Annotated in this window: 58 protein-coding genes, 2 pseudogenes and 1 riboswitch (1 of these 61 running past the window's edge); of the genes and pseudogenes, 35 read left to right on the top strand and 25 right to left on the bottom strand. The window is 64.2% G+C overall.

The genetic code is table 11. The features are described 5' to 3' along the window. Together GTK09_RS20375 and GTK09_RS20370 are read right to left on the bottom strand one after the other, a co-directional pair. Positions 1–452, bottom strand: the 5' portion of a protein-coding gene (locus GTK09_RS20375) for a L,D-transpeptidase (protein ID WP_083591532.1). 103 nt of this gene lie to the left of the window's left edge; the window shows 452 of its 555 coding nt (coding positions 1–452); it begins with the start codon at positions 450–452; its stop codon lies off the left edge, out of view. 401 nt (positions 453–853) lie between these two features. After that, positions 854–1,456: a transglutaminase-like cysteine peptidase gene (locus tag GTK09_RS20370; protein ID WP_376768034.1), complete on the bottom strand. Its 603-nt coding sequence runs from the start codon at positions 1,454–1,456 to the stop codon at positions 854–856. A gap of 419 nt (positions 1,457–1,875) precedes the next feature. On the opposite strand from GTK09_RS20370, the gene GTK09_RS20365 reads away from it, so the two are divergent. Next, positions 1,876–2,553 carry a class I SAM-dependent methyltransferase gene (locus GTK09_RS20365; protein ID WP_163465255.1) on the top strand — a complete coding sequence of 226 codons (678 nt, stop codon included), beginning with the start codon at positions 1,876–1,878 and terminating at the stop codon, positions 2,551–2,553. A gap of 89 nt (positions 2,554–2,642) precedes the next feature. Beyond that, a complete protein-coding gene (locus tag GTK09_RS28055) occupies positions 2,643–3,014 on the top strand; it encodes a COG4315 family predicted lipoprotein (RefSeq protein WP_163465254.1) in 372 nt (123 codons plus the stop codon). A 10-nt stretch (positions 3,015–3,024) separates the two neighbouring features. Here GTK09_RS28055 and GTK09_RS20355 read toward each other — a convergent pair. Then, a pseudogene (locus GTK09_RS20355) lies at positions 3,025–3,312 on the bottom strand (cation diffusion facilitator family transporter); the annotation flags it as partial. Positions 3,313–3,363: 51 nt separating this feature from the next. Here GTK09_RS20355 and lgt point away from each other — a divergent pair. The 3 genes from lgt (at position 3,364) to GTK09_RS27235 (ending at position 5,411) form a co-directional block, all read left to right on the top strand. Continuing rightward, on the top strand, positions 3,364–4,116 hold the full coding sequence (lgt, locus tag GTK09_RS20350) for a prolipoprotein diacylglyceryl transferase (protein WP_203561136.1): 753 nt from the start codon (positions 3,364–3,366) through the stop codon (positions 4,114–4,116). A 69-nt stretch (positions 4,117–4,185) separates the two neighbouring features. Then, entirely contained in the window at positions 4,186–4,791 is a 606-nt protein-coding gene (locus GTK09_RS20345; protein WP_163465252.1) for a class I SAM-dependent methyltransferase, read from the top strand. A gap of 353 nt (positions 4,792–5,144) precedes the next feature. Next, entirely contained in the window at positions 5,145–5,411 is a 267-nt protein-coding gene (locus GTK09_RS27235) for a ZIP family metal transporter (RefSeq protein ID WP_203561135.1), read from the top strand. 312 nt (positions 5,412–5,723) lie between these two features. Here GTK09_RS27235 and GTK09_RS20335 read toward each other — a convergent pair whose 3' ends face one another. Then, on the bottom strand, positions 5,724–6,077 hold the full coding sequence (locus GTK09_RS20335) for an ArsR/SmtB family transcription factor (protein ID WP_083591570.1): 354 nt from the start codon (positions 6,075–6,077) through the stop codon (positions 5,724–5,726). Positions 6,078–6,124: 47 nt separating this feature from the next. Here GTK09_RS20335 and GTK09_RS20330 point away from each other — a divergent pair, with 47 nt between their 5' ends. From GTK09_RS20330 to GTK09_RS20310, 5 genes are all read left to right on the top strand, one after another. Further along, positions 6,125–7,018 carry a cation efflux transmembrane domain-containing protein gene (locus GTK09_RS20330; RefSeq protein ID WP_203561134.1) on the top strand — a complete coding sequence of 298 codons (894 nt, stop codon included), beginning with the start codon at positions 6,125–6,127 and terminating at the stop codon, positions 7,016–7,018. A 79-nt stretch (positions 7,019–7,097) separates the two neighbouring features. Beyond that, positions 7,098–8,099, top strand: coding sequence for a sodium:calcium antiporter (locus GTK09_RS20325; protein WP_163465250.1), 1,002 nt, complete (start codon positions 7,098–7,100; stop codon positions 8,097–8,099). Further along, on the top strand, positions 8,099–8,842 hold the full coding sequence (locus GTK09_RS20320) for a cytochrome c biogenesis CcdA family protein (protein WP_163465287.1): 744 nt from the start codon (positions 8,099–8,101) through the stop codon (positions 8,840–8,842). Before GTK09_RS20325 ends, GTK09_RS20320 begins: the two co-directional genes overlap by 1 nt. A 29-nt stretch (positions 8,843–8,871) precedes the next feature. Further along, a complete protein-coding gene (lspA, locus tag GTK09_RS20315) occupies positions 8,872–9,345 on the top strand; it encodes a signal peptidase II (protein WP_163465249.1) in 474 nt (157 codons plus the stop codon). After that, positions 9,338–10,618: a cytochrome P450 gene (locus tag GTK09_RS20310; protein WP_163465248.1), complete on the top strand. Its 1,281-nt coding sequence runs from the start codon at positions 9,338–9,340 to the stop codon at positions 10,616–10,618. Before lspA ends, GTK09_RS20310 begins: the two co-directional genes overlap by 8 nt. A gap of 29 nt (positions 10,619–10,647) precedes the next feature. Here the strand turns inward: GTK09_RS20310 and GTK09_RS20305 are convergent, their stop codons facing one another. Then, on the bottom strand, positions 10,648–11,085 hold the full coding sequence (locus GTK09_RS20305) for a MerR family transcriptional regulator (RefSeq protein WP_163465247.1): 438 nt from the start codon (positions 11,083–11,085) through the stop codon (positions 10,648–10,650). A 67-nt stretch (positions 11,086–11,152) separates the two neighbouring features. On the opposite strand from GTK09_RS20305, the gene GTK09_RS20300 reads away from it, so the two are divergent. The 3 genes from GTK09_RS20300 to GTK09_RS20290 are packed head-to-tail and all read left to right on the top strand — an operon-like array spanning position 11,153 to position 14,443. After that, positions 11,153–13,324 (top strand): heavy metal translocating P-type ATPase, encoded by a 2,172-nt coding sequence (locus GTK09_RS20300; RefSeq protein ID WP_163465246.1) that lies wholly within the window; start codon positions 11,153–11,155, stop codon positions 13,322–13,324. Next, entirely contained in the window at positions 13,324–13,965 is a 642-nt protein-coding gene (locus GTK09_RS20295; protein WP_203561133.1) for a cation diffusion facilitator family transporter, read from the top strand. Before GTK09_RS20300 ends, GTK09_RS20295 begins: the two co-directional genes overlap by 1 nt. Beyond that, the gene (locus GTK09_RS20290; protein WP_163465245.1) at positions 13,955–14,443 is read left to right on the top strand and encodes a methyltransferase; all 489 of its coding nucleotides are present in this window, start codon (positions 13,955–13,957) and stop codon (positions 14,441–14,443) included. The genes GTK09_RS20295 and GTK09_RS20290 overlap by 11 nt, the downstream gene beginning before the upstream one ends. A gap of 106 nt (positions 14,444–14,549) precedes the next feature. Here GTK09_RS20290 and GTK09_RS20285 read toward each other — a convergent pair whose 3' ends face one another. The 6 genes from GTK09_RS20285 to GTK09_RS20260 form a co-directional block, all read right to left on the bottom strand. Further along, positions 14,550–15,149: a cation efflux transmembrane domain-containing protein gene (locus GTK09_RS20285; protein WP_163465244.1), complete on the bottom strand. Its 600-nt coding sequence runs from the start codon at positions 15,147–15,149 to the stop codon at positions 14,550–14,552. Positions 15,150–15,152: 3 nt separating this feature from the next. Then, positions 15,153–15,590, bottom strand: coding sequence for an EamA family transporter (locus tag GTK09_RS20280; protein ID WP_163465243.1), 438 nt, complete (start codon positions 15,588–15,590; stop codon positions 15,153–15,155). Continuing rightward, the gene (locus tag GTK09_RS20275; protein ID WP_163465242.1) at positions 15,587–16,342 is read right to left on the bottom strand and encodes a phosphatase PAP2 family protein; all 756 of its coding nucleotides are present in this window, start codon (positions 16,340–16,342) and stop codon (positions 15,587–15,589) included. Before GTK09_RS20275 ends, GTK09_RS20280 begins: the two co-directional genes overlap by 4 nt. Then, positions 16,308–16,742, bottom strand: a complete 435-nt coding sequence (gene crcB, locus GTK09_RS20270; protein WP_163465241.1) for a fluoride efflux transporter CrcB — start codon at positions 16,740–16,742, stop codon at positions 16,308–16,310. The genes GTK09_RS20275 and crcB overlap by 35 nt, the downstream gene beginning before the upstream one ends. 58 nt (positions 16,743–16,800) lie before the next feature. Continuing rightward, positions 16,801–16,863: riboswitch (Fluoride riboswitch) on the bottom strand. 87 nt (positions 16,864–16,950) lie between these two features. After that, the gene (locus tag GTK09_RS20265) at positions 16,951–17,346 is read right to left on the bottom strand and encodes a type II toxin-antitoxin system VapC family toxin (RefSeq protein WP_163465240.1); all 396 of its coding nucleotides are present in this window, start codon (positions 17,344–17,346) and stop codon (positions 16,951–16,953) included. Then, positions 17,343–17,648 carry an AbrB/MazE/SpoVT family DNA-binding domain-containing protein gene (locus GTK09_RS20260; protein WP_203561132.1) on the bottom strand — a complete coding sequence of 102 codons (306 nt, stop codon included), beginning with the start codon at positions 17,646–17,648 and terminating at the stop codon, positions 17,343–17,345. The genes GTK09_RS20265 and GTK09_RS20260 overlap by 4 nt, the downstream gene beginning before the upstream one ends. A gap of 505 nt (positions 17,649–18,153) precedes the next feature. Here GTK09_RS20260 and GTK09_RS20255 point away from each other — a divergent pair. The 5 genes from GTK09_RS20255 (at position 18,154) to GTK09_RS20235 (ending at position 27,540) form a co-directional block, all read left to right on the top strand. Next, positions 18,154–19,404 (top strand): metallophosphoesterase family protein, encoded by a 1,251-nt coding sequence (locus tag GTK09_RS20255; RefSeq protein ID WP_203561131.1) that lies wholly within the window; start codon positions 18,154–18,156, stop codon positions 19,402–19,404. 2 nt (positions 19,405–19,406) lie between these two features. Then, positions 19,407–22,847, top strand: coding sequence for a YhaN family protein (locus tag GTK09_RS20250; RefSeq protein ID WP_163465239.1), 3,441 nt, complete (start codon positions 19,407–19,409; stop codon positions 22,845–22,847). An 81-nt stretch (positions 22,848–22,928) separates the two neighbouring features. Further along, a complete protein-coding gene (locus tag GTK09_RS20245; protein WP_163465238.1) occupies positions 22,929–23,594 on the top strand; it encodes an RNA polymerase sigma factor in 666 nt (221 codons plus the stop codon). Next, positions 23,594–24,208 carry a helix-turn-helix domain-containing protein gene (locus GTK09_RS20240; RefSeq protein WP_163465237.1) on the top strand — a complete coding sequence of 205 codons (615 nt, stop codon included), beginning with the start codon at positions 23,594–23,596 and terminating at the stop codon, positions 24,206–24,208. Before GTK09_RS20245 ends, GTK09_RS20240 begins: the two co-directional genes overlap by 1 nt. After that, positions 24,208–27,540, top strand: a complete 3,333-nt coding sequence (locus GTK09_RS20235; protein ID WP_163465236.1) for a UvrD-helicase domain-containing protein — start codon at positions 24,208–24,210, stop codon at positions 27,538–27,540. Before GTK09_RS20240 ends, GTK09_RS20235 begins: the two co-directional genes overlap by 1 nt. 287 nt (positions 27,541–27,827) lie before the next feature. On the opposite strand, the gene GTK09_RS20230 is transcribed toward GTK09_RS20235, so the two are convergent. The 7 genes and pseudogenes from GTK09_RS20230 to GTK09_RS20200 all read right to left on the bottom strand — a co-directional run bounded on the left by GTK09_RS20230 (position 27,828) and on the right by GTK09_RS20200 (position 32,655). Next, positions 27,828–29,207, bottom strand: coding sequence for a BilD N-terminal domain-containing protein (locus tag GTK09_RS20230; protein ID WP_163465235.1), 1,380 nt, complete (start codon positions 29,205–29,207; stop codon positions 27,828–27,830). After that, positions 29,204–29,734 carry a Mov34/MPN/PAD-1 family protein gene (locus GTK09_RS20225; protein WP_163465234.1) on the bottom strand — a complete coding sequence of 177 codons (531 nt, stop codon included), beginning with the start codon at positions 29,732–29,734 and terminating at the stop codon, positions 29,204–29,206. The genes GTK09_RS20230 and GTK09_RS20225 overlap by 4 nt, the downstream gene beginning before the upstream one ends. Beyond that, positions 29,688–30,173: a DUF7665 family protein gene (locus tag GTK09_RS20220; RefSeq protein WP_163465233.1), complete on the bottom strand. Its 486-nt coding sequence runs from the start codon at positions 30,171–30,173 to the stop codon at positions 29,688–29,690. Before GTK09_RS20220 ends, GTK09_RS20225 begins: the two co-directional genes overlap by 47 nt. Before the next feature lies 1 nt (position 30,174). Then, positions 30,175–30,660 (bottom strand): hypothetical protein, encoded by a 486-nt coding sequence (locus GTK09_RS20215; protein ID WP_163465232.1) that lies wholly within the window; start codon positions 30,658–30,660, stop codon positions 30,175–30,177. Positions 30,661–30,885: 225 nt separating this feature from the next. Continuing rightward, positions 30,886–31,893 (bottom strand): annotated as a pseudogene (locus GTK09_RS20210) (3'-5' exonuclease). 85 nt (positions 31,894–31,978) lie between these two features. After that, positions 31,979–32,371, bottom strand: coding sequence for a type II toxin-antitoxin system VapC family toxin (locus tag GTK09_RS20205; protein WP_163465231.1), 393 nt, complete (start codon positions 32,369–32,371; stop codon positions 31,979–31,981). Further along, the gene (locus tag GTK09_RS20200) at positions 32,368–32,655 is read right to left on the bottom strand and encodes an AbrB/MazE/SpoVT family DNA-binding domain-containing protein (protein WP_163465230.1); all 288 of its coding nucleotides are present in this window, start codon (positions 32,653–32,655) and stop codon (positions 32,368–32,370) included. The genes GTK09_RS20205 and GTK09_RS20200 overlap by 4 nt, the downstream gene beginning before the upstream one ends. A gap of 375 nt (positions 32,656–33,030) precedes the next feature. Between GTK09_RS20200 and GTK09_RS20195 the strand changes: the two genes are divergently transcribed. From GTK09_RS20195 to virB11, 15 genes are all read left to right on the top strand, one after another. Then, on the top strand, positions 33,031–33,690 hold the full coding sequence (locus GTK09_RS20195) for a recombinase family protein (protein WP_083591584.1): 660 nt from the start codon (positions 33,031–33,033) through the stop codon (positions 33,688–33,690). After that, positions 33,674–34,117: a hypothetical protein gene (locus tag GTK09_RS20190; RefSeq protein WP_083591585.1), complete on the top strand. Its 444-nt coding sequence runs from the start codon at positions 33,674–33,676 to the stop codon at positions 34,115–34,117. The genes GTK09_RS20195 and GTK09_RS20190 overlap by 17 nt, the downstream gene beginning before the upstream one ends. 150 nt (positions 34,118–34,267) lie before the next feature. Beyond that, complete coding sequence (locus GTK09_RS20185; protein ID WP_083591586.1) at positions 34,268–34,522, top strand: type II toxin-antitoxin system HicA family toxin; 255 nt, start codon at positions 34,268–34,270, stop codon at positions 34,520–34,522. Continuing rightward, positions 34,519–34,854 carry a type II toxin-antitoxin system HicB family antitoxin gene (locus tag GTK09_RS20180; RefSeq protein ID WP_083591587.1) on the top strand — a complete coding sequence of 112 codons (336 nt, stop codon included), beginning with the start codon at positions 34,519–34,521 and terminating at the stop codon, positions 34,852–34,854. Before GTK09_RS20185 ends, GTK09_RS20180 begins: the two co-directional genes overlap by 4 nt. Positions 34,855–35,240: 386 nt before the next feature. After that, positions 35,241–35,567, top strand: a complete 327-nt coding sequence (locus GTK09_RS20175) for a hypothetical protein (protein ID WP_139802391.1) — start codon at positions 35,241–35,243, stop codon at positions 35,565–35,567. A 366-nt stretch (positions 35,568–35,933) separates the two neighbouring features. Next, entirely contained in the window at positions 35,934–36,620 is a 687-nt protein-coding gene (locus GTK09_RS27870) for a lytic transglycosylase domain-containing protein (protein WP_083591589.1), read from the top strand. Further along, positions 36,605–36,895, top strand: coding sequence for a TrbC/VirB2 family protein (locus GTK09_RS20165; RefSeq protein ID WP_083591590.1), 291 nt, complete (start codon positions 36,605–36,607; stop codon positions 36,893–36,895). Before GTK09_RS27870 ends, GTK09_RS20165 begins: the two co-directional genes overlap by 16 nt. After that, positions 36,892–37,167 carry a VirB3 family type IV secretion system protein gene (locus tag GTK09_RS27865; RefSeq protein ID WP_083591591.1) on the top strand — a complete coding sequence of 92 codons (276 nt, stop codon included), beginning with the start codon at positions 36,892–36,894 and terminating at the stop codon, positions 37,165–37,167. Before GTK09_RS20165 ends, GTK09_RS27865 begins: the two co-directional genes overlap by 4 nt. Continuing rightward, complete coding sequence (locus tag GTK09_RS20155) at positions 37,160–40,384, top strand: type IV secretion system protein (protein WP_163465229.1); 3,225 nt, start codon at positions 37,160–37,162, stop codon at positions 40,382–40,384. The genes GTK09_RS27865 and GTK09_RS20155 overlap by 8 nt, the downstream gene beginning before the upstream one ends. Positions 40,385–40,388: 4 nt before the next feature. Beyond that, positions 40,389–40,820 carry a hypothetical protein gene (locus tag GTK09_RS20150; RefSeq protein ID WP_083591593.1) on the top strand — a complete coding sequence of 144 codons (432 nt, stop codon included), beginning with the start codon at positions 40,389–40,391 and terminating at the stop codon, positions 40,818–40,820. A gap of 31 nt (positions 40,821–40,851) precedes the next feature. Continuing rightward, a complete protein-coding gene (locus tag GTK09_RS20145) occupies positions 40,852–42,042 on the top strand; it encodes a TrbL/VirB6 family protein (protein ID WP_083591594.1) in 1,191 nt (396 codons plus the stop codon). A gap of 96 nt (positions 42,043–42,138) precedes the next feature. Beyond that, the gene (locus tag GTK09_RS20140) at positions 42,139–42,819 is read left to right on the top strand and encodes a VirB8 family type IV secretion system protein (RefSeq protein ID WP_083591595.1); all 681 of its coding nucleotides are present in this window, start codon (positions 42,139–42,141) and stop codon (positions 42,817–42,819) included. A 2-nt stretch (positions 42,820–42,821) separates the two neighbouring features. Beyond that, entirely contained in the window at positions 42,822–43,589 is a 768-nt protein-coding gene (locus GTK09_RS20135; RefSeq protein ID WP_163465228.1) for a TrbG/VirB9 family P-type conjugative transfer protein, read from the top strand. Between the two features lie 200 nt (positions 43,590–43,789). After that, positions 43,790–44,911: a TraB/TrbI/VirB10 family type IV secretion system protein gene (locus tag GTK09_RS20130; protein ID WP_163465227.1), complete on the top strand. Its 1,122-nt coding sequence runs from the start codon at positions 43,790–43,792 to the stop codon at positions 44,909–44,911. After that, positions 44,911–45,963 carry a P-type DNA transfer ATPase VirB11 gene (virB11, locus tag GTK09_RS20125; RefSeq protein WP_083591598.1) on the top strand — a complete coding sequence of 351 codons (1,053 nt, stop codon included), beginning with the start codon at positions 44,911–44,913 and terminating at the stop codon, positions 45,961–45,963. The genes GTK09_RS20130 and virB11 overlap by 1 nt, the downstream gene beginning before the upstream one ends. A gap of 76 nt (positions 45,964–46,039) precedes the next feature. On the opposite strand, the gene GTK09_RS20120 is transcribed toward virB11, so the two are convergent. From GTK09_RS20120 to GTK09_RS20100, 5 genes are all read right to left on the bottom strand, one after another. Continuing rightward, the gene (locus GTK09_RS20120) at positions 46,040–46,471 is read right to left on the bottom strand and encodes a type II toxin-antitoxin system VapC family toxin (protein ID WP_083591599.1); all 432 of its coding nucleotides are present in this window, start codon (positions 46,469–46,471) and stop codon (positions 46,040–46,042) included. Further along, complete coding sequence (locus tag GTK09_RS20115; RefSeq protein ID WP_083591600.1) at positions 46,471–46,752, bottom strand: type II toxin-antitoxin system Phd/YefM family antitoxin; 282 nt, start codon at positions 46,750–46,752, stop codon at positions 46,471–46,473. Before GTK09_RS20115 ends, GTK09_RS20120 begins: the two co-directional genes overlap by 1 nt. Before the next feature lie 61 nt (positions 46,753–46,813). Beyond that, complete coding sequence (gene virD4, locus GTK09_RS20110; protein WP_163465226.1) at positions 46,814–49,000, bottom strand: type IV secretion system ATPase VirD4; 2,187 nt, start codon at positions 48,998–49,000, stop codon at positions 46,814–46,816. Between the two features lie 11 nt (positions 49,001–49,011). Next, positions 49,012–50,754 carry a relaxase/mobilization nuclease domain-containing protein gene (locus GTK09_RS20105; RefSeq protein WP_163465225.1) on the bottom strand — a complete coding sequence of 581 codons (1,743 nt, stop codon included), beginning with the start codon at positions 50,752–50,754 and terminating at the stop codon, positions 49,012–49,014. Further along, positions 50,751–51,227 carry a DNA mobilization endonuclease VirD1/MobC family subunit gene (locus tag GTK09_RS20100; RefSeq protein ID WP_203561129.1) on the bottom strand — a complete coding sequence of 159 codons (477 nt, stop codon included), beginning with the start codon at positions 51,225–51,227 and terminating at the stop codon, positions 50,751–50,753. Before GTK09_RS20100 ends, GTK09_RS20105 begins: the two co-directional genes overlap by 4 nt. 390 nt (positions 51,228–51,617) lie before the next feature. Here GTK09_RS20100 and GTK09_RS20095 point away from each other — a divergent pair, with 390 nt between their 5' ends. Together GTK09_RS20095 and GTK09_RS20090 are read left to right on the top strand one after the other, a co-directional pair. Continuing rightward, positions 51,618–52,316, top strand: a complete 699-nt coding sequence (locus GTK09_RS20095; protein ID WP_083591604.1) for a nucleotide-binding protein — start codon at positions 51,618–51,620, stop codon at positions 52,314–52,316. 5 nt (positions 52,317–52,321) lie between these two features. Then, on the top strand, positions 52,322–52,930 hold the full coding sequence (locus GTK09_RS20090; RefSeq protein ID WP_163465224.1) for a VirC2 family conjugal transfer protein: 609 nt from the start codon (positions 52,322–52,324) through the stop codon (positions 52,928–52,930). 457 nt (positions 52,931–53,387) lie between these two features. On the opposite strand, the gene GTK09_RS20085 is transcribed toward GTK09_RS20090, so the two are convergent. After that, complete coding sequence (locus GTK09_RS20085; RefSeq protein ID WP_163465223.1) at positions 53,388–54,716, bottom strand: TRAP transporter large permease; 1,329 nt, start codon at positions 54,714–54,716, stop codon at positions 53,388–53,390. Next, positions 54,713–55,181 (bottom strand): TRAP transporter small permease subunit (locus GTK09_RS20080; RefSeq protein WP_163465222.1); only part of this gene is annotated, 469 nt, incomplete at its 5' end. The genes GTK09_RS20080 and GTK09_RS20085, both read right to left, overlap by 4 nt.

Below are 55,181 nucleotides of genomic sequence, written 5' to 3'. Positions count from 1 at the left end.
ATCGATGACGGCTCGTTGGTCCCGTGAATCCGGTAGAAGGTATCCTGGCCGTTACGGTAGAGGTAAAGGGCCCGGGCGCCGAGCGGATTTCCCGGGCCGCCCTTCAAGCCGCCAGCGTATCTCGCGTACTTTCCCGGCTCGCGCTTGATCATGTTCGGGGTCGGCGTCCATCGCGGCCATTCAGCCTTGCGTCCGACAATGGCATCGCCGGAAAAGCGCAATCCCGCCCGGCCGACGCCGATCCCGTAGCGCCGGGCAAAGCCGCCTTCTTTCACCAGGTAAAGGAACCTTGCACCGGGGTCCACCACGATGGTGGCGGGTCGATAGCCGGAAAAGGGTACGCGCTGGGGCAGGAATTGCGGATCGAGCTGGAACTCGCCGTGCGCGCCGGCCTCGGTGGCGAGGACCATCCATGCGGCCACGCCGGCCAGAAGCTGCCGCCGATCGATCATCTGCTGCTCTCCCTCAAGTCAACATCCATGACGAATGAAGCAGATCACCATAGCGGCGGTAAATCTTCCGTTGCCATCGATGCGGCGAGGTTCAGGGATAGGGGCTTTCATCTGCCAGGATTGAACGATGTGACTGAAAACATCGGTCGAATGCCCTCACCAGCGTTGGCCTTGCGCCACTAACCTGAGGGTGGAGCTGCCCTCTCATAATCCTGCGCTTCTGCCAGCCTTTGGGTGTTCCTCGGGCGGGATTTCGACAGCGCGTCAGCTTCGATTTGAACACAGCCGCTCAGGGTTGAATTGCGCGCTCCGCGGAATAGGGACTGTCGGGTTTACAACTTTGGTTCCCCGCCCCGCGTCAAGCGCTAGGATTTGGACCAGCCCCTGCGCGATGAGATCGGTCAGCGAATGCTGCCTACGAGGATGTCGCGGTCATCGGCAATGGCGACCCATTTTCCCGCGTCCCGCTCCGACTGCCGCTTGAGATAAAGGTAATCCGTCTCGTTCCAGGCAAGAATACGCTCATCCAGATTGTCGAGCACGAAGTCGCCTTGATCGGTCCGTACGGTCAGCACGGCGTGTCCGGCGCCGTTGCGCTGACGCAGGACGGTGATCAGGAGCGCCGAGCGCGGAACCCCGGCGCGCTGGAGCATATACTGCTTCAGGAGCGCATAGTCTTCGCAATCGCCTTCGGTCGTGGGGTAGGACCAAAGCTCAGGGACGCCAAACATCTCCTCGTCGGTTCGCGGGAGGATAGCCGCGTTGACGGAGCTGTTCACCTCGACCATCTGCTCCCAAACTTCCGCAGTCAGCTCCGGGGTGGCTGCCGGTGCATTCGGCTGGCACTCCGTCGGATACTGCTGGCAGAATTCATAGTGGCCGACGGGTTGAGATGTCGTGCCGGTTGTGGGCATCCACGAAGGATTCGCCGCCGCATTGGTGCAGGAAAGAATAACGGCAAAAAGCCCGAGTGTGAGATTGGTAACCAGCTTAGAACGCGTCAGCATCTTCGTCTCCTCGTCTATGAGGAGAAGAATGACACGCCGGCTTTACTCTCGATCCAAACTCGGCACTCCAATTTAGCTCAATTTCGAACGAATGTTTTCAGAAATTCCCGGCTGGAGAGCGCACTTACAATATGAAGGTCGGCTTCAATCTCCCGAGAAGGCCTTTTGCCGCTCCAATTCTTCGATCATGCCGACATGGATAGACGGTCAGCAGGAAGCATCGTCCCTCGCTCGATATGTCCAAAATCAAGGCCGAAACTATTGCCCCGTTGAGGAAGTCGGCAACGAGCACAGGTTCCGGTGAGCCGATCGTGTAGAACGATCTGCTGTCGCGTTCTAGGGGCTGAAGTCGCGGTTTCCCTCCTAGCGAACCGCGGCGCCATGGGAGCGTTCCCAGTACTGAGGGAGTTGAGCGTGTGGCCATCCTGAACAGCAATGAGGTGCGGCGTCTCTACGATGAGCAGGCCGGTGCATACGACGCCAGTCTCGCCCTGTTCCGGCTATCGGGGCTACGCCGCTGGCGCGCATCGCTCATCAATGCGCTTGAGCTGTCGCCGGGCGACACCGTCGTTGATCTATGCTGCGGGACGGGGGAGAACCTGCTCCAGCTCGCTCGGGCGGTGGGGAGCGGTGGCCGTGTTGTCGGTGTGGATCTGTCCGCAGCGATGCTGGAGCGAGCGCGGGAGAAGGTCGCGCAAGCGGATTTTTGCCACGTCGAGCTGATAGAAGCGGACGTGGCCACGTTCGATCTGCCGCCCAGAACGCGCTCGGCGCTCTCGACCTTTGGCCTGGAGATGGTGCCGGAATATGAGCGGGTAATCGCCCGGACGGCGCATCGACTGCCTGTCGGCGGACGGCTCGGCTTGATCGGCCTCAAGCACCCGCAAGGCTGGCCAGACTGGATGATCAATGTTGGTGTACGGCTAACCCGACGCTTCGGCGTTAGTCGCGATTATGAGCGATTCCGGCCGTGGGAGGCGGCGCGACAACACATGGCGGTTATCCGTCTCGAACGACGGCTGCTCGGCGCTGGTTACCTCTGCGTAGCGGAGAAGAGGGCGTCCGCTTGTGAGGTCGCGCGCGATCGCGCCTAATGACTGCCGTGGGTGCGGATTTCCGCCCTCCTGCGACCTCTCGCTGTCGCAAAGAATCCCACGTTTCGAATGTCGCAAAGTCGGTTTGGGTGTCCGAAAAGGAGCCGTTCGGCCAATATCTCGTCGATGACGAAGGCAAGAGCCTTTACATGCTCGAGACCGACACGCAGGCTACCGGCAGCACCGAAGCAGTCAGCGTCTGCTCCGGCGAGTGCGTCGAGGAGTGGCCGCTCCTGACCACAACGGGCGAACCAGAAGCTGGCGATGGGGTTGACGCCTCCATGCTGGGAACGATCGCGCGTGACGACGGCACGATGCAGGTCACCTATAGCGGCTGGCCCCTCTATTACTGCCACGACGATCAGACGTCCGGCGGCACCGGGGGTCAGGACGTTCATGATGATTGGGGCGGCTGGTATCTCCTCGCGCCATCGGGCGAGCCGATCGAAGGCGAAGGCTGAGCGTAGACCGTCAGAGCACGAGCACGCCTGTCTGCTTCGCCTTCATCTCCGGCTCAACGTGGATGGTGATCGTGCTGTCCTCAATCTCGTTCTTCAGCGCCTCTTCGATCCGATCGCAAATGTCGTGAGCCTCGGCCACGTTCATGGTGCCTGGAACCACCAGATGGAACTCGATGAAGGTCCGTCGGCCCGCGTGGCGCGTGCGCAGGTCGTGGGCCTCGAGCGCACCATCGGCGTGGTTTGAGATCAGCGCGCGAATGCGATCGAGCATGTCCGGCGGGGCCGCCTCGTCCATGAGGTGTGATCCGGCGTGCAAATTTGACCCCCTGGGGTCAACATTCCACGCCGATTGACAGTCTACCTCGCTCGGCTCTACGGCGGTCGGCCCAACTCCGAAGATGTGGAAAGCGTCGTGCTCTGGGCGACCTTCGGCATCATCCTCGGTGGACGACTCGGCTATGTGCTGTTCTACGAGCTGGACTCCTACCTGCAGGAGCCCTTGCGCATTTTGGCTGTCTGGCATGGCGGCATGTCCTTCCACGGAGGGCTTCTGGGCGTCACCGCCGGCATCGTGATTTGCGCCTGGCGCCGCAACATTCCGCTGCTCAAGCTTGCCGATGTCGTTGCCCCCGTTGTGCCGATCGGCCTGTTCTTTGGACGTTTGGCCAACTTCATCAACGGAGAACTGTGGGGGCGCGTCAGCGATGTGCCTTGGGCCATGGTGTTCCCGGGAGCGGGCGATCTGCCCCGCCACCCCAGCCAGCTCTACGAGGCATTTCTCGAAGGACTGGTGCTGTTCGCGATCCTAGCCGTGCTCGCGCACAAGCCGTCAGTCCGCATCCGGCATGGGGTGATCACGGGCGTCTTCCTGCTTGGCTACGGACTAAGCCGCATCACGGCAGAGCTGTTCCGCATGCCCGATCCACAGCTCGGATTTCTTTATGGCGGGCTGACGATGGGCCAGCTCCTGTCCGTGCCGATGGTGCTCGTCGGGATACTTCTGGTCCTGTGGGGCCAGTACCGGGCATCCCGCGGGCCGCAAACAAAGACAGTGGGGCAAGAGGAGAATGAGATCTCAGTGTTATCAAACCATGCGCGCTGATCCGGGCCATCCAATCGTCCTAGCTGCCACCTCGGGCCGGGAATCCGGTGAGTTGAGGAGATGCTGCGGATGAGCTTCTATCGCGAGAGCGTATGCCCGTGCCTTACCCACCTTGCGATGAGCGCTAGCAGCCTGCGGCCCTACCGCCAGGCTGTCACTCGCCAGGCGAGCGGGCGCGTTCTGGAGATCGGAGTCGGCTCAGGAGCAAATCTTGGCTTCTACGGGAATTCGGTGGAATGCGTCATCGGTATCGACCCGAGCGCGGGAATGCTTCGCCGCGCGGCGGGCGTGGACACGAACATTCCCGTGATGCTGCTGCAATCGGTGGGAGAGGCTCTTCCGCTCGATTCCGGCAGCTTTGATTGCGTCGTCTCGACCTGGACGTTGTGCTCTGTTTCAGATCCCCGCCTTGTCTTGAAGGAGATCGGCCGTGTTCTGAAACCCGGCGGCCATTTCCTCTATGTCGAGCATGGCCTGTCGCCTGAGGAAAACGTTTCGCGGTGGCAAGACCGGTTGAATCCGGCATGGCACCGCTTTACTGGTGGATGCAACATCAACCGCCCCATCTCGAATATTGTGGCCGAAAGCAGCTTCCGCGCCGTATCCGACAGTAACGCCTATGCCTCGGGGCCGCGCCTGTTCGCATTCTTCTATCAGGGAGACGCCATTCGCTGAAGCGCGGCCGCATCCGAAGCTGCGGAACTTCACCCACACGGCCAGTCCGCAGCCTATGACTGATTACCTCTACGTTCTTGCGCTCGCGCTGATGCCCGCATTCGGCAACTTCGCCGGATGCGTGGTGGCCGAACTGATCCCGACTTCTCGGCGGATGCTGAACTGTGCGCTGCACGCTGCCGCCGGGATCGTCACCGCCGTCGTCGCCGTCGAGCTGATGCCGAGGCGCTGGCGGTTCAGCACCGCCCTGGGCCATTGTAGTGGGCCTTTGCCTAGGCGGCGCCTTCTACGTCCTCGTGGAATGGTTTGTCGATCTGATGCAGGGCGGCAACGAGGACGCCGCGGGAGCCTGGATGATCTACGTCGCCGTTGCGATCGACCTGTTCAGCGACGGGCTGATGATCGGCGTCGGCTCTGTCGTTTCCTTCGGCCTGGCGTTCATCCTCGCCCTCGGTCAAATCATGGCTGATGTGCCTGAGGGCTTCGCAACCATCGCCAACTTCAAGGAGAAGGGCGCGTCCCGCCGCCGCCGTATCGTCCTGTCCGCCTCCTTCGTCGTACCCTGTCTCCTGGGCGCCAGCATCGGTTTCTGGCTACTGCGCGGGCAGGGCGAACGCTGAAGCTCGCCGCCCTTGCCTTCACCGCCTGCATCCTGCTCCTGGCCGCCGTCGAGGAGATGCTGGAGGAGGCACACAAGGCGGCCGAGGACACGCGCTATGCGGCCGCCTTCTTCATCGGCGGCTTTGCCCTGTTCACGCTGGTCGCGTCGTATTTCGGGGACTAGTGGGTGACAGCGCCTCGATCATGCCGCCAATGGCGATCGTGCCGCAGCCGCATTGGCTATTTGCCGCGCTCGCAAACCACCGGCGGTGACAAGGCGCAGCTCCCGCACTCTTTCGATCCTGCTCACGGCGCCGAGCCCCAGCCCAGGATCACCGTGCGCCGTAGTTCCCGCAGGTGTCGACGCCGCAGACGGTCTCCGCTAGCAGCTCGTCAGTGAGCAAAAGCAGATCATTCAGACGCTGATCGCTCAGCCGATAATGAACAAAACGGCCGCGTTGCTCGCCGGCGACGAGGCCGCATTCGCTGAGGCACCGCAGATGGTTCGACGCGTTCGACTGCGACAGGCCGGTAATCGCGACGATCTCGCCGACGGACAACGGTTCCGTGCGCAAGGCGTCCAGGATCGACAGGCGCGAGGCGTCGGCCAGCCCCCGGAAGAGCTTCGCCCGTAAGGCAACGGTCGGACCATCAGTGCGCTCGATGAGTTCGGCGACGCTCGACATATCAGCCACGAATGATATATGACCCTTCTCGATCAGGGAAGATGGCCATGACCATAGCAGCGTCAACGAACAATGCCGAGACGGCGCGCTATCGCGTCCCCGGGATGGACTGCCCCTCCTGCGCGGCTAAGATCGAGAAGGCCGCGCGCTCCGTCGGTGTCGATGACGTGAAGGTCTCGACCGCCACGCAAGTCATGACCCTGCGCGTGGACGACCCCGAAACCCGTTTGCCCGAGGTCGAACGTGCCGTGACGGGGATCGGCTATCGGCTCGATCGCCTGGACGCCCCGAGCGTCGATGCCGAAGGCGACATCGACGACCTGCCCAAGGATCTGAGCCATATCACGCCCGCTTATAAGCGGGCGCTGTGGATCGTCGTCGCGCTGAATGTCGGCTACGGCATCGTCGAAATGTTCGGCGGCTTCCTCTCCGGTTCGCAGGCGCTCAAGGCCGACGCGCTCGACTTCCTGGGTGACGGACTGATCACCTTCCTCGGTATCCTCGCCATCGGGTGGAGTCTTGTCTGGCGGGCCCGTTCCGCCTTGATCCAGGGCCTGTTCCTCGGTGCACTCGGCCTTGGGGTCCTCGCCAACACGGCCTACCGCGTGCTGGTGCAGCAGCAGCCCGAGGCTGAACTGATGGGTCTGTTCGCGGTGATCGCGCTTGTCGTCAATGTGGTCGCGGTTCTCCCGCTGCTGCCCTACCGGACCGGTGACGCCAATGTGCGGGCGGTTTGGCTGTTCTCGCGCAACGACGCCATCGGCAACGCCGCCGTGGTCGTCGCGGCGGGGTTGGTGGCATGGACGGCCTCTCCGTGGCCCGATCTCGTCGTGGCCGTCGTGATCGCCGGGCTGTTTCTGCAATCCTCTTGGTCGATCATCCGTGACGCCCGGAGCGACCTGAACGAAGCCGCGTCGGCTTCGGCTCGTGCGCCTGCATGAGAGGAAGCCCAAGCAGCGGAAACCTCGCGGATCGAACATCCCCCATCCGTAGGGCCCGAGCCGTCTGCCTGGGGGAAGCATGAGCACCTGGATCTGGGCGGCGGTGCTGCTGGCTGCTGTTTTCGCTGCGGAGTGGGGCTCGGATCATCTCGCCGAGCCTCTTCGAAAACTGCGCAAGCAGTGGGGACTGTCAGCCGCGGCGGGCGGCTCGGTGATCGGGATCGCCACCGCAAGCCCTGAGGTCGGCGTGAACATCACCAGCGCCGTGCGGGGTGTGTCCGACATCGGTTTGGGGGCGATGCTTGGCTCGACCGTCATCGGCATTCCGGCGCTCGTCTCGGTCGGCTATCTCGCAACGCGCAAGCGCGACATTCCCGACGATCCGGGTCATCAAAGGCATCTCCGGGAGCATCTGCTGCGCGTTGATCCGAGCGCCGTGACCGTGCAGGCGCTCCCGTATCTCGGCATCCTAGCACTCGCCGCCGTTCTGATCCTTCCCTCACCATGGCAGGGCTTGCAGCCGATCGACGGCTGGATCCTGCTCGCCGCCTATATCGCCTATGCCGGCCAAGCGTTCCTTCGCGGCCGCGGTGAAGCCGAACAGGTCGAATGGTCGCGGAAGGGGATTTGGCTGGCGGTGGCCGGTGTCGGGGTTCTCGCGCTCGGCGCCTACTTCACCGTCATCTCGACGCAGAACCTGGTCAAGGCGTTCGGCATCTCACCAATCATCGGCGGCCTGTTCATCACTGCGCCTTTGGCGGCCCTCCCGGAAATCTTCGCCTCGTGGAAGCTTTCCCGCAGCGGCCAGATCACGCCGGCGCTCACCAACATCATCGGCGATCACGCCGTGACCATGACGGTCGGCTTTCTGCCTCTGGCGCTGGTCGTGACGCCGATCGACAATTTCCGGCTGGTCTGGGTGAGCTTCGTCTTCGTTGCTCTGATGCCCCTGCTTTATGCCGCGTTCATCCGCTGGGGAGGGCCAGAGCCAGGCTTTCGCCGCTGGCAAGTGCTGACCCTGCTGGGCGCCTACTTCGTCTATGTCGGCGTGGTGGTGGTCTGGGTGCTGGAGCTGGTTTGATGGAGATCTCCAGTATTGGGATTGCGACGGCCTTCGCCGCCGGCGTTGTGTCCTTTCTGTCCCCTTGCGTGCTGCCGCTGGTGCCCGGCTACGTCTCCTATGTCGCCGGGCGCACAATCAGCCCGGACGGGCTCACAACCGAGACCACCTTCACGGCCGCAGTTCGGACCTTCGGCCTGAGCCTCTGCTTCGTGCTGGGGTTCTCGACCGTATTCGTCCTACTGGGCGCCAGTGCGACGGCCATGAGCGGGCTCCTTCGCACGCATCTCTACGAGGCGAACCTGATCGGGGGCGCGATCGTCATCGTCTTCGGCCTGTTCACGACGGGTCTCGTGCCGATGCCCTGGCTCGACCGTGACCTGAGGGTCCATGCGAGCCCGAGCAGCGGCGGCCCTTGGGCCGCCTATCTCCTCGGTCTGGCCTTCGCCTTCGGCTGGACCCCGTGCATTGGACCGGTGTTGGGCGCGATCCTGGCGCTGTCGGCCGCTAATGCGACGGCCGGAAGCGGAACGGCCTTGCTGGCCGTTTATTCGCTCGGCTTGGGCCTGCCCTTCATCCTGGCCGCGCTCTTCATGCGCGGGTTCATGGCGAAGATGAAGGCCATGCGTCGAACCGGTCGTGTCCTGAAAATCATGGCAGGCGGGGTGATGGTGTTGATGGGTATCGCCATGATCACGGGTCACCTCACGCTCTTTGCGTTTTGGCTTCTCGCGATCTTCCCCGCCCTCGGCCAGATCGGCTGAGTTGATTATCTAAGGAGCACTTCCGCGGCATGCTCAAGCTCGGCCTTCCTCTCACCCTTCTCAGCTTCCTCTTCGATCAGGCGACGAAGTGGTGGATCCTGAACCACGTCATGGAACCGCCGCGGGTCATCCCCGTCACCGGCTTCTTCAATCTCGTGCTAGGCTTTAACACCGGCGTGAGCTTCGGTTTGTTCGGCGAAGCACCGGCTTGGCTCCTGATGGCGTTCATACTGCCGATGGTAGCGGGGCTCTTGGTTTGGATGACGCGCACCGACAGCCGCCTGACGGCAATCGCCCTCGGCCTCGTCGTGGGCGGTGCGCTTGGTAACCTGCTCGACCGGCTGAGGCATGGCGCGGTGACGGACTTTTTGGACTTCTACGTGGGCGCCTATCACTGGCCCGCATTCAATTTTGCCGACGTGGCGATCGTCAGCGGCGTCGGGTTACTGCTCATCGAGAGTGTCTTGGCACGTGAAGAAACGAAAGCCGCAACGGATGCCTGAAGTCCCTCGCACCAGAATGCCGGATGCCACTCTGGCCCTCATCAATGATCCCTATCGGTTCATCTCGAAGCGGTGCCGAGAGTATGGGTCAGACCTGTTCGAAACGCGGCTGATGCTGCAAAGGGCAACCTGTATGACTGGCCCGGAAGCGGCTCGACTCTTCTACGATGAAAGCCGATTCATCCGGCGTGGCGCCATGGTCGGGCGCATTCAGAAGACGTTGCTCGGCAAAGGCGGCGTGCAAGGCCTCGACGATGAGGCCCACAGACACCGCAAGCAGATGTTCATGTCGCTGATGAGCCCAGAGCGGATCGCATCGCTGATAGCGAGAACAGCCGAGGAGTGGGATGCCTGCGCTCGCACCTGGTCGTTGAAGGGCGAGGTGGTTCTCTATGACGAGCTGCACGTCCTTCTGACACGCGCGGCCTGCGCCTGGGCCGGAGTGCCGCTCGCGGAGCCGGAGGTCGAGCAGCGAACGCGGGAGATCACCGCGCTATTCGACTATGCCGGATCTGCCGGACCGAAACACTGGTGGGCTCGCCTAGCGCGCAAGCGGAGCAACCGCTGGATCGAGAGCATCATCGGCGACATTCGCGACGCACGAATTCATCCCCCAGAGCAGTCTGCCGCCCATGTCATCGCATGGCACCGGGATCTTGAGGGCGAGCTGCTGACGCCTCACGTCGCTGCCGTGGAACTCCTCAATGTGATCAGACCGATCGTAGCCGTCGGCGTCTATATCACCTTCGCCGCCCACGCTCTGCATCGCCATCCCGAATGCCGGCGCAAGCTCCAAGCCGATGATAATGCCAGTTACACCGAATCCTTCGTGCAGGAGGTCCGGCGATTTTATCCTTTCTTCCCCGCTGTCGCGGCACGGGTGCGCCGCGAGTTCGAATGGAACGGATATCCATTCCCGAAAGGACGCCGTGTTCTCCTGGACCTGTACGGGACGGACCGTGATGCCCGGTCATGGGAATCGCCCGAGGCGTTTCAGCCCGAGCGGTTTCGCGATTGGGACCGGAGCCCCTTCAGCTTCATTCCTCAAGGTGGCGGCGAATTCCACGTTCACCACCGATGCCCGGGCGAGTGGATCACGATCGAGCTGATGAAACTCGCCTCTAAGACATTGTCCAGGCGCATCCGATACGACGTGCCGGAGCAGAACCTGCGGATCGATTATTCGAGGCTCCCTGCTCTGCCGCGGAGCCGCTTTATCATCAGCAACGTGAGGCCGGATCTGACAGGAGGACCTGCTGCGTCGCTAAGCTGATGGGCGAGAGCGAGCCACACTCGTTTTACTCAGTCTCTGGAGTGCGGATGCCCCCTCAGTGTTGCGCTCGGCGACAGCGCCTCGATGATCTGGCACTCGGCGACCGTGCCGCGGCTGCATTGGCTGAGAAAGCTGTCCAGCTCCCGGCGTAGAGCCTGAAGATCCCGGATCTTGCGCTTCACCTCGGTCAGGTGCTCGCGCGCGATCGCATCGACCGCCTCGCAGGGACGGTCGCGCTGGTCCGACAGCCCGAGAAGGTCACGAACCTGATCGATGGAGAAGCCGAGATCGCGCGCCCGGCGGATGAAACTGAGGCGGCCCAAATGGACGGCCGAGTAGCTGCGGTAGTTGCCAGCCGTGCGCTCCGGCGCCGGCAGGAGCGAGATCCGCTCGTAATAGCGGATCGTCTCCACCTTCGTGGACGTCGCCTTTGCGAGATCCCCGATAGCGAGGTTTTTGCGCGCCATGACCTTGACCCTGTAGTTGCTACAGGGTGCATATACGATCTGACATCGAAGAAGTCGAGGTGACACCATGGCAGCCGAGGCCGCCACCCAACTCAAGTTCCGTGTCGAAGGCATGGATTGCGGAGCCTGCGCTCTGAAGGTCGAAAACGGACTGAAGCGCCTGCCCGGCGTCAGCGACATCAATGTCAATGTCGGGCTGGAACGGCTTTCCCTCGTCTTCGATGAGGACCGCACCTCGCGCAAGGCAATCGAGGAGCGCATCCGTTCCCTCGGCTACGCTCCGCATTCACTCGACGCTCAGACGTCGGCCGACCGTCCCGCTTTTGAAGCTCCATCGACGGTCGCCGATGGAGCTTGGTGGCGGACGCGCAAAGGGCAGCTTGTTCTTGGCACCGGCGCTGTCCTCATCCTGGCCTTCATCGTCGCGGCGGTCGCGCCCGATCTAGCGGAATGGGCCTATGTGGCCGCGGCGCTGCTCGGCCTGGTCCCGATTGCCCGGCGTGCTGTCGCCGGAGCACGCCACGGCACGCCCTTCAGCATCGAAACCCTGATGACCGTCGCCGCGATCGGCGCCATCGCGATCGGCGAGGGCGCGGAGGCGGCGGTTGTTGTCTTCCTCTTCGCCGTGGGCGAGCTGCTTGAGAACGTCGCCGCTGGCCGGGCACGCGCCGGAATCGAGGCGCTGATGAACCTCGTGCCGCGCGTCGCGCGCCTTGAGCAGGGTGGCGCCGTCTCGGAGGTTCCGGTCGAACGGCTCGGCATCGGCGATATCGTCGTGGTGCGGCCCGGTGATCGCGTGCCCTCGGACGGCGAGGTGATCGATGGCATGTCCGAGATGGACGAGGCGCCGGTCACGGGTGAGTCCGTCCCGGTGCTGAAGGAGGCGGGTAGCACCGTTTATGCCGGCAGCATCAACGCCAATGGCGTGCTGCGCGTGCGCATCACCCGCACGGCCGCCGACAACACGATCGCCCGCATCATTCACCTCGTCGAGGAGGCGCAAGGCTCGAAGGCGCCAACGGCCCGCTTCATCGACCGGTTCAGCGCCGTTTACACGCCTGCGGCCATGCTGGTAGCGGCCCTGATCATGGTCGTGCCGCCGCTCCTATTCGGAGCGGAGTGGTCGACCTGGGTCTATCGCGGGCTGGCGACGCTGCTCATCGCCTGCCCCTGCGCTCTTGTAATCTCCACCCCGGCGGCGATCGCCTCCGGCCTTGCCGCCGGGGCCCGGCGCGGGCTCCTGATCAAGGGCGGCGCGGCGCTGGAGACCCTGGGCAAGGTGCGCACCGTCGCATTCGACAAGACGGGCACTCTGACGATTGGACGTCCGCGGATCACGGACGTGATCGCCGTGGAGGGCGACGAGGCCGAAATCCTGGCCAAGGCCGCGGCCGTCGAGCGCGGGTCCAGCCACCCGCTTGGCGCCGCCATCGTAGAGGCGGCCGAGGCGCGCGGCCTCGAACTGCCGAAGGTGTTCGGCGGGGCGATGGCGATCCCCGGTAAGACCGTGACGGCGCGCCTGCGCGAAGGCTTCGTCTCGGTCGGCTCGCCGCGCTATGCCGCCGAGCAGGGCGAGGTGCCCGAGGCGATCCGTGCCCGGCTTGTTTCTTTGGAGGCCGAGGGCAAGACGGCTGTGGTGGTTCTCGGCGGCAAGCGAATCCTTGGCGTCGTCGCCCTGCGCGACGAGCCCCGCGAGGACGCGGCCGCAGGCGTGGCCCGCCTCAATGCGCTTGGCGTCCGCACCGTCATGCTGACCGGCGACAATCGGCGCACCGCCGCCGCGATCGCTGATAGCCTTGGCCTGGAGGCAAAAGCCGAACTGCTGCCGGATGCCAAGCTCGCCGAGATCGGCGTGCTGAAGGCGCAGGGCGGCATCGCAATGGTGGGCGATGGCATCAACGATGCGCCGGCGCTGGCCGCTGCCTCGGTCGGCATTGCCATGGGCGGCGGCACCGACGTTGCGCTGGAAACGGCGGATGCCGCTTTGCTCAAGAACCGCGTCACGGGCGTGGCCGAGCTGGTCGAGCTGTCGCGCGCGACGCTCGGCAACATCTGGCAGAACATCGCACTCGCGCTCGGGCTGAAGGCCATCTTCCTGATAACGACCCTGACCGGCACGACGACGCTCTGGATGGCGATCCTGGCCGACACCGGCGCCACCGTGCTCGTCACGATCAACGCGCTGCGCCTCCTGCGCTTCCATGCCGATCGTCCGGCTGAGCCGCCGGAAGCGCGCTGATGGCGGCCGTGAACACGATGGATGGCAAGGCGCTACACCGGCGTGCGCTGCGCCTCGAGTGGCTCACCGTCGCCTGGAACGTCGTCGAGGCGTTGGTCGCGATCGGGGCCGGGATTATTTCCGGCAGCACGGCCCTGATCGCCTTCGGCATGGACAGCGTCATCGAGGTTGCCTCCGCGATCGGCTTGCTCTGGCGGCTCTACAGCGCCGGTCCCGAGGCGGAAATCGGCGAGCGCGGCAAGGCCGAACGCCGCGCGCTCTATGTGGTGGCGGGCACGTTCTTCGCGCTGGCCGCCTACATCCTCTTCGAGAGCATCCCGGCGCTGCTGGCTCGCGAGGCACCCGACACGTCAATGGTCGGCCTCGTGCTGTCGGTGCTCTCCCTCCTCGTCATGCCGGCTCTCGCCTGGACGAAGCAGCGCACCGGGCGCGAAATGAACAGTAAGGCGCTCCAGGCCGACGCCGCCGAGACCTGGGTGTGCTCCTGGATGTCATTCTCGCTGCTCCTCGGCGTCGGGCTTAACGCCGCCTTCGGCTGGTGGTGGGCGGACTCAGCCGGGGCGCTGCTCATGCTCCCGGTGATCGTCTGGCAGGGCTGGGACGCTCTCGGCGAAGCGCGGGAGCAAGCCGATGAGAGCTGACCCGGCCCGTGCCGTCGCGCTCATATCCGGTGCGGCCGTTGTCCTCGCTTTGGCGGCGACGACGCGCCGCCGGGCGCGCCACGACTATGGGGAGTTGGGGCGCCTTCGGCCGTCCACCTCCGCGTCGGCCTACCTGGCCTATGGCCTTCACGCCGCCCTGCTCGCGGTGGCGGCTTGGCGGAAACCGCGGCCGCTTCCGATCGGCGCGAGGGCAGCCGGTGCTACCGGCCTCATTCTCGCCAGCGCTGGCGCTTCCCTCTATGCCGCCGCGCAAATGACCCTGGCCCCTCCCGAGACGTCCGGCACGCGCATGGGCGAGCTCGCAACCGGCGGAGCCTATCGGGTGAGCCGCAATCCCCAGCTCGTCGGCTGGGGTCTGGTATTGCTCGGCGCCGCGATCGCGGGCCGCTCCGCCGCCGCGCTCGGCCTTTGGGCCGTTTTCGCGGCCTCGCTGCCCGGCACGATCCGCGACGAGTAGCGCACCCTGGAGCGCGTGTACGGGTCGCAATACTGCATCCATCGGCAGATCAAGCCAACTTAAGCGCTACTCGAAATTTTCAGGAGTTTAGCGACAGCCAATTGTTCTAAGCCTCGGCCGATCGATGCTCCTCGCGGGCCGCTTCCCAGACTTCTCGAGCAGCGTCCGCGTTCATCGCGGCGATTCCCAGGCCGACGATCAGGTCGGGCCAGGCGGACGCCCACAGGAAGGCCGTCACCAGTCCCGCCGCGATGATCGCGATGTTGGCAAGAACGTCGTTTCGAGCGGAGAGAAAGGCCGCGCGAGTGAGGCTGCCGCCATGGGTGCGATAGCGGGCGAGCATGTAGGCGCAGGCGAGATTAACCGCGCAGGCCCCGGCCCCCGTCAGGGTTAGCGGTACTGGTTCGGGCGGCGCGGGCATGTTGAACTTCTCCCATGCCATCCAGAGGGTCGCGAGGCCGGGCACGAGCAGGAGGCCCGCCAGCGCCATGCCAACACGAGCGCGCCGCACCACGCACCATCCGAGTGCGATGAGGATCAGGAAGTTGACGGAAGCGTCCTCGAGGAAATCCACGCTGTCGGCGAAGAGCGACACCGAGCCGATGGCAAGGGCGACCGCGAACTCGATGCCGAAATAGGAGAGGTTGAGGACCGCCACGCGGCGAACGATCCTGCGCAGCTCTGAATCCGGCGGCGGGGCTTCCATGTCCTATCCTTTGTAGGCGACGAGGATCGCGCCCCCCGCGATCAGGGCGACGCCGAGCCAATTCGGCAAGGACAGATGCTCCCCGAGAAAGATCACGCCGAACACTGTGACCAGCACGACGCTCAATTTGTCGATCGGTGCGACCCGCGCGGCGTCGCCGAGCTTCAGCGCCCGGAAGTAGCAGATCCAGGAGCCGCCCGTCGCCATCCCTGAGAGCACGAGAAAGAGATAGCTCCGGCTGGAGATCGTGCCGAAGGACTGGAACTGCCTTGTCGCCGCCAGAATGGCGCTGAGAACCGCCAGGATGACGATGGTCCGGATGAAGGTGGCGAAGTCGGAGTTGACGTTCTCGACCCCGACCTTGGCGAAAATCGCGGTGAAGGCCGCGAACGCCGCCGAGAGCAGGGCCCAGAACTGCCAGGATGCGAGAACCGTCTTCATGAGGCTTCCTCAGGTGCTTCGCGTAGATCGGGGTGGGATGCGGTGGGCCTTTCCACCTCGCCCCGCTGTTGGAGCCAGACGGCCGCCACCCAGCACAGGATCGCCCAGGCGGCTCCCACCGCCCATCCGGCGATCACGTCGGTCGGATAGTGGACGCCGAGGTAAAGCCGGCTGAGGCCGACGGCGACGGTGAGGATCACGGCCAGCGCCATAAAGTAAACCTTGATCCGGCGCTCGGCATGCATGCGGGTCAGGAGCGCTCCAAGCGTCAGGAAGGTGACGGCGGAAAGCGTCGCGTGGCCGCTCGGAAAGCTGGCGGTGAAGACGCGGGCGGCATGGGGAACGAGGTCGGGACGGGCGCGATCGATGCCGAGTTTGAGGATCGTGCTGAGGACAGCGCCGCCAAGTACCGCGGCCGTCATGAGGAGGGCGGCGGAGCGCTTGCGGATCAGGACGAGATAGCCCAGTACCGAAAAGAACACGAAGCCGAGGAACGCGTAGCTGCCGAGCGCCGTCACATCCCGCCCCATTTCTTCGAGCCAGGCGGGGCCGATGGGATCGGCCAGATTGCCGCTGGTGCGCATGGCGAGGACCACGGCCTGGTCGAAGCCTGCGGTGTCCCCCTCCAGCACCTCCGTCGCGAGATAGCCGAACGAAAGGACGAGCGCAGCTGCCACCAACAGCGCCGCAAGAGGTCCGATCTCTCGTCGGGCGAGGTCAAGAAATTGAGGTCGGGACAGGTGAGAGGGCATGAAGGCCTCCTATTTCAAGCGAAGTGTCGAATGATAAGAGGCCGGCGAACAGGCCGACGAGCGCCGCCCCGACTGAAAGCGCGACGTAGAGAACGGCGATGCTGATCTCCCCGCGCTCATAAAGCAGCGCCGTGTCGAACGAGAAGGTGGAGAAGGTCGTGAAGCCGCCGAGGACGCCGGTAGTAAGCAACAGCCGCCACGTCTGGCCGGCTTCCGACCTGAGTGCGAAATACCCCGCCAACAGGCCCATCGAAAGCGAGCCCACGACATTGACGGTGAGCGTCCCGAAGGGAAAGCCGGATCCGAAGACGCGCAAGGAGGCGACGTTGACGCCGTGGCGCAGTGCGCCGCCGAATCCGGCTCCGATGAAGACGACGAGATAGGTAAGGCTGCTTTGCATGATGATCCCCGGGCCGGGCGACCGGGATCTGGACAAGACCCTACCGCGCCGGAAACGACGTTCGGTAGGAGTCATCAGCCAACATGGCGGTTATCGGGGGAACTCCATCCCCATCACTACCGATGAATAGTGCAGAATGCGATCCATCGAAAGCTGGATAAGCCTCGCGAAACTTCGGGCAAGAGTCGAAAGCTCTCGGCTCACGTCTTCATCCTCGTATCAAGACGACGTCTACACCCAGATCATCCGCTACGTTCGCCCAGGCGCGATCGGCCGTGACCGCTGGCATGTTCAAAGCCCGGGCGAGAGCGAGGCAGCTTCGATCGCCCAAACTCAACCCGTGAGCCTGGGTATGCTCGATCATCTCAGCGGCGCTTTCCGCCAGCGTCCAAGAGAGATCATGCCCTTCAAGGTTCAAGGATCGAACCGTCAGACGCGCATCGCCCACGCTCATCCCTTTGGAGATCAGTTTCGCCAGAAGCTCCTGCACGTTGACGGTCGACACGATCGCCCGATTTTCAAGCATTCGGCCGACTTCTTCGCCTACAATTTCGCTGCGCAAGAATGCCATGATTGCCGAGGTGTCCAGAACAGAGCCGCTCATTTTTGGATCTGGTCGCTCTGATCGTTGCAAGAGGCCTCATCTTCCAGTTCATGTTGGGCTTCCGCGCGACGATCGGCGATCACCTCGTCCACAAGATTGACGTCCGCAGGTATGTATTGCCTCACCAGATCCTGTGCGCGCTTTAGGGAGCGACGCAGGGTTGTCACCTCCACCTCTCCGTCGTCTTTTTCGACAAAGACGACCTTGCCGCCGCTTTCCAAGTCGAGTTTCGCACGAAGAGCTGAAGGAAGATTCATGCGCCCGTTTCTCGCGACAGGTACAACATGCCGATCAAGCATCATTCATTCCTTTTGAGGAGGCAGTGAGCGTTAACGCCCCAGTCCAAGATAGATACTCGCGGGTGATTTTGGAAGCAGTTTGGGAATGAGCCTATTCTGTCCCGTTTCCTTATGCCCTTGAACGACCAGGTTTGCGCATGTTCAGAAGTCGATAGCGCACGGCTTGCGGCAACTCTGCGCCCACAACGGTCATTCAACGGGGGCCGGCGTGATCCCGAAAGCGGACGCTAGTCACCGTTCAATGAGCTGACGGATTCAAGAAATTCGTAGTCAAATAGAGGGCGCGCAAAGGGTTGATGAACGCAGACCTTCACTGCACGCAATTCGTAGCGGTCGGCTAGAGCCACCAGGCGAAGAGGGCCGTCTGATCCATCGTGCGACGGTCCGTGGATGAGTCTGATCCGGTGCGAACCAGTATCAGGCCTTGTAAGTGGCGGTGAATTGCTCTCACATTCCGTCAGCTTGGCGGCATCCGAACGCGAGGCCGGTCCGGCGCAGGGGGGATGAGTTGACGAGCTTCAGGTTCCTGCACGCAGCCGACATCCACCTCGACAGCCCGCTGCACGGCCTGTCGAGATACGAGGGCTTGCCCGTCGACGAGATCCGCTCGGCGACGCGCGCAGCCTTCGATAACCTCGTGCAGTTCGCGATCGACGAGGCGGTCGACTTCGTCGTGATCGCGGGCGACCTCTTCGACGGCGACTGGCGCGACATGGGCACCGGCCTCTACTTCGCGAAGGCGATGGGGCGGCTCGACCAGGCGGGCATCCCGGCATTCCTGCTGGCCGGCAACCACGACGCGGCCTCGGTGGTCTCGCGCACCGTCCCCTGGCCGCCCAACGTCTATCTGTTTGGTTCGAGGCGGCCCGAGACGCACCGCCTCGCTCACCTCTCCGTCGCGGTCCATGGCCAGAGCTTCTCGACGCCGGCCGTCACCGAGAACCTTGTCCTCGCCTATCCGCCGGCCGAGCCGCACGTCTTCAACATCGGCATGCTCCACACGGCCCTGGCCGGGCGGCAGGGCCATGCGGACTACGCGCCCTGTAGCGTCGAGGACCTGCGGTCGCGCGGCTACAACTACTGGGCGCTCGGTCATGTTCACGAGTTCGAGGTCGTCAGCGACGAGCCCTACGTCGTCTTCCCCGGCAGCGTGCAGGGCCGAACCATCAGAGAGACCGGTGCCAAGGGTGCGGTCCTGGTCGATGTGGCCGACGGCGAGGTCGCGTTGGTGGAGCGGGTCGAGCTTGACGTGATCCGCTGGGCCCGTCTCGACGTGAACTGCGCCGGGGCGGGCATGGACGACGCGGAGGACGTGCTGCGGTCCGCGCTCGTCGGCCTCCACGGCACGAACGCCTCGGGTCGGCCGCTGATCGTGCGCGTGACGCTCGTAGGGGAGACGGCGGAGGCCGGCGCGTTTCGCGACCGTGCCGCGACGCTGCGCGACGACGTGCGCGCGATCGCCACCTCTATCTCCCCGGACCTGTTCGTCGAGAAGGTCCGGGTCGATGTGACCGAACCGGCGCGGACGACGGTCGCGGTCGGCGATGACCTTGGCGCCATGATCGACGGGGCGGCGACCAATCCCGACCTCGTGGCCGCGATCGGTCGCGACCTCGAGCGCTTCATGCTGGCGGCGAGCACTTCGCTCGGCGAGCGCAATGATGGCGAACTGCGGCTGGGGGCTACGCGGGGTGACTGGGCGGGCGTCCTTGCCGCCGCGTCGACCGCGCTACGGTCGCGCCTCACGAGGGAGGGCTGAGCATGCGGTTTTCCCGCCTCTCGCTCGAACGTTACGGGCGTTTCGAGGACTGCGAGCTGGACTTCCGTATCGGCAGTCCCGACCTCCACGTCATCTACGGCGAGAACGAGGCCGGCAAGACGACGTCGCTGGCCGCGGTTTCGGACCTACTCTTCGGCTTTCCCCAGCGATCGCCATACAACTTTCTGTTCGACTACTCGCTGCTCCGCGTCGGCGCGGTGCTGGAGGACGGCGGCATGACGCTTGCCTGCCGCCGGAAGAAGGGGACGGGCGTCACCTTGCTTGGTGCCGACGACGCCGCTATCGATGAGGGGCCGCTCGCCGCGATGTTGCGCGGCCAGACCCGCGACACGTTTGGCCTCTCCTTCAGTCTGGATCAGGCCGCGCTCCGTCTGGGCGGACAAGCCGTAGTCGAGGCGAAGAACGATGTCGGTCGCACGCTATTCGCTGCGGGGTCTGGCCTGACCGGGGTATCCGACGAGCTACGCCGCCTGGAGGCGGAGGCCGACGCGATCTGGGGCCCGACCACCCGTGGTAGCCGCACGTTCACGCAGGCCCAGCGCCAGCTTGCGGAGGCCGCGAGGATCGTGCGCGATGACGCGTTGAAGCCAAAGGCCTGGTCGGACGCCAGGATCGCCACGGAGCGGACGCGCGAGGCACTGGAAGCGGCGCGCCGCGACCGTGACGCGGTCCAAACTGAGTCCAGGTCCGCCGAACGCGTCAGGCGTATCGCACCGCTCGCTCGGCGCCGCGAGGAGCAGAAGGCGGCGCTCGCCGACTACGACGGGGTCGTAGACTTCGGGCGTCAGCGCGAGACCGCCGCCGAGGAGCTGATCCGTGAGGCGGATGAGGCGGTGCGCGCGATGGTAGCGGCCGAGAGCCTGCGCGCGGACGTCGCCGACCGGCGTGCCGCCGTATCGACCGACGCGCAAGTGCTCGGGGAGGCGGAAGAGGTCGATCGCCTTGTCGCTGAGGCGGGCGCCGAGATCAAGGCGAAGCGCGACCTGGTCGGCCTCGAGGCGGAGCACGCCGAGGCGGCGGCGGCGGTCCGCCGACTCCGCGCCGAGGCTGGCCCGAACGCCGATGCGGCGCCGCCGCGTGAACTCGCGGCGCGCTTGCGGGAGCTCTCCCGTATCGACGGCGAGCAGCGCCTGGCGGCGCGCCAGCTCCAGGAAGAGCGGCAACGCATCGATGAGCGGCGGGGTCGTGCAGAGGCGGCCCTTGCCGCCAACATAATCGGCGACGCCGACGAAGCGTTGCAGTCAGCCGTCGACGAGGCGCGGGCGCTGGGCGCCGACGCCGACTCCCGCTGCGACGCCGCGCGCGGCAAGTTGGACGTCGCCAGGCGCGGGGCCGCCGACGCGCTTGCCCGGCTCGCGCCGTGGACGGGTGATGCAGATTTGCTCGCCCGCCTGCCCAGGGTGGACGCCACCGAGATCCAGGAGGCGCGCGAAGCCCTGGCGGCCTTGGTCGCGGACATCCGCCGCGAGGAGGAGGCCGCCCAGCGCGCGTCGGACCAGTCTTCGGCAGCGGCGCTCGAGATCTCGCAGCTGGCGACCGGGACTGCCGTGTCGGCCGAAAACATCCTGGAGGTGCGAGCCGAGCGTGACCGTCTGTGGCGGCCGCTCCGCGACCACCTCGTGGATGGCGCGTCCCTCGCGTCTCCGGCAGACGCGGTCGCGGCTTTCGAGACTGGCGTCGCGGCGGCGGACGGGCGGGCGGACGCACGCTACGCGGCCGCCGACGCATCGAGCCGGTTGTCCCTACTGGAGCGAACGCGGGCGTCGCACGACCTCGGGGGCGAGCAGGCTACGGCCCGCGCGCGGTCGGCGCGCGACCGTCACGACCAGGTCCTTGCCACCTGGCGGCGCCGGCTGGGCGATGTCGGCTTGCCTGAACTGGAGCCTGGCAGGTTCAACTCCTGGCAGGCGGACCGCGACGCGTGCGAGGCGGCGCAGACCGAGCTGCGCGGCTTGGTCTCGGAGGCCGAGCGGTCTGAAGCCAAGCGTGATGCGGCGCGATCGGCGCTCGCCGCCGCGCTCGGGACTACGGATGCCGCCGGTCCGCTCGGGCCCGTGCTCGTCAGGGCGGAGGCGCGCCGCGCCGCGTCCGAGGAAGTCTCGCGCAAGCGCCTGCTGGCGCAGGCGGAGCTGGATCAAGTCGGCGCCGAGACCACTGCGCTCGACCGAAGGGCCCGCGCGGCGGAAGGCGCGGCGGCGACGACTGCCGCAGGGTGGGCCGCGGCATTGGCCGAGGCGCGTCTGGACGTCGACGTGACCGCCTGCGGAGCCGTGCTCGATCTTCTCGACGAGCTTCGCGAGGCGTCTTCGTCCGAAGCGCTCCTTCGTCGCCGCATTGATGGCATCGCGCGCGACACCCGGGATCACGCGGCGGCGGTGGGACGGCTCGCCGACACGCTCGGCATCGCCGCGGGCGGGGTGCCCGAGCGTCTCCGCTCGATGCGGGACCGGCTCGCAGCGGCGCGGATCGCGGAGACGCTTCACGGTTCGCTGGACGAGGAGGACCGTCGCCGCCAGGGCGAGCTGCAGGAGGCGCAGGCCAAGCTGACGGCGACCGACGAGGCCCTCGCGCCATTCCTGGCGGAAACCGGCGCGGCGGATAGGACTGCGCTCTCCGCGGCGATCGAACGCTCAAGAGCCAGGCGCGCGTTGTTCGATGGGGTGGCCGCGACCGAGGGTGCGATCACCGAGGCCGGCGACGGTCTCGGACTCGACGCACTGGTCGCCGCGGTTCAGGCGACAGACCCAGATCAGGTCGCGTCGCAGCTGGCGACGCTGGGAGCCCGTCTCGATGACTTAAACGCGGCGGTGGACGCGGCGGCAACTGCGCACGGCGACGCCCGTGCCACCTTCGCGGCGCTCGACACAGGCGGCACCGCCGCCGTCGACGCAGCGGCCGATGCCGAGCAGGCCCGTTCGGAGCTGGAGGTCCTCGCCGAGGACTACATCCTGAAGCGGACGCAGGCGGTTACGCTAAAGTGGGCTATCGAGAGGTATCGCGAGCGGCATCAGGACCCGTTGCTGCTGCGCGCGGGCGAACTTTTCTCTACCCTGACCACGGGACGCTACGCGACGCTCAAGGTGGACACCGACGGCTCCAGCCCCCGGCTCCGGGGCGTGCGCGACGACATGCGGACGATGGTCGACGTCGACGCGATGAGCGAGGGCACCACCGACCAGTTGTTCCTCGCGCTGCGCCTCGCCGCGCTCGAGCAGTCGGTCGCGGCCGGGGTCGCCCTGCCGTTCCTCGCCGACGACCTATTTGTGAACTTCGACGACCGCCGGGCGGAGGCGGGCTTTCGGGTCTTGGTCGAGGTGGCCCGGAGCACCCAGGTGCTGTTCTTCACCCATCACCCGCACCTCGTCGTGATCGCAAAATCTGTGGTCGGCGCCGAGCTCCATTCCGAATGCACGCTGTCGTGATCGGACGGGTGAACTTTTTTCCCAATTTTCCGCGTCAGCCTTCGCCCTTGTCTCCGAGATCCAGATATGGAGGAGATACTGATGGGTGACGCGGACGATGAGCCTCCGCTGCCGGGTGACCACCAAAGCTGGCGCCTGGTCGTCGAGCATGGCCAGCTGTCCGGCTTCCCGGAAGGGGTGATCGTCGGGGCGATCAGGGCTAATTACCGCCGCGCGGGCGTCGACCAGCACTTCGTGCGCGAGATGATCCGCTTCATCTCCCGTCGCATGCTGGAGGTGATCCGCGGCGAGATCTCTTCGACGGCGTTCCCCAACCAGGGCCGCGACATCGTCGAGGACGTGCACGCCGCTATGGTGGATGCGCTACTGTCGCCGACCGCCGCCGATGGCGAGGGTCTGCGGAAGTGGTTCAAGTCCACGCTCCGCAAGCGTTCGATCGACCACGCGCGCAAAGCTATCATCGCGATGAAGCGCAGTCCGGACATGGTCGACGACCCCGGCGGCATGGTGGATCCGAAGACCGAGCTGTTCTCTTATGCGGAGCAGGAGGTCTACGTGCAGCGCATCCTGGACAGCATCCGGGACAAGGACAAGCGCGCGGCCTTCGTGCTCCACATGCAGGGGTTCCCCTGCAGCAGCAAGAACGGTCCCTCGATCGCCAGCATCCTCGGAATCAGCCCAGACACCGCCGCTTCCAGGGTCGCGGCCGTCCAGAAGCAACTAGCCAAGAAGATCGGAAATTCGTGATGGAAGACAATCAGCAGGAAAGGGATGAAGTGCTGATCGCATTCCACGAGGGATGCGACATTCCAACCCGCGCCGACGTGGAGCGCTGGGCGGATCTTCATCCGAAGTTAGCGCATGACATCCGCGAGCATGCAGCCGTCCGTCTGGCCATGCTGGCCGACACCATTGAGGCGGCCGCCGAGCTGGATAACGACATGATTGCCCGGGCCGGGAGCCGCGTGCAGGCCGCCATGTTCGCGGCGGAGGCGGACGATCGCGCCGCGGAGGCGGTTGCCGCTCCGGTGCCGACGCTCAACGAGATGCTCAAGCGGTCCGGACTGTCCCAGCCGCAGCTGGCGCGGAGGTTGCCTATAGAGCGCGTGGTTGTGGCGGATCTGTTCGCCGGGCGAATGTCCGATACGCGGCCTCGCTTCTCCATCGCGATATCGCGCGAGCTCGGCGTATCCCTCGAGGCGTTCAACGTGGCGCATGCGCGCGTCGCAATGGCTCCCTCGCTCGGGGGGCGCGCTAAGGCCGTCGGCCAGCCGGTCGCGAACCAGCGCACCTTCGAGGAGATCGTAAGGTCGTCCGGCATGAGCCAGGAGGAGATCGACTACTGGCTGGCTGATCTCTGATGGACGCCTGGAGCGACATCCGGCTCGCCGCGCGAGACTGCCGCGCCGCCGCGTTGGCGAAGACGAACGCCGCGCCGACCGCGCGCAACCTGATCGACGCCATGATCGAGCTGCACGACCTGCAGATCGTCAAGTTCGATCCAGGCACGCGCGCGGGCGAGGATGTACTCGGGTTCTTCGAGCGCGGTCCCGGCATCGTCCACGTCGCGCGCGGCCAGGCCGAGGAGGACGAGGTGGTCGTCATCGCCCACGAGTTCGGACACTTCCGACTCCACACCGATCCCGAGAGCGACGTGACCGACGTGTCGATGCGGCTCTCCGGCGAACCGGTGGAGAGCGGCGGGGCGCGCGTCGACGGATACTCCTCGCGCGAGCGCAAGGAGGTGCAGGCGGACGTCTTCGCGGGCGAGTTCCTTTGTCCCTCCGACTGGCTGAGAGACAGGCTTCTGGCCGGTGCCAGGCCTTCCGGGATCGCGACCGAAGTTGGGTTGCCGCGCAACCTCGTGCTCCAGCAGGCGATCAGGGCTCTTCTGCTGCCGCCTCTCATCCGTCACGATGTCGAGGAGCGCGAGAAGGTCGTCTATGGTCTGGACGATGATCAGCAGGCCGCCGTCGATTGGGACGACGGGCCACTGCTAGTCCACGCCGGTCCGGGCACGGGCAAGACGCGCACTTTGGTTGAACGCATCACGCGCATCCTCAAGGGGGACGCGGCGTCGTCGATCCTCGCGCTCACCTTCTCCAACAAGGCCGCGGAGGAGATGCGCGAGCGCTTGTCGGCGGTCGACGCCGATGCGGCCATCGAGATGTGGGTCGGGACGTTCCACGCCTTCGGCCTGGAGCTGGTCACCCGCTTCGCTGGGCGCATCGGCCGGACCGATAAGGTCAAGATTCTCGACCCGACTGCAAGCCTGGCGCTGCTGGAGGCCAACCTCGAGCAGCTTCCACTCCGGCACTACCAGAACCTGTTCGAGCCGGCCCTTGAACTTGCTTTCGTGGTGAGCGCGATCTCGCGGGCGAAGGACGAACTTATCGGTCCGGTCGAATATCTGGCCGCGGCCGACGCGGATCTGGCTGCGGCGGTCGACGATGCGGGCCGGGAGGCAGCCGAGAAGGCGGTCGAGGTCGGCAAGGTCTATGTCATCTACGAGAGGCTGCTCACCGAGGCGGACGCTGTCGACTTCGGCGACCTCATCGGCCATGCCGTCGCGCTGTTGGCGGACGATGAGGTGCGGGCCGACGTCATTGGGTCCTACCGGCACCTGCTCGTCGACGAGTATCAGGACGTGAATTACGCGAGCTCGATGCTGCTGCGCGCGTTCGCCAGCGAATGCCGCGACATTTGGGTCGTGGCCGACCATCGCCAGTCGATCTATCGGTTCCGAGGTGCGGAGCCATCCAACGTCGAGCGGTTTCCTTCCGAGTTCGGCGGAAAGCGCCACACCCTCGGGATCAACTACCGGTCTGGAACGCCAGTCGTCAGAGCCTTCGCTGCCTTCACCGGCGGAATGACCGGCGGCCGGCAATCGCAGTGGCAGGCCAACCGCGGCGCCGTCGGCGAGGTCACGCTGGAGGTGTGTGGGACGTTGGAGGACGAGGCCTGCGCGATACGCGACCGGATCGAGGGGCTGAGAGCCGCCGGCGTCCCGTATCGCGATCAGGCCATACTCGCTCGCAGCCACCTTACGCTTGGCCGCCTGACGTCCCTGCTCGAGCGGCTGAACGTGCCACTTCTGTATCTGGGCGACCTGTTCGAGCGCGGCGAGATCCGGGACCTGCTGTCGTTGGTCGCCCTCGACGCCGAGTTCGGCGGGCTTGGTCTGGTCCGGGTGGGCCAGTTGCCGGCGTATGGCGCGACGGAGCAGGACACTTTGAAGGTGATAAGTTGGGCCCGCGAGCAGAAGCGGCCGGTGATAACCGCGCTGTCGAGCGTCGCCGAGATTGAAGGTCTGTCGGACGGCGGACGCTTCGGCCTCGCCCGGCTCGGCGGCGAGCTAGCGTTCGTTGGCGCCACGACGACGCCCTGGACGATGCTGACGGGGTGGCTGTTCGAGACCGGCGGCTACCTCGACCCGCTCGTACGGAGCTCGGACCCCGCCGACCGGCAGAAGCTGATCGCGATCTATCAGCTACTCAAAGTGTGCGGCGAGCATGATGCGGCGGGCGACAGGAGCCGCCGCCGCCTGCTGGCGCGTATTCGGCGCATCGAGCTGCTCAACCAGGACAGCGCCTACCGCGCGATCTCGGCTGAGGCGACCGACATCGACGCCGTCCGGGTGCTGACGATCCACGGCAGCAAGGGCCTTGAGTTCCCCGCGGTGCATCTCCCCGCCCTGGCGACGAAATACATGCCCGCCAGCCGCAAGGGTTCGAGGATGCCCACGCTCGGCAAGTACCCTCAGCTCAACATGGGCAAGGAGGACCATGATGCCGAGGAGGAATGCCTGTTCTTCGTGGGGCTCTCGCGCGCTCGCGACCACCTGTCGCTGACCCGAGCCCAGAAATACACGTCCCAGAACGCCTCCGCGTCCAAGTTCCTAGACTCGGTCTCAGCGATACTGACGCGGACCCGTTTGGCGCCATCGAGCGTGCCACAGCCCCCGGCGAGGCCGCCGGTCGCGGTCGAGAAGCGGACGAACTACTCGGCCACCGAGCTCGACACCTACATCCGCTGCCCGGCGAGGTACCGCTACGAGCAAATGATGGGCCTGCGCGCGGGCACCGACGGGGCCGCCTTCCTCGACTTCCACCGGTGTGTTCGGAGGACCTTGGCGTGGATCGAGCAGCGACGTGGCGAGGGCGTTGCGACGAGCGCGCCGCAGGCTTTGGCGCAGCTAGATGTGGTATGGGCCGAGCGCGGCCCAGTTGGTCACGGCTTCGAGAACTACTACCGCCAGGCCGCAAACCGCATGGTCTTGAACGACGCCGCATACGTCGGAGCCGAGCAGGGAGCCTATCCGGACGGGCCGCTCGAACTGCCGGTCGGCGGTCGCACCTTGACGATCGAGCCCGACCGTCTGGTCGACACCGGCGGCGTGGTCCGCGTGCAACGGATCAGGACGGGGCGACAGACCAAGAGCGAAGGCGACAATCCGATCTACGGCGCGATGCTGCTGGCGGCGCGGCGCAGGTTTCCGGGTCGGGCGATCTCGGTCGAGGCCTATTACCCGGGGGACGGCGTGACGCGCGACTTCCCCGCTAGTAAGGAGGACAAGGCGGTCAAGGCGTTCGGGGATGCGATCGCCGGGATCGAGGCGGGGAATTTTCCCGCCAAGCCAAGCGATCCGCGCTACTGTCCGAATTGCCCGTGCTATTTCATTTGCGGCGTGTGAGCCGCACTGCCTCGCCTTACCGGCACCTCAGCCGCCGGATCACCAGCTTCTCGCCGTAGCACATCCAGCAAATGTCCTTGCGGCGCTCGACGCCATTGGGGCCGGCCAGTTCGCGAGTCTTATGGTTGGCGTGCTGCCGCACGGACAGGCCGAGCCGATCGGCGACGCAGTCGTCGCAACTGCGCCGGAGCAAGGCGGTCGATCAGGGCGCGGACGTCGTCGATCACAATCATACGTCGACAATAGCCGACGCGCCGGCGGCAGGAAATCCTCGCCGCCGGAACAGCTTAGGCCGCCTTGGGGATGTCAACGGGATCAAGGTCGAGGTGTCCATGGGCGTAGGGTTCGGGGGCGCCGGTGAACGCCTCTGTGTCGTCCAGCGCCATCAGCGAACCCGACACCAGCTCCATAGCGCCGCCACCGTGCAAGCGCCGCAGCAGCTCGCCCACCGCAAGGACCGAGGCGGTCAGCCCGACGAAGGGCACGCCGATCGTGCGTGACGCGATCTGGGCGAGGCCGCAGCCGTCGACGCCCTCCATCTTCATCGCTTCGTAGGCGGGCATCCTCGAGACGTCGGGAGCCGTGGCCGACGCCGCAGCGCCGCCCCAGATCACGCTCGCGCGCTTGGGCCCGGGAAAGCTGTGGAGGGAGAAGTTCCGGAACCCCTGCGTTCCCGCGCCCAGACCGGCCTCGACCACCAGGTCGAACCCGGCTTCCTCCAGCGCAGCGCGGGCGGCCGCGTTGTCCACGCCGCACAGCGCCGCGCCGGGCTCGAGATGGTGGCGCCGGGTCCAGGCACCGAAACGCCGCTCTTCGTGCCGCACGTCGAAGCCCCGGCGCTGCAGCCAATCGCCGACCCATCGCGTCTTCATGACGGTCGGCTGCTCGGGCACCGCGAGCAGCGATGTGCTGTCGTTCGACACCGCCATGCTGTCGAAGTCCTGGAGCATCAGCAGGGCATCCGCACCCTCAGGATAGGGCAGCGACGCCAGCGCCCAGGCAAACGCCTGACCGAGGTTTCCCAAGCCGATGAACCAAAGATGCGTGGGAAGGTGCCGCAGGGCCGGCTCGGTCGAATTCGGCTCCATCCATGACTTGCCCGGGTCCCAGATTGAGAGCCCCGAAGCACGCCGCCCCGCCATGTCGTGGTCGCCGGCGTGCCAGGCGAAGACCTCGCCGACGCATGCGGCTGCGGCTAGGGCCGGCGCCAGCGATATGGCGTCGTCCATCATTGCGGTGGGCCAGGTCGACGGGATCACGCCGCCGCGCCAGCCAGCCCACTGCAGGCGCCACGCGGGCGTCGAACCTGTCGGCGCGCCCACGTCGCCAATGATCGCGCGCGGCCAGGCGGCGCGGACCTTCTCGACGCAGGTACCTCCGAGCGCCTCGACCGCCTCGCGCAGGGTGGCCTCGGTCGCCAGCTTGGTGACCACCGCCTGACCTCCGACGCCCTCGACCTCGATGCCGCCGAGCATCGTGCGGCGTGCCGCATTGACTAGGGTGAGCAGCCCGACCTGTCCGTTCACCGTCGTGACGGTCGCCGGGTCCACGCGGATCGCGAGGCCAAAGCGGGAGAGCATGTCAACCGCATCGTCGGCGGTCGCGGCGCGGCCGCTGTCCATGAAGTATTTCGCCGTGCGGTGCAGGTGGTCGGGATCGGTGGTCATAGGAACGTGCTCCAGAAGTCGTTGTGAAGGAAGCGGTGCGCGAGGGCGCCGGAATGGTCGGCCCATTCGTGGTTTCCGCGATATTCGTAGACGCCGATCCGCGCGGTCGCGGGACGGCCGGTGGCGTAGTTCGGCACGATGATCGCGATGTGGCCCTCGCGCGCGACCATTGGGTTGGTGCGGTCCGCCTCGCTCTGAAAGGCGCCGCCCGGGTGGGTGTGCACGTCGCCGACCACGGTTAGGCCGCGCGCGCGGCACATCGACCACAGCGCGGCGAACGCGGGCGCGTGCAGGATGCAGACGCCCGAGCTGTAGGCCTCGGGGTCCAGGTCGTCGTAGAAGATGACGTCTTGGACTTCGCGGAGTTCGCCCTCGCACGTCCCGAGGAGGAAGGCGCCCGCCTCGCGGCGGCGCTCGCCGCGGCGTTCGAGTTCGGCCAGCAGCGCGGTCCAGCGCGAAGGGTCGATGCGGATGCCGCGGCTACGCCGTAGCAGCGCCCGTGTAATCGTCCTGATTAAGAAGATCATGGACTTGCTCCAGATAGCAGATGATGCCGCGCGCAGGCTGCCACAGGCGGTTAGGATGCTGGTTCACCCAGACATCGTGGCCGTTCATCGAGACGCGGTCGCACGGGAGGTAGAGGCAGGTGCCGCCCTGCCACTCGGGCCGGAAGACCGAAGGCAGGATCGTCTTGCCCAGCGGCCACAGGTGCGCGGCGAGCGGAGCGTTGGTGGCGAGGTTCCAGGGCTCCGCGGTGACGGCCTGATGCGGATAGCCGCTGCATTCGAACCGCAGACCGAATTCGGCCGGCGAGTTCGGACGGGGGGCGGCCGACACGGCGGTGACCACGTGGGGCCACGCCTGCGACACGACGCGCCACCGCCCTTCGACCTGGCCGCACCGGAACTCCGGTGCGGCCAGGTCGCGCTCGAGCAGCAGCTGGCTGGGGCTGACGGGCGCGTTCACCTCAGCCCTCGACGCGGACGTCGGGGACGAGGTCGAAGCACAGCTCGTGGCCATCCTTGACGAGCTTGTGCAGCGGCGTGTCGGTCGGCGGGCGGTCGGTGCTGCCGCAGACCTGCAGGACATGCTCCGCGGCGTCGCGCTCGGCCAGCTTGAAGTGGTCGACCGCCCACGCCTTCACGCGGCGGACGCGAGTGCCGGGCGCGAAGCTGTGGCGCTTGGTCTGCTCGAGGTAGTGGATGGTGACGTCGATCTTGCGGCACTTGGCAAGGTGCAGCTTCGCGCCGTGCTTGATGTGGTGCGGGCGCTTGTGGCCGTGCCACTCGATTGGGTCTTTGTCCTCGTCGTGGAAGAGGATGAACCCCTCGTCGATCTCGATGCCGGCCTCCTTGACGGAGGCGTAGATGATCTCGATCGAGGCGTTATCGGGCAGATCGACCTCGACGAGGCGGTCGTGACCCTGGACGGCGATGAAGACGGTGTGGGACATGGGGCTTGGCTCCTGATCAGGCGGCGAACCGGCCGCCCTCAAGAACCCCAGCGAAATTGCCCCCGTGGATTTGGGAACAAATCTTTAGTCTGGGCGAAAAAAGCCTAGACACTGGCGTGAGCCGGTCGATGTCGCCTCGGCGATCGGGATCGTGGATCAATGTCTGCTTCTGAACTTTAGCCGACGGAAAGTTGCATGTCCGCTGTCGGCCCACCTTTTCCGTCTTCAGGCTCTGTATCGCTCGACCCCCGTTAGCCATTCTAGGTGCGGATCGATATCTTGACGGTAGATCTCTTCGCGTAAGAAGTGACACTCGTTGTCGAAGCCCTCTTCGTCAATCTCGGTCCACCAGCTCTTCGGCCGCCCGTCGCTGCCGTCGTTCCAGCGGTAGCCGCGGGCTTTGAGCGCGTCCTTCAGGTCGAACGGGCTGTGTTGCGCCCAGATCCGGCAGCGTCGTTTGGCGGCCGATGCGACGAGGTGAGGGAATGCACATCCGTTTGCTTCGTGTTGGAACGCCAACACCTCGAGCAGGGCATGGCAGTCGTCAATAGCCCGATGGCCGTTGTGGAAGAGTCCGCACTGACCGACGAGGTAGCCGAGCTTCGACCCTTCGAAGCCGAAGGCGCGCCAGTCCACCTCCTGGTTTGAACACGCCCAGGCTTTCAGATCGAAGCCAGATGCAAATGTCTCGCAGAACGGACGGTCAAACCGGGCATTGTGGGCGATAACGAGATCGGCGGGAGCGACGAAATCGGCAACGGCTGCCGGATCGATCGACTGTCCTGCGACCATGTCGTCCGTGATGCCAGTGATGCGAGTGATGTCGGGAGCGATCGGCTCGCCCGGCTCCCGCAATTCGTCGAACACGCCGACCACGTCCCGAATGCCCTCGGCACCATAGGTGAACATCACCATGCCGAGCTCGATGATCTCGTGACGGCGATAATCGAGACCTGTCGTTTCCGTGTCGAGAATGATCCCGATCTTCTCGCCCGGCTGCAGCGACATTGGTGACCAGCCGCCGAGAACCGGCCGTGGCTAGAGCCGCCGCAGAATGCGATAGGCGCCGGTGGATTCGAGATGCCGTGCCATCGCTTCTGGATTGCCCACCGAGGCGAGCAGAGGCGCGGTTGTCTGCCGGTGGCGACGGATGCCCCTCTGAGATCGTTCCTCGCCGTCCTTTGCGGTCGGCTGGCCGAAGAGATCAAACTGGCGTGCGCGTTCGCCCTGCATCATCCGATTGCCTTCGGTTCGTCCTGACGCTGCATGTGATCCATCGATCTATGACGCGCAACGAGATACCGCCAGAAGCACCCGTTCATCGAAACTGCTCAATGCGGATACCGAGATTCTTGGCAACCTTCGACCAAGCCTTGTCGGCGGTGACGACCGGCAGGGCGAGCGCTTGACCCAGGGCAAGACACGCGCGGTCGCCATGGCTGAGGCCAAAGGGTTTGGTCAGCGCGAACATACCGCCAGCCTTGAAGGCTAAAGCAATATCCAGCGGGCGAACATCAAGGCCGAGGGAGCGAACGAGCTCTTCGGCCTCGTCCTGCGTCATTCCCGTCTGGCAGAGTTTCGAGATAGCCTCCTGAACGGTCAGCGCGGACGCTGATGCTCCCGCATCTATGCAGCGCTCGACCTTGGCCGCTCCTTTTTCCGCAAAGGCGTAGGCGAGGATCGCCGAGGTGTCGACGACGCAGGTGCTCACGACCCGGCGACCTCTTTGCCGGGCTCGATGCGGTCAATCTCGCGTTCAGCCTCCGCGCGCTTTTCGGCCAGGAACTCGTCGACGACGCTGACGCCGGGTCGCGCATAGCGCTTGGCTATTTCCTGGGCCCGTTTGCGTCGGAGCCGCGCGGTGGTCAGGGTCACCTGGTCGCCCTCTGCTTCGAGCATGACCTTGTCACCCTTGGCGAGCCCCAGAGCCTTTCGAAGTTCAGCGGGAAGGATGACGCGACCATTCTCCTGCATGGGTAGTTCGTAGAGCTTCATCCCCTGTCCTCCCTTCTAATCGCTGATTTGCAAGACATAGCAAATCCAGAGAATATTGTCTCGCGTCAACAAAACGTCCTGAAGCGCCAGCAAGGGCGGAATCGGTGCCCCAACCGTATATCGCATCATAGATCAGCTTAGAAGAAATAGACACAGGGATGTTATCTTGCATACCTATTCGCATGCGTCACATTACCATCTGATTGTCATGATCCGGTTTTCGGGAATAATTGACGGTCACAGGCTCCGCTCACAATCGACCGTTTGTGGGCATATCGCTGTCGATATGACCGAAAAATAGCTTGCTCGGGTTATGCGCATGCGCAATAACTTCATCCACGTTTTTGATGCTATTTTCCGGGTTCGACGCCATCCATGTCGCGCATTTTCGCCTATGCCCGGGTCTCGACCATCGAGCAGCACACCGAGAACCAGCTCGGCGAGATCCGCGCGGCAGGATTTCAGGTTCAGCCGCGCCGGGTCATCACCGAGACCATCTCTGGAGCGACCGCGGCGTCGGAACGACCGGGCTTTGGCAGGCTTGTTGATCGACTGGAAGACGGCGACATTCTTGTCGTCACCAAACTCGACCGTCTCGGCCGCAACGCCATGGATGTTCGCAAGACCGTCGACCAACTCGACGAGCTCGGCATCAAGGTTCACTGCCTGGCGCTCGGCGGCGTCGACCTGACCAGCCCGGCAGGCCGCATGACCATGGGTGTCATCAATGCCGTCGCCGAGTTTGAGCGCGACCTCCTGATCGAACGCACCCAGGCTGGCTTGATCCGAGCCAAATCCGAGGGCAAGCGGCTCGGCCGTCCGCCACGTCTGACCGAGGATCAGAAGCGGGCCGTTATCACTAAGCTTCAAGATGGTGCGTCAGTCGCACGGCTTGCCCGCGACTATGGCGTCAGCCGGCTGACCATTAGCCGGGCGCGCGACAAATACAAAGAGCAGGGCGCGCTCGATATAATGAAACCGCCAGAGAATGAGGACGCGACCGCCGGGGAGGGGAGCGATGCCGATCCGGCGTGAAGACCGGCACTTCTATCCGATCGACTGGCGTGAACTTTCGGCCGCGATCAGGTTCAATCGAGCCAAGGGACGCTGCGAGCGATGCGGCCGACCCCATGGCCAGCTTGTCTATCACCTGAGCGACGGGCGCTGGTTCGACAACACTGCCGGTCGCTGGCGCGACAACCGCGGACGACTGGTTCGAACAAAGACACCACCCGATCCAAGGGTGTCAGGCGACGAAGGTGGAATTGCGCAGACATTCGTCCGCCTCGCCTGCGCCCATCTCGACCAGAACACGGCCAACAACGCCGACAACAATCTCGCCGCCTTCTGCCAGCGCTGCCACCTCGATCACGACCGCCCTTGGAACATCGAAAAACGCCGTCTGACCGTGCTACTCCGCCGCGCGCTGGGCGACCTCTTCACAGGGCCATATCGGCGGTAGGGAAACGGCGAGATCAGATCCGTAGGCGCCCTGCTTCTTAAAGGCTCGGAACGCCAACGTCCTCAGCGAGGAACAGTGCTCCATTGCTGAGCGCATGTGGCAGCGAATTTCACGCTTGCAGTATATGATATCACCCCCTAACTTGCTTGCATGAACAGCAAGCAGAAGAAGACCTTGGCAGCTGTCTTCAGGGAGCCTGTGCCAGGTACTCTCGAATGGGCGGCCATCGAGGGTCTGCTTGTTGCCGCCGGATGCCGGATCATCGAGGGCAGCGGCTCTCGCGTCCGGTTCGAGAAGGACGGGGAGCTGGAGAGCTTTCATCGTCCGCATCCAGCCAAGGAAGCAGAGCGCTATCAGGTTCGCGCCGCCCGGGCGTTCCTGATCCGACTTGGGATCGAGCCATGACCAACATAATCACCTATAAGGGCTATGCGGCCCGCGTCGAATACGACGACGAAGACGGCATCCTGTTCGGCCAGATCGCCGGCATTCGCGATGGCGTCGGTTTTCATGCCGAGAGCGTTGAGGAACTGCGGACAGCCTTCCACGAGGCCGTGGACGACTATCTCGCGACCTGTGCCACGATCGGTAAGGAGCCGCAGAAGCCTTATTCGGGCAAGATGATGTTCCGGGTCAGCCCAGAGATCCATCGCAAGGCCGCGATCGCGGCGGAACTGGCAGGCAAGAGCCTCAATCAGTGGGCCGAGGAAGCCTTAAGCAAGGCCATCCACTCCTGAGAGCCCGGACAGTGGAGGAGGCTGATGTCGATCTGGTCTGAACACTGAACACCCCCATTTCTACTCGATCACCTGGCGCGAACTCTCCGCCGCCATCCGCTTCGGCCGAGCCGAGGGCTATGTTTCGGCGTGCAAAATTTCCCCGCGATTGACATCCGGCCTATCGTTCATTTTTTAAAATTGCGCAACTTACCGAAATCGCGTCGTTTTTCGCGCTCGCTTCCGACAAAATGCTAATTCCGTTCAAATTGCATTATTGACTCATTACGACGTAATATTTCATACTGTTAATGTAGACAAATTAGAACAGAATTCGCCATGCCGGGATGGCATGACGCTGCGCAAATCTTTATGCTGACCTCCTGTGAACGAAGTGGGAGGTTTGTGTGGCGAAGCTGGAGCCTGGGGGAAGGGTGCTACTCGGCAATGTTGTTCGAGCGTTCTTGGATGCTGGGGGCAAGCTCAAGTACCGCCCCTATAAAGATCGGAATGGTAAAACCAACTGGTTTGTTTTCGGCGTTCGATCTGACGGAAGCGAATCACAGGTCTACATCGCCCGCAACGGCGAGCCCAAACGCTTCCGATCTGCAAATGCCATCCTCTCGTATCACCGGAGCATGTTTCCGCAAGATGAGGGCGTCTTCGTTCCCTGGCTTCGTGGGGACGAAGAGAGCTCTGAAGACGATGAGGAGGACGTCGAAGACACCTCGTGAGTCCGGGGAGCAACCGGGCTCAAACAACGTGATTTCGATCAAAGCCTACAGGGCTCCAATAAGACGCCGCTCCGTCGTTACGACCGCCAAAGCCGCGTCTGGAGTCATCACCTCCACAAATTCACCTGCCGCCGCCGCCCCTGATAGCCTTCGCAGGGGCGTGCACCGTTGCCATTCATTCGCATTGGGCTGTCTGGGTACAGTCGCGATGGGTATAGCTCGGCGGCTGGTCCAATCTTCGCCTTCACAGTCATCGCTGCAGCCTTTGCCGCCGCCTGATTCGATATTTTTGCGTGGCCATACGCCCCGTCGTCACACTGGTGCTCGTCGTCCGGTGTGTCTGCAAAATCCATTTCATAGCTGACCATGCGACCTCTGCTGCTCTTGCCTCTCCTTCTTTGCGCGAGACTACAACCTAGTGTTGCTTTGGTTGTAGAATTCGAACACGACGGCTCCGTTTCAGTCTCCGAGGACTCCACGCGGGAGGCAGCACGGTCTGCCCCCGCTCACCGCCTGTCAGCCAGCACGGCTTCCAAGCAGTACCGCGACACGGCGTACGCGGTCGGTCTGCGACATGCAGGCGGACCTGGGCCACGCGCCGCCGGTCTCGCTGCGACTGAGTTCGCCGATCTTTTCGTAGCGCTGATCGATCAGGAAAGCCGGTTCGACCCCCGCGCCGTTTCGTCGAAGGGCGCTCAAGGGCTCGGGCAACTGATGCCGGACACAGCTCGCCTGCTCGGGGTTTCCGACCCCTTCAACCCTTCTGAGAATCTGGATGGGGCCGCGCGGTACTTCACCGCGCAGCTCGCCCGCTTCGGCGACGTGCGGCTGGCTCTGGCTGCCTACAACGCCGGCCCGCATCGCGTGGAAGAATATGGTGGCGTGCCACCGTTCCGCGAAACGCTCGCCTACGTCGCCACCATCACTGCCGCCGTCGACCGAGCGCCGGCGGGTGCAGCACTCACACGCCCTGCCCCCGAAGCGGCGAGCGCGGCGCGTGGGGTCTCCACCAATCCCGAAATGCAAAGGAACGGCGTATGGGACTTCAACTGAACACAGTTGGCCGCATTGCGGCCACGGCGGCGACGCTGACCGTGGTGAGCACCGGGGCTGCGATGGCGCAGGACCTCTCGCCGGTCACGAACTTCTTCACGACGATCGGTGATGCCCTGACGGGGACGCTCGGACGCGCCATTGGCCTCGTCGCCTTGGCTGGCGTCGGCCTCGCCTTCGCGACCGGCCGGATGAACTGGATGTTCGCCGGATCGGTGCTTATCGGCCTCTCGATCCTTTTCGGCGCGGCCACGCTGCTCTCCGGGTACTCGTGAGCCGGCCCTGCTTCCAGGCATTGACCAGGCCCGTGAGCATCGCGGGCCTGCCAATGAGCTACGTCGTCATCCTCTTCGGCATCACGTTCGGCGGCTTCATCGCCACGCTCTCGTTCATCTACTTCGCAGTGGCCGGCGTCATGAGCTACGTCGGCCTCCGCCTCCTGGCGAACTACGATCCGCGGATCGCGGACGTGGTGTTCATCACGATGATCCGCACACCGCTTCCCCAGAGCTGGTTCAGGGGAAAGGGGATCATCTACCGTGCTTGACGTCGAAAGAGGTCATGGGCGCAAGGCCGTCGAGCCGCGGGGCTTTGCGGGCGAACACATGCTCGCGAAGCATCTCCCCTACCTCGTCCCGGTCGGCGACGACGTGCTGATGCTGCGCGACGGTGACGTGATGGCCTCTTTCATGGTCGAAGGCATCGAGGCGCTCACCGCCGAACAGGCGGCGGTCGGCGACCTGGCCGACGCGATGGGCGGCGGCGTCGCCCAGTCCGGATCCGATGTCGCCTTCTACGTACATCGGGTCTCCAACCCGGCAAGCGTCGCCATGCCGCCGGTCGAAGGCCAAGGCTTCGCCGCGGCGGTGGATCGGGCGTGGCAAGCCGACATTCGCGTGATGGGTCTGCGCACGCGCCGGATCATGGTCACGGTGATCGTGCGCCCCATGACGCTGACCAGTCTGTGGGCCCGGATCACCGGCGGCGGCAAGCGCGATCTCATGGCAATGCGCGAGCGGCGCATCGCCCGGCTCAACGAGGTGGTCGGGCATATGATGGGCGCGCTCTCTGCGGCCTCGCCTTACCGCCTTTCTGTCTCGAACGGTGAATGGCTCGGGATGCTGCAGGCATGCGTGTCGGGTATTTATCGGCCGCTTTCGCCGGGGGCGGAATTTCGGCCGCTGGCCGATCTGATGGCCTCATCGCGAGTTGATTTTAGAGACGACACATTCATCGTCTTCGGCAACGACGCGGAGGAGACGCGCTTCGGCGCGATCTTCACCTACAAGAAATATCCGACCGAAACGCAGGCGGGCGTCTTCGACGGTCTCGACCTGCCGCACGATACGGTCGTCACGCACTCCTTCACTCCGATCGAGCAATTCGAGGCGCTGGCGCGCGTCCAGCGGACGGCACGGCAGATGCGGGCCGCCGACGACGCGGCACGCTCGCTGGAAATCCAGCTTGTCGATGCGGCCGATGATCTGGCCTCTGGCCGGATCAGCTTCGGCCTGCACCAAGCCTCCATCACTGTCTTCGCCCGTTCGGAGGCTGAGCTTGATGAGGTCGCGTCGCGCGTTCGCAGCGCCGGACAACGCACCGGCGGCGTCATGGTGCGTGAGGACATCGGCGCGCGTAGCGCGTACTTCGCGCAGCATCCGGGCAATCACAGCTACCGCGCCCGCGCGGCAATGATCTCCTCGGCCAACTTCGCGGACTTCGCTGCGCTCCACGCGAACGGCGAAGGGCTCGAGCCGGGCCTTGTGCCCTGGGGCGCGCCGATCACGACGTTCCGCACGCTCGGCCATGAGCCTTATCGGTTCAGCTTCCATCTGGCGGGCAAGCCAGGTGAGCGCACCGTCGGCCATTCGCTGATCGTCGGCCGCACGGGCTCGGGCAAGACCGCGGCGATCGCATTCCTGATGGCGCAAGCGCAACGCATCGAACCGCGCCCCCGCATCATCGCCTTCGACAAGGATCGCGGCCTTGAAATGGCGCTTCGCGCGCTCGGCGGCAGCTACTCGGCGGTGCGCATGGGCGAGCAAACCGGCTTCAACCCGTTCCGGGCGGAAGGTGACGCCCGCGGAACGGCATGGCTGACGGACTGGCTTGGCGCGCTGCTTTCGCAGGACGGCGACAAGCTTTCCCCGATGCAGGGGGAAGCCTTGGCGCAAATGACGGCGAGCAACGCCGATGCCGATCCTGTGTTGCAGACGATCAGCCACTTCCGATCGCAGCTTCGCGGCGTCGATGATGACGGCGACCTCTATACGCGCCTGGCGCAATGGGATGAGGGCGGTCGATACGATTGGCTGTTCGGCGGGACCGCCGAAGATCCGTTGCACTTCGCCAATGACGTGACCGGCTTCGATCTGACGGAATTGCTCGACGTCCCGGCCGTGCGCACGGCCTGGCTGAGCTACGTGTTCCGCCGGATCGAACGTACGATCGAGGACGGACGGCCGACGCTGGTGGTGCTCGACGAGGCGTGGAAGCTCCTCGATGACCCGTATTTCCAGAGCCGGTTGAAAGACTGGATGCTGACGATGCGAAAGAAGAACGTCGCGGTCGTCATGCTGACGCAGCGCGTCTCGCACATCGCGGACAGTCGTGCCGGCAACTCGATCCTCGAAAGCATCGCCACGACGATCCTGTTTCCGAACTCGCGCAACACGCAGACCGAGCTTGCGCCGCTCGGCCTGAGCGATGGCGAGACGGAGTTTCTCATGTCGTCAGGGTCAGGCAACCGATACGCCTCGATCCGCTCCGGTGACAGAAGTGTCTTCGTCGACATGGACCTTGGAGCGCTCGGCCCGCTTCTGACAGCTCTAGTGTCCGGTCCCGGCGGCGAAAACTCGCCCCCGACTGGCGAGAAAATCCCGGCTTCTGGAAGGAGCTTTGACCATGAACATCAAGATCCTCCCCGTCCTTTTGCTGGCCGCCTCGACGGCCGGGTGCGCAAGCTACACCGCCGAAAAGTGGCCCTGCCAGGCGAAGACCTGCGAATGGGCTCCGATCAACCAAGGGAGTGTCGTAGTCCAATGAAACGGATGATCCGAACCCTGGCGGCCTCGATCGTCGTCGTCTCGCTGGGAAGCATCCCGGCCCATGCCGAGGGCGTGCCCGTTATCGACGGTGCGGCCATCGCGCAGTTCATCAAGCAGCTCGAACAGATGCAGAAGGATTACGAGAACCAGCTCGAGCAACTGACGAACCTGCAGGATCAGCTCGAAAGCATGACTGGCGACAAGGGGATCGGCGGCATCCTCAACTCGGCGACCGATCAGAGCGCACGAGAGGCGGCCGATAGCCTGAGCTCGATCATCGACAGTGCCATTTCGGGCGGCGGCCTCTCCGGCAACACCTCTGTCATCAGCGACCGGATCTCGGAACTGAAAGACACGTTCGGCCTCGCCGATCTGACGCAATTTCTCGGCTCCGAACGCACGCAGGACCGGGCGTTGGCGACGCAGGCCGGGTCCGGCATGGCGGCCGTGGCAACGGCCGAAGATACCTACCAGCGCGCCAATGCGTCGATGGATCGGGTGAACGGCATGATCGAGGACATCGACAGCAACGCCGATCTCAAAGCCTCGGTCGACTACAACACGCGGATGCTGGCCGAAGTCGCGGTTCTCCTCAACGAAAACCTGCGCGTTCAGGCCGCGATAGCAAACACGGTCGGCACCGACGCGATTTCGTCAGCTCGTGACCGCGCCGCGCAGCGCAAATTCATGACAGGAGCTGGAAGCAGTGAGGAGTAAGCCATTGAAGATCCTAGCCCTCATTCTCACCGTGGCTGCATCGACGACTGTCCTCGCCGGTTCCGCCTCGGCGGATGAAAAGCGCGGCTTTGGATGCCGCTATGAGTCCAGCGTCGATAAAAGCGAATTGAATGCCCGCGCGCCCAACTACACCCTGCGAGGAATCCTCGAAGAATACAGGCTTCGGTGGGATGCGGCGGACGCACGCGCCCAATGCAAGGCGTTCGCCGAAGGCAAGGCCTACGAGATCGGTTGCCGTCGCGGTCGTCGTGATTGGGACGCCATTGCTGCGATGGTCCCGGACAAGATGTGGGACATGTCGAGGGCAGAAGCAAAGCCATTCCTTAATAAACTCAAAGAGGAGGATGACGGGTACAAGGCGGCGATCGATTATTGTCGGGACGTTGGCGCGGTCGAGAAAAGCTGGTCACGTTAACACGGCCACTACGCAATAGAGTATAGGGCCGATGGCAACATTCATCTCTGATACCTTGAATGAGGTTGACGCTGCTATTGCCGGTTATGCCGAAACTGTCTTTGGAAATTTCAGCAGTTCAGTTTCGACCCTTCTTCAGATGATGGGTGTCGTCGGCCTTGCATTCATTGCGCTGAATACGCTCGTCCAATGGGTGCCGGTCCGTGTGACGGATTACAGCCGATGGATGGTTCGGTACATCGTCATAACAATGATAGCGACTAGCTGGGCGCAGTTTCAGCCGATCTACGACATCATCACCAACACGCCAGGCGATCTTGGAGCGGCGCTATTGGACGCGTCCGGGCCATCGGATCTGAATACGGCTCTCGATGAGATGATTACTGGCTTGTTCGATTTTTCAGAAAGGGCAAACGACGAAAGCGGCTACTTCTCGATCAGCCTGACCGCTGTTTTGGTATGGGTCGTCGGCGCGCTGATGGCATGCGTTGCGATCATCGTGAGCAGCATCGCCAAGGTCGGCCTTGCGATGGCCGTCTCGTTGGCGCCAATCTTCATCCCGACTCTGATGTTCAAGGCAAGCGGCAATCTCTTCGAGAGCTGGGTTCGCTTCACTCTCGGCTTCGCGTTGATCCCGCTCGTCATGGCAGGGGTCATGGGTGCCATCGTCGGGATCGGGCAAGGGATGATCGCCGAGGCCGCCGACGCGGTGGAACTGTCAGAGGCAGCTGGATTCCTGATCGTCGGCGCCGCAGCAATTTTCCTGATGATCCAGGTGCCGACGCTGGTGAACGGCCTCGCCGGCACGTTCGTGGCGACGGCGAACGGCGTGGGGATTGCCCGCCAAGGGACGGGGGTCGCCGGCGGCGGCGTGAAAAGCGCCACGCAGATGGCAACACCGCGCGTCATGCAGGCGGCCTCGGCCATCGGTGCGGCCCGCAGCAGCGGAGGCGGGGCAGGATCGCGCGTCAGCGCCGCGCTGCAGGACGCAAAGCAAACCTCCGCGTCGATGCGCGAGAACCGCGAACGCATCGGCGTGCGGAATATGGAACGAGGCCAGCGCACCTCGATGGGGGAGCGCGCCGAAGCGGGGCGTGCAGCGATGCTCCAGCAGGCCCGCGAGAACCGGACAACTCGCGCTGGCGCCAACGGCAATCAAAGAGCGGCGATCCACAATGCCATGCGCTCGGCGCAGGAGCACAAGACGGGAGGCACCGGCTAATCGCCGCCGTCTCCTGCCGTCCGGGTAGAGAACCAATCCCCTGAACAGCAGGAGTTTGATTGCGCCCCGCTCGGCGCAGGAGAAGGAATTTGTCTGATGGCAAAAAATAGAACCAGCAACGAAATCGCGGCTGGGTTTGCGGACGAAGTGTTTTTCGGCCTTCGCCGTCAGCGGAACGTCCTCGGCTTCGTCGCAGCGGGTAGCATCACTGTAGCAATGACCTCGGTGGTGGCCCTCTGCCTCGCCCTGCCGATGAAGGAAATCCGGCCCTATGTGGTGATGGTGGACAGGTCCACCGGCGAAAGCGAACAGATCGTCTCGACGCGGCCGGGCTCGCTGTCGGATCAAGAGGCCGTCCAAGAAGCCGAAATCGTCCGCTATGTGACCGATCGCGAGACCTACGATGTGGCGGACAACGCCGAGCGCATTCCCATGGTCGCCAACACGTCGGTCGGGCAAGCCAGCGCGTCGATCCGCGCGCTCTGGAACTCCTCGGCCGACAACTACCCGCCCGATATCTACGGCACGGACACGCTGATTACCGTCAAGGTCAGCTCGATCTCGATGCTGGGCGACAAGACCGCACAGGTGCGCTTCACGCGCCGTCTGGAACGCCCCGGCGACAACCCGATTGAGCGCAATTTCGTCGCCACGGTGGGCTTTGAATTTCGCCCGCGCGTCGAACGCAATCTCGAACAGGTCTGGCGCAATCCGCTCGGCTTCACGGTGACGAACTACCGGGTCGATGCCGAAACCCTTCGCGCTCGGGAGAACTGACCATGAAACTTCGTCAGATGACTCTCGGTGCGCTGGCGCTCGGCGCTTCGGTGGCGGCGGCGCAAGCGGAAGTCAAACCCCGGCCCTACGCGGCCGATCCGCGCATTCGCCATTACACCTACAACGAACATCAGGTGTACCGGCTCGACGTGTACATGAAATTCATCACCTCGCTGCAATTTGGCGCCGGCGAGAACGTGGAATCGGTGCAGGTCGGCGATAGCGCGTCCTGGCAGATCGTGCGGCTCTCGCGCGGCGACGTCTTGTCGGTGAAGCCGCTCATTGAGAACGCCTATACCAACATGACGGTCTACACGGATCGGCGTGTCTACACGTTCGAGCTGCGCGCCAAGCGCGGCCGGGTCGGAGATCCGAACCTCAGCTATCGGATCGACTTCACCTATCCCGACGAGGAGGCCGCGCGGCGGCGGTCGCAACAAGAGCGCGCGGCGCGGCCAAAGGACTTCGACTACTATTACTCGGGCACGGCCCGCAGCATCGTGCCGGTGCAGGTCTACGACGACGGCCGCAGCACCTATTTCCGCTTCGCGCCGGACAGCCCGCGTCCGGCGGTGTTTGCGGCCAATGCCGGCGGCCAGGAAGCCATCGTCAACGTCACTCAAACCCGTGACGGGTTCGTCGTCTCGCGCACCTCGAAGCGTTGGACGCTGCGCCTCGGCGACAAGATTATTCCCATCGCCCACGGCTCTGTTGCCCGCCACAGTGGCGGCGCGTCGCGGTCCGGCTTCTTGCGCGGGAAAGACCGCTGATGGCCGATGACAACACCGTCGATCGCGAACGCCTCGCCGCTGAGCGCCGCCGGGCGTTTGAAACCAAGCCGAAGGGGAAAGGCTCGCGGATCGTCATCGGCGCGATCATGGGCGTCGCCTTCCTCGCCATCGCCGCCCTCGTCCTGGCTCCGGATCAGGTGCGCTCGCTCTTGGGCGGACGCACCTCGACCAGCGAGACGATGCAGGAAACGTCGCGCACGGACAGCGGTATCTCGACGGAGATCACGGTGCCCGATGACGTGGATACGCCGGTTGATGTCGATCCACCGATGCGCCCGGAGCCGGCGCGTCCGGCAGCCGATGACAGCGAGTATCGGTCGAAGATTGCCGCCCTGGAACGGCAGCTCGAAGAGATGCGCTCGCAAAGCGGCAATCAGGTCGACAAGATCCGCTCCCTGCTGGATGAACAGGCACGAGCTCTCCGTGACCAGTTCGAACGGGAGCGAAAAGCGCAAGAAGCCGAGTATGAGCGCCGCTTGCGGGCCGCGCGCGAAGCGGCGGCCGCCGACAAGCTGAGCGAGGAGCAGGCGGCCGCTCGGGCGCGGCTCGAGGAAGAACGCGCGCGGCGCGAAGCGATCGCGCATGAGCAGGTCCAGTCGGATGCGCTCGTGCTGGACGGCGGCGCGAAGACCGCTGGCTCTTCCTCGGTGAAAGGAGGCGATCGCGAGCTTTCGAGCAATGAAGAGTTCATGCGATCCGCCTCGACGCAGAGCTACGACACGGTGCGCGCCACGACAATCGCCAATCCGGCGCGGACGATCGTGCAGGGCACGTCGCTTGCTGCCGTCCTAGAAACGGCGGTTTCGACGGAGTTGCCCGGCATCATCCGCGCCGTCGTCTCGCACGACGTCTATTCCTATGACGGCGACAACGTCCTTTTGCCACGCGGCTCCCGTCTGATCGGCACCTACAATTCCGACGTGTCGATTGCGCAGAACCGGGCGCAAATCGCATGGAATCGGGCAGTGACGCCGAAGGGTGTCAGTGTCGAGCTTGGCGGCTATGGCGCCGACCGGCTGGGCATGTCGGGTCAGTCCGGCCACGTCGATACGCGCTTTCGTGAACGCTTCGGCGCGGCCGCGTTGATCTCCCTCATCACCCTCGGCCCGCAATTCATCGTCAAAGACGGGTCCAGCGAAGGATCCAGCGGGACGGTGAGCGATGCGGCCGACGATCTCACCGGCGATCTGGAAAAAGCCACGCAGAGCGTCATGGCGGACTATCTGTCGCTCGGTCCGGTGATCTACATCGACCAGGGCACGGCGATTTCGGTCATGGTCAACCGCGATCTCGTCTTCTGATGGGCGGTGCTCCGAGCAGCCACGCCGAACAAGGGCTCCTCCCCCTTCGCTCCCTGTTGATCTCAGAAGAGGTCAACGAGGTGGTGGTGAACCCTGACAGGCGCATTTGGGTGGAGTACGCCTCTGAGCCGCACATGCGGCTTTGGGACGGGGAAATTCCCGCCGCACGGCTCAAGACGCTCGGCTCGCATCTCGCCGGCGAGTCGAGAAACCAGCTCGGCCCGAACCACCCGATCGTGTCGGGCCGCGTGCAGGTGTTCGGCCAGTCGATGCGTGTGCAGGTGATCGTGCCGCCAGCCATCGAAGACGGCGTGTCGGTCTCCATCCGCAAATACATCTCCCGGGTTCTGGCCGTGACGGAAGTCGACTTCCTCGTCGGCCATCAGGTCGATGTGGAAGGTGAGCGGCAGGCCAAGCTGACCGCACTGGCGCAGCTTGCCGAGAGGGGCAGGCTGCAAGAGCTGCTGCAAAAGGCGATAGACGACCGTCTCAACATTCTCGTATCGGGCGGCACGTCGTCGGGAAAGACGACGCTTGCCCGCGCCATGCTCGCCTTAAGCGACCAGGCCGAACGGATGGTGACGATCGAGGACGCGCCGGAGCTGCACTTGCCGCACCCGAACGCGGTGCCGCTGATCGCCGATCGGCGTCCCGGCTCGGAACGCTCGCCCGCCCGCCTTCTCGAAAGCTCTCTGCGGATGCGTCCGGATCGTTTGATCCTGGGCGAAATCCGCGGCGAGGAGGCGTTCAACTTCCTTGAAGCGATCAACACTGGCCATCCGGGATCGATCAGCACCATTCACGCCGACAGTCCCGCCCTGGCGCTCGAACGGCTGGCGATGATGGTGATGCGGGCGGGAATGAATCAAACGCGCCAGGATATCTTGGACTATGCGCGTCACACCGTCGATCTCATCATTCAGGTCGGCCGCCGAGGCGGCAAGCGCGGCGTGCTTGAAGTATACCGGCCCGCAGCGCAGGCACTCGATCCAATCAAGATTACAAAACCGAGTCATACCCAAGCAGCGACGAGCTTGCTGAGCGCGCGATAGTTCGCGTCGTGCTTTCAAAGCTGGTCATGACATTTACGAAGGGCAAGGTCCGTTATCGACCGGACCCTTCGGAGCATCAGGGGTTTATGGGCTGCCACGGGCATTCCAGCTCGATGTCGAACTCCACAAAGTCCTTCACATTCCGGGTGAGCAGAATGAGTCCGTAGTGCTTCGCAGTGGCGGCGATCAAGCTGTCGTAGTCTTTCACACCGTTCGCCGCCTGAAACTTGCCTGCAATCACCGCGATCGGCGTGGTGACCTGTAGGATCTGGCCATTGTCATAATTTCCAAGCACGCGTTGCTGGAACCACTCGCTGAGAACCGCCGCCTGTTGGATGTCGCCGCGCCTTTCGATCAGCTCGATCCCGCGTGCAATCTCCATGATGGTGATCACCGAGATGCGGGTCTCATCGTGATCGATGCCTCTCATGTAGGCGAGAACGGTGGCGTCAGAGCCGAGACCTTTTCGGATCTCGGAAACGACGTTGGTATCGAGCAGGTAAGCCATCAGTCGAGATCGAGCGCACGCGGCTTGATGGCGCGACGGTCGCTATCGGGCTCGAACTCGATGGCCGCAGCCGGCGGAAAGGACAGGGCATCGACCGCACTCAGTCGAGGAGCAGCGGCGCGTTGCCCCACCATCTCCGTGTAAATCTCATAAGACATCAACACGAATGCCGGACGCTTGTGTTCGGTGATGATCACCGGCGCGTTTATCGCAGCCCGCTTCGCCGGGCCGACGTCTCGATTGAAGTCACGAGAGGAGATCGTCGGATTGATGATGGACATAGAGATTCCAAAATAGGTACAAGTGAAAAATGTATCTACTATTTTGCTGATGTCAAGCGGTCTAGCTGGCGCGATCGCGGAACTGAACCAGCAAGTCGTCAATAGCGCTCGTCTCAACCGATTTCATCGTCCAGTTGGCGGCGGGGCTTTGTGTCTCCGCAGGAGTTTCGGCCTCAGTCTTCTTGGCCTCCCGCGCTGTATCATCAAGGTCACCGTGACGCCGCAAGCGGCCTCGCGTGGTGTCGATCACGGTGAGAAGCTGGTCCAGTTTCCGCTGCATGTCGCTCAGTGCTTCTAGTTTATCCGGTTCGTTGTCCTCGATCGCCTCAGGCGCTTCGGCGCCGGGCTTGCCCGCCTCGCCCTTTGCCTCTTCGCTCTCGGCGTCGGCCCCGGGCTCGGGCTCGGGCTCGGGCTCGGGCTCGAGTACCTGGTCCTTCATCTCATCAGCATCGCTCTCGGCGGCGGCGGCCTCAACCCCTTCGTCCTCAATCCCATCGGCGGTATCGACATCGAGCTCGACCGCCTCGGCCTGAGCCTTGCGAACCTCATCCGCAAAGCGCCTTGCAAGAAACGGGTTGGTGTCCTCGGGATAGAGCGACGGTGGCTCGGGCAAGCGGCCGGTCTGCCCCTCGAATAAAGGGCGGAGCTGCTTGTCTTCGTAGTAAGTCACGCGCTGCGCCAGAACCGGCTTCATATTCTGCACCAGTGTCACCACCTTGTCGGTACCAAGTTGGCGCAGCTCGGCGGCCCGGATCAGCCGCGCCCCCTCCTCTCGCTCCGAATAGGACGATGTGAATTCGTTCGAACGCCAAGACTTCGACTTCGCGACGCGGGTAAAATCGCCGATGGCGCTCGACACATATTCCGGTGTGTCGTTGTCTGCCGGCGACATGAAGAGCTGCAAGCGGCAGTTCGCGAGAAACACCGCCGCACCCTCGCGACCATAAAGCTGCTGGTCGCGGATGCTGGCGAGTGTCTGCACCACGATCATGATGCGCCCGCCATAGCCGCGAAGTGTCGTGACCGCTTGCTGCAGAACCTCCATGCGCCCAAGCGAGGCAAACTCATCCAGGAGGAACAGCACCGGATAGGGCTCGTCCTTGCCGGGCTCGGCCCGCTGCAAGATGGCGATGGTCTGTTGGAACATCAGCCGAATGAGCGGCGCCAGCGGCACAAGGTCGTTCGGGGAGACGATGACGAAGATCGACGTGGGATCACGCCGCAAATCCTCGATCCCGAAATCCGACTCGTCGGTGGCATCCCTGACAGCCGGGTCGGCCCATAGACCGAGGCCGCCGTCTGCGAGCACCGACAGATAGGAGGAGAGGATGCGCGACTCCATACCCGCCATGCGATTGAAGATCTTCTTCGCCTCCTCGGCCTGTACCTCGCGGGCAAGGCGCTGGAAGAGCTCGAACGCCTCGCCCGGCTCGGCCAGCGCGTCGTAGATCGCGCTGATCCGGGGTTTGCCGCGCTCGATGGCGAGCAAGGCCGTCGCCGCGAAGACCTCCCGCGCCCCTTCCAGAAAACCTTGTCCGTTGCCATGAGCCACAACCAAGGACGCGGCCAACCGGCGGGCCTCGGTGAAGCGGCGGCGCGGGTGAACTTCGGCGATGGTGGCGAGCGGATTGTAGCGATGCGTTCGTCCATGCGGATCATAGGGCGAGAACTTGAACACCCGGTCGCCCATCGCGACGCGCCGACGGGCGGTCAGCTCGAAATTCTCACCCTTCACGTCCAGGCAAAACACCGATCCCTGATAGGTGAGCAAGGTCGGGATCACGACCCCGACACCCTTACCGGATCCGGTCGGCGCGGCGATCAGGCTATGCGGGATGTCGTGTGAGGTGATGAACGCGGCGGACGAGCGAGGCGCGCCCAGCTTGCCGTAGATCGGCCCGCGCAAGTCCTCGATCCTGGCGGTGAACCCTGCCTTGCGAAGCTCGTCGATCTTTGCCCAATCGGCCGAACCATGGCTCGTGCGCCTGGGCTTGTAGCCGATAGCTGGAACCGCCACGGCAGCGGCAACGGCGACGGCTGCAAGGATGACGAGGCCAGTCCTGAACGGCTCGCCGAACCGGCCCACGGTCCACGGCGCGTGCTCGAAAAACGCTCCGAAGCCGACAGTGGCAATGTCACCCCCGGCGCGCCAAGTCGTATAGCCGCCGGCGGCCAGCACCCCCAGCATGAGCCCGACGGTCAAACCGATCAGCGCCAGCGTGACGATCTCGCGAGCGGCTTTGCCCATGCTCGCCCCTCTTATAGCCCGCGTCCACCGTCTCGCTCACGCGCCTTGCGATCGGCGTTCTTGCGCAGCTGGTCGGCGTGCTCCTCATCCTGACGATCGGTGTTCTGTCCACCTTTCTCGGCCGCCGCAGCGATCGGCTCTTTGTCGCCTTCGGCCACGACGTTCCGCGCCACGCGCCGGGCCACGGCCTGGCGCTCGCCGGGGGCGGGCTGATCCTCGGCCTCGAGTGTTTCACCAGCCCGGGCCTCATCGCGGGCGTCACGATAGACTGCGGCGATCTCAGTGTGCATCCGGTGCAACGCCTGATCCCGCTGCTCGACGGTTTCTTCGCGATCGCCCCGCTGACTGCGATGAAGCTCGCGCTCCTTCGCCTCGGCCGCGCCGTACTGGTCGGCCAACGCCTTCGACGGCGGGCTGCCGGAATACCGTTCGACAGCCGCCTCGCCGTTGAGGCCGTATGCCTCGGCAATCTTGCGCACCTCCTTGTCGGCCGCCGCCTTGATCGCCGAACTCTTTGCGTCGGTGCCCTCGAAGCTCTGATAGCGGTTGGGCTCTGCCGAACGCTGGAAGTCACGCAAATTGGCGTCACGCATATAAGGCGCGGCCTCTGCTTTCAGGGCCGCCGCTTGCCGCATCAGACGCACGCGCTCGGCCGCATCAGGGAGATCGGCGATCCCCTTGTCGATCTCATCGAAACGCGATCGTGTCTCCGCACGGGCCCGGTCCAGTTGCTGGCTCATGGTGGCGATCTCCTTTCGCGCGATTTTCGTCCGTTCGCCCTGCCGTTCGGACAGGGCGTTGCCATGCTCGATGATGGCTGCGGCATGTCGCAGCGCCTGCGCCATCTCCGGCGCCTCTCGTTCCAGCATCTGCGCCTCGGCCGCGAAGCGTCGGGCGTAGTGAATGATCCCCGCCGCTGCGCGAATGGCGGAAACCTCCGTATGATTGGGCGCGACCGCTGCACGCCGCTCCTTGGCGGCACGACGGTACTCGGCATCGGGAACGGTGCGGTCATGGACGCCGCGCGCCAAGCGTGGCGTCGCCTCGAGATCGATCCCCTCGGCCTGCCCGACCTTCACGGCAAGATCGCGCATCGCGTGATAATTGAACTCGCTGCGCTTGGAGACCTTGAGCCACGTTCCGTTCTCCAGACCGCGCCGATGCACGACGACATGCGTATGCGGATGGTCGCGGTCGGTGTGAAACGCCGTGTAGTAGTCGAAGCTGTCGCCGCCATACTGGCCGGAGCCGAACATCTCCTCGGCCCATGCGCGCCCCGCGCGGTCGGCCGCGCCATGGTTGGTGTCCTGCGGAAAGCTGACGATGAAGTGCGACGTGCGGTCGGCCTTTCCCTCTCCGTTCGCCGGCATGTTCCAGGCATCGACCATGGTCTCTGCCTCCTCGGCATCGAGCTCGATCCCCATGTACCGCTCGGAGCGTTGCAGTTCGACGTCGCCCTGACGCGCGAGATAGGCCATCTGCGCCTTCAATCCGGCCGCGTTCCGGGCGCCGCCGGATCGAACCATCTTCACCACGGCCTGGGCGTTGCTGCCGGGAACGGTCGGCAACATCGGCGCGCCGCCGGGCGCAATGTCCACCTCGTGCGCCGCCGCGATGGACTGGCGCATCTGCGCGCGCGCCTTGCCCTTGAAGTCGACCTCGCCCCAATCCTCGCCCATGACGGCATCGACCGCCGACACGTAGGCCGGCGCCGCGCGTCCGTTCGCCAGCAGATCGACGACGCGAGCACTCATTCGGACGCCGCCCGGCACAAGCGCGCCTTTCCATCGTCCCGCCGTGCGGCGGTAATCGTGATCTTGAGAAGATGCCGCTCAAGGCGCGCGAGCGCCTTACCGAGTTCGCGGCGCTCCTCCATGAAGGCGCGATAGTCCGGGTCGTGGGTCCGGTTCGCCGCTTTCGCGATCTGGTTCACGTTCCTCGCGATGCCGGTGATCTGGGCCTGAATGTCTCGGATGGCCGCAAGCGTCTCTGGGTCGGCTTCCAGAAACCCACCGATCCGGCGCGCCGCGATCCGCAAGGCGCGGTTCCGTTTGAGCCCGAGCGGGGCGATGGTGGCATCAAATTCCGCCAACTCGCTTGCCGTCATCTTCACCGGAATCGTCCGGTCGGCGGGTTCGGGAGTTCTGCTCGAAGCCTCGTCGGTCCAATCGCCGCCTGACATTCGGCGCTTTGTCCATGCCGGCTGGGGCTTGGCGTCCTCGGACATCGGCTGGCTCGAAGAGATCTGGGTTGGCTTATAATATGGCAAAGTTACACTTTTCCATATATCCTGCCTCGCCCTACCTCAACCCCTTCGCTTCGAGCCTCCACTGCCGCAGTCGGTCAACACGGCCAGGCAAGGGCCATGGTCACCTAGAAAAACATCGGTGCGTCGGCGTGTCGGCGTGTCGGCGTGTCGGCATCTCTCCAGATCGCTGCATCACTGCACCGGGATATCGGCGTGTTATCTCGTCGGCTTGTCGTCGGGTCGGCAGACCGGCCTTTCGCCATCTCGGTGCATCACTGAATCGTCTTGTTTCCTTACCATTGCGCCGATATGTCGGCTGACAGGCGTTGGATGCCGCCTTGCTGGGCACTGAGAATCGAAAGGCGAGACATGAAGCTGATCGCGTTCACGTCCTTCAAAGGCGGCAGCGGCAAGTCCACGACACTTATGTCCGTCGCCTCCGTCCTCGTGGAACGGGGCCACAAGGTGGCCTGCTTCGAAGCGGACGATAATGAGCCCCTCGCTGCCTGGCGAGATTACGGCCGGGAACTCCAAACCTGGGACGACAACTGCATCGTCTACGGCGCGCGCGACCTCGACGAATTTGAGGACAGTTACGGCGAGGCCGAGTCCGATGGCTGCGACATCGGCTTGATGGACACGCGTGGCGGCGGCTCGAACCTCAACCAGGCGGTTTTGATGAACGCCTCACTGGTCATCATCCCCACCGGTCTTAGCGTCATCGAGATTGACGAGGCACTGCAAACGCTGCGCTATGTCGTCGAATTCATGAAGACCGCGAACCGCAGCGTGCCGGTCGCCATGTCGATCAACCGCATCCCGACGGGACGTCTCTCGAAGGGAGAAGAGGCAAATCTCGAGGCCCTGCAAGTCGTGCCCGTCCTCGATATGAAGATGCCGTCTCGTCGGATTTATTCCGACATCAAGGGCCTCGGCCTTCTTCACCTCTACCACGCTCGCCTGCAGAACACGCCATCGAAGCGGATCGCGGCCAGTCATTCCGAGGTGGCGTTGGCCGAGTCGCGATCGTTGACGGACGAAATCCTCGCCGGATTTCAGGCGGAGTAACGGCCATGGGTTTCAAACGACCATCTCCCGACATGCCGGATTACGCCGAAGTTCGCAGCCGGATTTCGCCCCTGGGCAAATTCGCGAACAATCCTGTCGAGACTGAAAGCGCCCCACCGAAAAAACCCCAGCGTGCACAAACGCCAGCGGACAATTCGCCGCCAGCTGCCCCCATCGCCCCTCCTGCGGCGGCAAAGCCGGCGCCGGCGAAAAAGCCTGGCCAGCAAGAGCCCGCCTCCAAGGCGTCCGGCTCACAGGTTTCACCGGGCAACACCATCCAGCTCAAGGGAACGGCCGCCTATCCGGCAACGGGCCACGACGCACATTACGATCAAGCCGTAGCGGCCTACGGCGAAAGGCGGGCGCTTCAGCTCCTGCTACCGCCGGCGGTAAAAGCCTATGTTGCGGCGGTTCAGTCGGGCACGATCGGAACGACACTTGCGGACTATCCGCGTGCCAAGGGTGGCTTGAAAGTCGCGCGAACCCTCGAGGTGTCGATGGTCGAACAGATCAAGGCGATCCTCGATCCCATGGGCCTCATGTCGCCGGGCAGCCTCGCCAGTGAGATCTTCCGTCAGGCGCTCAGCTACAAGATGGGCGCGCGCGGCAAGTGAAGCGCCAAGGCGATACGGTTTCCCACAGCACGCCTCGCTCGATCCTTGACGTCTCGCTCGGCGGCCGCTTCGGTCCCCCTCTGCGCTCCCAAGGTCGCTTCAACGCGGACTGGAAAACCGCAACCATGGTGCCGGCTGATCCGCCCCTGGCGCGCTTTGCGCGGGCACCGGGTGGGTGCAGGAGGAAGGTGGCGCAAAACATGACCTCAAGCCCGGCGACATCGTCTGGCCCCTCCCCGCGTAAAGCAACTGGCATGGCGCATGGGCCGATACGGGAATGTCGCACATCGCCATCACCAATTTTGCCAACGGCGAGAACGTCACCTGGATGGAGAAGGTCACGGACGCCGAGTATGGCGAGTAAAGCTTTCACAGGAGATTTGGCGAATGCCTCAAGATCAGGCTTTCCCTCAAGACCCGCACGGGCATTTCGGCGGGGGCTCGGCCCAAATCGGTATCATCGGCCGGTGATACCTGGAAATGCCACGAGCAATCCGACCGCGATGATCTGCAAACAGATGAACGGCAACAGCGACTTGAAGATGTCGCCAAGCGAGATTTCCGGCGGCGTGACGGATTTCAGATAGAAGGCAGCGGGGCCGAAGGGAGGCGACAGGAACGAGATCTGCATGTTCATGCAGAACAGGACGCCGAACCAGACCGGGTCCATGCCGAGGTCGCGCACGATCGGCACGAAGATCGGCATGGTGAGAAGCGCGATCCCGACCCAATCGAGAAATGCCCCGAGAACGAACAGAATGACCATCATCAACAGGATGATCACGGTCGGATTGTCCGAGACGCCGGTGATCAGGCTCGAGACGAAGTTCACGCCGCCCATCAGGTTGTAGACCCCGACGATGGCTGTCGCGCCGATGCCGATCCAGACGATCATGCCGACGGTGGCGAGCGTCTGCATCGCCGCGTCGCGCATCAGGGTGTAGGAGAATTCGCCGCGCAGGATGGTCGACAGGACGACGCCGCCGACGCCGATGGCCGAGGCTTCGGTGACCGAGGCGATGCCGCCATAGATCGAGCCGAGGACGATCACGACCACGAGGATCGGCAGGGCGAGTCCCTTGAGGAGCCGAATCTTTTCGGCGGTCGGGATCGGCTCGGTCTCGGGCGCCGGCACATAGCCGGTCGAGACGTAGGCACGAAAGAGAATATAGGCGACGTAGAACATCGCCAGCATGAAGCCGGGCAGGAAGGCGGCGGTGAAGAGTTCGCCGATCGAGACGTTCGCCGTCAGGCCGTAGATGATGAGAACGATCGATGGCGGGATCATCGTGCCGAGCGAGCCGCCCGCGCAGACGATGCCGATCGAAAGATTGCGGTCGTAGCCGAGCCGCAGCATCTGGGGCAGAGCGATCATGCCGAGAAGAACGATCTCGCCGCCGATGATACCGCTCATCGCCGCCAGGATCACCGAAACGAAGACGGTTTGAATGGCGACACCGCCGCGGATGCGCCCGGCGAAGAGCTTCATGGCATCGAACAGGTCACGGGCGATGCCGGACCTGTCGAGAATTGCCGCCATCAGGACGAACATCGGCACCGAGACGAACACGAAGTTCATCACGAAGGAATAGACGCGGCTGGTGATCAGCGGGATCGACATGGGTCCGAACCAGCCGAGCGCGAAGATCAGCGCCACGAGCAGCGTCACGAAGGCGAGCGGCATGCCGGTGAGCAGCAGCGTCACCAGCATGAGGAACATCACCAGTGTTCCCCAGCCGATGCCAAGCGACTGAAGATTGAACGACAGATCGAGGATATGGCTCATTTGGCGGACCGGTGGGAGCCGCGGGCGTAATTGACCGCGAGAATGAGAAACTGAATCACCAGGAGCACCATGACGATGAAGACGAAGATCTTGATCAGGGCCGGGGTCGGCGGGCTCCAGGCACTACCGGTGGTCTCCAGCCGGATTGTGCCGGCGGGCGTCACAACGGCGCGCATGACCATGTGCCAGGCGGCATAGGCAAAGAAGCCGGAGGCGATCGCCGAGACGATCGAAACGCCGATATCGGCGATGCGCCGCAGCCAGGGCGGGAAAATATCGTAGAGCAGGACAACCCGGATATGGCTGTTCCTGGAGGTGCAGTAGAGACCGCCGAAGACGAAGGCGAGGCCGCACAGGAAGACGCTCGTCTCATGCACCCAAATCGTCGGGCTGTTGAAGAAATAGCGCATGAAGACTTCGTAGAGCAGGATGGCGGCCGCGAGCACGATACCTGCGGCAAAGAGA

Source organism: Jiella pacifica (genome assembly GCF_010500815.1).
Classification (GTDB): domain Bacteria; phylum Pseudomonadota; class Alphaproteobacteria; order Rhizobiales; family Rhizobiaceae; genus Jiella; species Jiella pacifica.
Note: the sequence above shows the minus strand (reverse complement) of the source record. Positions and strands in the feature narration are given on the sequence as shown.

What these genes read in the sequence shown, in the direction of transcription:
- GTK09_RS20300 (WP_163465246.1), top strand. Translation starts at nt 11,153, where the DNA reads ATGGCAGCCGAGGCCGCCACCCAACTCAAGTTCCGTGTCGAAGGCATG.
- GTK09_RS20265 (WP_163465240.1), bottom strand. Translation starts at nt 17,346, where the DNA reads ATGAGCGGCTCTGTTCTGGACACCTCGGCAATCATGGCATTCTTGCGC.
- GTK09_RS20185 (WP_083591586.1), top strand. Translation starts at nt 34,268, where the DNA reads ATGAACAGCAAGCAGAAGAAGACCTTGGCAGCTGTCTTCAGGGAGCCT.
- GTK09_RS20145 (WP_083591594.1), top strand. Translation starts at nt 40,852, where the DNA reads ATGGCAACATTCATCTCTGATACCTTGAATGAGGTTGACGCTGCTATT.
- GTK09_RS20105 (WP_163465225.1), bottom strand. Translation starts at nt 50,754, where the DNA reads ATGAGTGCTCGCGTCGTCGATCTGCTGGCGAACGGACGCGCGGCGCCG.
- GTK09_RS20115 (WP_083591600.1), bottom strand. Translation starts at nt 46,752, where the DNA reads ATGTCCATCATCAATCCGACGATCTCCTCTCGTGACTTCAATCGAGAC.
- GTK09_RS20285 (WP_163465244.1), bottom strand. Translation starts at nt 15,149, where the DNA reads ATGGAAGCCCCGCCGCCGGATTCAGAGCTGCGCAGGATCGTTCGCCGC.
- GTK09_RS27870 (WP_083591589.1), top strand. Translation starts at nt 35,934, where the DNA reads ATGCGACCTCTGCTGCTCTTGCCTCTCCTTCTTTGCGCGAGACTACAA.
- GTK09_RS20085 (WP_163465223.1), bottom strand. Translation starts at nt 54,716, where the DNA reads ATGAGCCATATCCTCGATCTGTCGTTCAATCTTCAGTCGCTTGGCATC.
- GTK09_RS20225 (WP_163465234.1), bottom strand. Translation starts at nt 29,734, where the DNA reads ATGATCTTCTTAATCAGGACGATTACACGGGCGCTGCTACGGCGTAGC.
- GTK09_RS20250 (WP_163465239.1), top strand. Translation starts at nt 19,407, where the DNA reads ATGCGGTTTTCCCGCCTCTCGCTCGAACGTTACGGGCGTTTCGAGGAC.
- GTK09_RS20165 (WP_083591590.1), top strand. Translation starts at nt 36,605, where the DNA reads ATGGGACTTCAACTGAACACAGTTGGCCGCATTGCGGCCACGGCGGCG.
- GTK09_RS20295 (WP_203561133.1), top strand. Translation starts at nt 13,324, where the DNA reads ATGGCGGCCGTGAACACGATGGATGGCAAGGCGCTACACCGGCGTGCG.
- GTK09_RS20120 (WP_083591599.1), bottom strand. Translation starts at nt 46,471, where the DNA reads ATGGCTTACCTGCTCGATACCAACGTCGTTTCCGAGATCCGAAAAGGT.
- GTK09_RS20215 (WP_163465232.1), bottom strand. Translation starts at nt 30,660, where the DNA reads ATGTCCCACACCGTCTTCATCGCCGTCCAGGGTCACGACCGCCTCGTC.
- GTK09_RS20235 (WP_163465236.1), top strand. Translation starts at nt 24,208, where the DNA reads ATGGACGCCTGGAGCGACATCCGGCTCGCCGCGCGAGACTGCCGCGCC.
- crcB (WP_163465241.1), bottom strand. Translation starts at nt 16,742, where the DNA reads ATGCAAAGCAGCCTTACCTATCTCGTCGTCTTCATCGGAGCCGGATTC.
- virD4 (WP_163465226.1), bottom strand. Translation starts at nt 49,000, where the DNA reads ATGGGCAAAGCCGCTCGCGAGATCGTCACGCTGGCGCTGATCGGTTTG.
- virB11 (WP_083591598.1), top strand. Translation starts at nt 44,911, where the DNA reads ATGGGCGGTGCTCCGAGCAGCCACGCCGAACAAGGGCTCCTCCCCCTT.
- GTK09_RS20135 (WP_163465228.1), top strand. Translation starts at nt 42,822, where the DNA reads ATGAAACTTCGTCAGATGACTCTCGGTGCGCTGGCGCTCGGCGCTTCG.
- GTK09_RS20310 (WP_163465248.1), top strand. Translation starts at nt 9,338, where the DNA reads ATGCCTGAAGTCCCTCGCACCAGAATGCCGGATGCCACTCTGGCCCTC.
- GTK09_RS20200 (WP_163465230.1), bottom strand. Translation starts at nt 32,655, where the DNA reads ATGAAGCTCTACGAACTACCCATGCAGGAGAATGGTCGCGTCATCCTT.
- lspA (WP_163465249.1), top strand. Translation starts at nt 8,872, where the DNA reads ATGCTCAAGCTCGGCCTTCCTCTCACCCTTCTCAGCTTCCTCTTCGAT.
- GTK09_RS20240 (WP_163465237.1), top strand. Translation starts at nt 23,594, where the DNA reads ATGGAAGACAATCAGCAGGAAAGGGATGAAGTGCTGATCGCATTCCAC.
- GTK09_RS20320 (WP_163465287.1), top strand. Translation starts at nt 8,099, where the DNA reads ATGGAGATCTCCAGTATTGGGATTGCGACGGCCTTCGCCGCCGGCGTT.
- GTK09_RS20325 (WP_163465250.1), top strand. Translation starts at nt 7,098, where the DNA reads ATGAGCACCTGGATCTGGGCGGCGGTGCTGCTGGCTGCTGTTTTCGCT.
- GTK09_RS20230 (WP_163465235.1), bottom strand. Translation starts at nt 29,207, where the DNA reads ATGACCACCGATCCCGACCACCTGCACCGCACGGCGAAATACTTCATG.
- GTK09_RS20090 (WP_163465224.1), top strand. Translation starts at nt 52,322, where the DNA reads ATGGGTTTCAAACGACCATCTCCCGACATGCCGGATTACGCCGAAGTT.
- GTK09_RS20280 (WP_163465243.1), bottom strand. Translation starts at nt 15,590, where the DNA reads ATGAAGACGGTTCTCGCATCCTGGCAGTTCTGGGCCCTGCTCTCGGCG.
- GTK09_RS20260 (WP_203561132.1), bottom strand. Translation starts at nt 17,648, where the DNA reads ATGATGCTTGATCGGCATGTTGTACCTGTCGCGAGAAACGGGCGCATG.
- GTK09_RS20345 (WP_163465252.1), top strand. Translation starts at nt 4,186, where the DNA reads ATGAGCTTCTATCGCGAGAGCGTATGCCCGTGCCTTACCCACCTTGCG.
- GTK09_RS20275 (WP_163465242.1), bottom strand. Translation starts at nt 16,342, where the DNA reads ATGCCCTCTCACCTGTCCCGACCTCAATTTCTTGACCTCGCCCGACGA.
- GTK09_RS20190 (WP_083591585.1), top strand. Translation starts at nt 33,674, where the DNA reads ATGCCGATCCGGCGTGAAGACCGGCACTTCTATCCGATCGACTGGCGT.
- GTK09_RS20290 (WP_163465245.1), top strand. Translation starts at nt 13,955, where the DNA reads ATGAGAGCTGACCCGGCCCGTGCCGTCGCGCTCATATCCGGTGCGGCC.
- GTK09_RS20195 (WP_083591584.1), top strand. Translation starts at nt 33,031, where the DNA reads ATGTCGCGCATTTTCGCCTATGCCCGGGTCTCGACCATCGAGCAGCAC.
- GTK09_RS20095 (WP_083591604.1), top strand. Translation starts at nt 51,618, where the DNA reads ATGAAGCTGATCGCGTTCACGTCCTTCAAAGGCGGCAGCGGCAAGTCC.
- GTK09_RS20245 (WP_163465238.1), top strand. Translation starts at nt 22,929, where the DNA reads ATGGGTGACGCGGACGATGAGCCTCCGCTGCCGGGTGACCACCAAAGC.
- GTK09_RS20130 (WP_163465227.1), top strand. Translation starts at nt 43,790, where the DNA reads ATGCAGGAAACGTCGCGCACGGACAGCGGTATCTCGACGGAGATCACG.
- GTK09_RS20335 (WP_083591570.1), bottom strand. Translation starts at nt 6,077, where the DNA reads ATGTCGAGCGTCGCCGAACTCATCGAGCGCACTGATGGTCCGACCGTT.
- GTK09_RS20330 (WP_203561134.1), top strand. Translation starts at nt 6,125, where the DNA reads ATGACCATAGCAGCGTCAACGAACAATGCCGAGACGGCGCGCTATCGC.
- GTK09_RS20180 (WP_083591587.1), top strand. Translation starts at nt 34,519, where the DNA reads ATGACCAACATAATCACCTATAAGGGCTATGCGGCCCGCGTCGAATAC.
- GTK09_RS20140 (WP_083591595.1), top strand. Translation starts at nt 42,139, where the DNA reads ATGGCAAAAAATAGAACCAGCAACGAAATCGCGGCTGGGTTTGCGGAC.
- GTK09_RS27235 (WP_203561135.1), top strand. Translation starts at nt 5,145, where the DNA reads ATGATCTACGTCGCCGTTGCGATCGACCTGTTCAGCGACGGGCTGATG.
- GTK09_RS20305 (WP_163465247.1), bottom strand. Translation starts at nt 11,085, where the DNA reads ATGGCGCGCAAAAACCTCGCTATCGGGGATCTCGCAAAGGCGACGTCC.
- GTK09_RS20100 (WP_203561129.1), bottom strand. Translation starts at nt 51,227, where the DNA reads ATGTCCGAGGACGCCAAGCCCCAGCCGGCATGGACAAAGCGCCGAATG.